This is a genomic window from Aeromonas sp. FDAARGOS 1419 (assembly GCF_019047045.1).
GTDB lineage: Bacteria > Pseudomonadota > Gammaproteobacteria > Enterobacterales > Aeromonadaceae > Aeromonas > Aeromonas veronii.
This window is the reverse complement of sequence record NZ_CP077209.1, coordinates 3,682,844-3,735,000: the sequence shown is the minus strand read 5'-3', so window position 1 is coordinate 3,735,000 and position 52,157 is coordinate 3,682,844. Positions and strand designations below refer to the sequence as shown.

Genomic DNA, 52,157 nt, shown 5'->3' with positions numbered 1-52,157 from the left:
ATCGGATCAAACTCGGGTTTCTCTTCTTTCTTCTCGGGCACGCTGACATCGCGCAGATCCACGAAGGCTTCCAGTTGCTCGGCCAGAATAGTGGCAGAACGACGGATGGCTTCTTCAGGATCCAGGGTACCATTGGTCTCCATGTCGATGACCAGCTTGTCCAAGTCGGTACGCTGTTCCACACGTGCTGCCTCAACATTGTAGGCAATACGAACGATGGGGCTGAACGCGGAGTCCAGCAGCAGGCGACCAATAGGACGCTCTTCGTCATCGTTGTGAACACGAGCAGAAGCAGGCACATAACCACGACCGCGCTGAACTTTCAGGCGCATGCTGATTTCAGCATTGGCACCAGTCAGATGGCAGATTACGTGCTCCGGGTTTACGATCTCGACTTCATCACCGTGAGTGATATCACCAGCGGTAACGGGGCCTGTTCCAGACTTGGTCAGGGACAGAGTTACCTCGTCCTTGCCTTCCAGCTTCACAGCGATACCTTTCAGGTTGAGCAGGATTTCAAGAATGTCTTCCTGTACACCTTCTTTGCTGCTGTACTCATGCAGTACCCCGTCAATTTCGACTTCAGTAACTGCACAACCGGGCATAGATGACAGCAAAATACGACGCAGGGCATTGCCCAGCGTGTGACCAAAGCCACGCTCGAGTGGCTCAAGAGTCACTTTCGCATGAGTCGGGCTAACTTGCTCGATGTCAACTAGCCGCGGTTTAAGAAAATCTGTTACAGAACCCAGCATTGTGTCCTCTCTTTAGAAGCTAGCTTTACTTGGAGTAAAGCTCGACGATCAGCTGTTCGTTAATGTCGGCAGACAGGTCGGAACGCTCTGGCAGACGCTTGAAAGCACCTTCCATTTTAGCGGCGTCAACCTCTACCCAAGTCGGCTTCTCACGCTGACCAGCAACTTCCAGGGAAGCTTTGATACGCGCTTGCTTCTTAGCCTTCTCACGAACGCAGATCACGTCCTCAGGGGAAACCTGGAAAGAAGGAATGTTCACAACGCGACCGTTTACCATGATGGCCTTGTGGCTCACCAGCTGACGAGATTCAGCACGGGTAGCGCCGAAGCCCATACGGTAAACAACGTTGTCCAAACGACCTTCCAGCAGCTGCAACAGGTTTTCACCGGTGTTACCCTTTTGACGGGCAGCGTCGCGGTAGTAGTTGCGGAACTGTTTTTCCAATACGCCGTAGATACGACGAACTTTTTGTTTCTCGCGCAGCTGAACACCGTAGTCGGACAGACGCGCTTTACGCGCACCGTGCTGACCAGGGGCGGTGTCAATCTTGCACTTAGAATCAATCGCACGAACACCTGACTTCAGGAAGAGGTCGGTGCCCTCACGACGGCTAAGCTTAAGCTTAGGACCGATATATCTTGCCATCTTCTTTCTCCAACAATCCTAGACCAAGTAGCTACAGCGTTATACGCGGCGCTTCTTGGGAGGACGACAACCGTTGTGCGGGATCGGAGTCACATCAGTAATGTTAGTGATGCGGAAACCAGCCGCGTTCAGGGCGCGGATGGAAGACTCACGACCGGGACCCGGACCTTTGACCATGACTTCCAGGTTCTTGACGCCATATTCTTTGGCCATCTCACCAGCGCGCTCGGCAGCTACCTGAGCAGCGAACGGGGTGGACTTACGAGAACCACGGAAACCGGAACCACCAGAAGTAGCCCAAGACAGAGCATTGCCCTGACGGTCAGTAATGGTCACGATTGTGTTGTTGAAAGATGCATGAACGTGCGCAATACCGTCGCTCACTTGCTTTTTAACGCGCTTGCGAGCACGAGTCGGAGTTTTAGCCATTTTCTACCTTCCCGTTACTTCTTGATAGCCTTGCGCGGACCCTTACGGGTACGAGCGTTGGTCTTGGTACGTTGACCACGAACAGGCAGGCTACGACGGTGACGCAAACCACGGTAGCAACCCAGATCCATCAATCGCTTGATGTTCATGGAAATCTGACGACGCAGGTCACCTTCAACGGTGAATTTACCTACTTGTTCACGCAGACTCTCGATCTGAGCTTCGTCCAGGTCTTTAATTTTCACATTCTCAGCGATACCGGCTGCGGCACAGATGGCCTTGGAGCGGGTACGACCGACGCCATAAATCGCAGTCAAAGCGATGACTGCATGCTTATGGTCAGGAATGTTAATGCCAGCGATACGGGCCACTATTCACTCCTACATATAGTAGATTACGACCACCACAAAGCCCGTGAGCGGATACGTGGCGGTCAACCAATACACAACAAAAGTTGGCTGGCTATATTAGCCAGCACAACTATTTGTTGCAAGTACTAACCGTAAAAAATTAGCCTTGGCGCTGTTTATGCTTTGGCTCGCTGCAAATCACACGCACCACACCGTGACGCTTGATGATTTTGCAGTTACGGCAGATTGCCTTAACGGAAGCACGAACTTTCATTGCTTAACTCCGTAACTACGCCGACCTTTAGCGGCCGTAGCCCTTCAGGTTGGCCTTCCTCAGGACGTCGCCATATTGATGAGACATCATATGGGTTTGTACCTGAGCCATGAAGTCCATGATAACTACCACGATAATCAGCAGCGAAGTGCCACCGAAGTAGAACTGTACGTTCCAAGCAGTCATCAAGAACTGGGGTACCAGACAGATAAAGGTTATATAGAGCGCACCTGCCAATGTCAGGCGAGTCATAACCTTATCGATGTAACGTGCTGTCTGCTCGCCCGGGCGAATCCCCGGGATAAAGGCTCCACTCTTCTTCAGATTATCTGCTGTCTCGCGGGGGTTGAACACCAGCGCGGTATAGAAGAAGCAGAAGAAGATAATGGCTGCTGCATACAGCATCTCGTAAAGCGGTTGACCCGGCTGCAGGACCATAGAGACCTGTTGCAGGATATCAGCTACTTTACCCTCGCCCTGACCAAACCAAGAGGTAATGGTCCCCGGGAAGAGGATGATACTGGATGCGAAAATCGCAGGAATCACACCAGCCATATTCACTTTCAACGGCAGGTGTGTGCTTTGCGCGGCAAATACCTGGCGGCCTTGTTGACGCTTGGCATAGTTAACGACGATACGACGCTGACCACGCTCCACGAACACCACAAAGTAAGTCACTGCGAAAACAATCAAGCCCAGCAACAACAACAGCAGGATGTGCAATTCCCCTTGACGTGCCTGTTCGGCCGTAGCGCCAATGGCATGCGGCAGACCAGCAACGATACCTGTGAAAATAATCAACGAGATACCATTACCAATCCCACGCTCGGTAATCTGTTCACCCAACCACATCAAAAACATGGTACCGGTGACCAGACTCACAACCGCTGTGAAATAGAAGCCCAGACCCGGATTAGTCACGAGTCCATGCATCATATTCGGCAGACCGGTTGCAATACCAATGGCCTGGAAAGTTCCCAAAACCAGCGTGCCCCAACGGGTATATTGGCTAATCTTGCGACGGCCGGATTCACCTTCTTTCTTGAGTTCAGCAAGAGCGGGGTGAACCACTGTCAGCAGCTGGATAATGATCGACGCCGAAATGTACGGCATGATCCCCAACGCAAGAATAGAAGCACGCGAGAGTGCACCACCACTGAACATGTTGAACATCTCAATGATGGTGCCCTTCTGTTGCTGGAACAACTCGGCCAGTACGGCGGCGTCAATACCAGGAATCGGCACATAAGAGCCTGCACGGAAAACGATAATCGCCCCGAGAACGAAGAGCAGACGGCTCTTCAGTTCACTCAGACCACCCTGTGCTTTAACATCCAATCCTGGTTTCTTAGCCATTGTACTGATTATTCCTCGATTTTACCGCCAGCGGCCTCGATGGCTGCGCGTGCACCTTTGGTGACGGACAGACCACGAACGGTCACAGCACGGTCAATGTTGCCTGACAGAACAACTTTAGCGAACACGATGTTCTTAGTAACAACACCGGCTTGCTTCAGAGTGCTCAGGTCGACCACATCACCTTCTACCAGGGCGATTTCGTTCAGACGCACTTCGGCAGAAACCAAAGATTTGCGAGAGAAGAAACCGAACTTCGGCAGACGGATTTTCAAAGGCATCTGGCCGCCTTCGAAACCGTTGCGAACTTTGCCGCCACCGGAACGAGAGGTTTGGCCTTTAACACCACGACCACCAGTCTTGCCCAGGCCGGAGCCGATACCACGACCACGACGTTGTTTTTCAGGCTTGGAACCAGCGGCCGGAGACAGAGTGTTCAGACGCATGCTTAGCCCTCCACCTTAACCATGTAATAAACCTGGTTGATCATGCCGCGTACGCAAGGAGTATCTTCCAGCTCAACGGTGTGACCAATGCGACGCAGACCCAGACCACGCAGAGTCGCCTTGTGCTTTGGCAGACGGCCGATAGAGCTGCGAGTTTGAGTTACTTTTACAGTGTTAGCCATGTCGCATTACCCCAGAATTTCTTCAACGCGCAGACCACGCTTGGCAGCGATCTGTTCCGGTGATTGACCGTGAACCAGAGCGTCTACAGTAGCGCGAACAACGTTGATTGGGTTGGTGGAACCGTAGGTCTTGGCCAGCACGTTGTGGATACCGGCAACTTCCAGAACAGCACGCATGGCGCCGCCTGCAATGATACCAGTACCTTGGGAGGCCGGCTTCATGAACACGGTGGAGCCAGAGTGAACACCACGCACCGGGTGGTGCAGAGTGCCGTTGTTCAGCTCAACCTTGTTCAGGTTACGCTTAGCCTGTTCCATTGCTTTTTGAATAGCAGCCGGAACTTCACGGGCTTTACCGTAACCGTAACCTACACGGCCGTTACCATCACCCACCACGGTCAACGCGGTGAAGGACATGATACGACCACCTTTAACAGTTTTCGAAACACGGTTTACTGCAATGAGCTTTTCTTGCAGTTCGCCGGCTTGAGATTCGACTTTAGCCATCTTCGACTCCTAGCTTAGAACTGAAGACCAGCGTCACGTGCGGCAGCTGCCAGGGCAGCGATGCGACCGTGATACTTGAAACCGGAACGATCGAAAGATACGTTCTGAACGCCTTTGGCAATAGCACGCTCAGCGATAGCCTTACCTACAGCGGTAGCAGCATCTGCGTTACCGGTGTATTTCAGAGCTTCACTGATGGCTTTCTCTACTGTGGAAGCAGAGGCCAGAACTTCGGAACCGTTGGCTGCAATAACCTGCGCATAGATATGACGCGGGGTACGGTGAACAACCAGACGGGTAGCTCCCAGTTCCTGCATCTTTTTCCGAGCACGAGTAGCACGACGGAGACGAGCTGCTTTCTTGTCCATAGTGTTACCTTACTTCTTCTTAGCTTCTTTAGTACGCACTTGCTCGTTGGCATAGCGTACACCCTTGCCCTTGTAGGGCTCCGGAGCGCGGTAAGCACGGATATCGGCGGCGACTTGGCCAACCAGCTGCTTGTCGACGCCACGCAGAACGATTTCTGTAGCAGTCGGGCACTCAGCGGTCACACCAGCCGGCAGCGCATGCTCTACCGGGTGAGAGAAGCCCAGAGCCAGCGCAACAGCATTGCCCTTGATGGAGGCTTTATAACCTACACCAACCAGCTGCAGCTTGCGCTCGAAGCCTTGGGTAACACCGATTACCATGTTGTTGACCAATGCACGGGCAGTACCGGCCTGAGCGTCAGCACCAGCGATGCTGCCGCGCGGGGCGAACTTCAGTACATTGTCTTCTTTGGTCACTTCTACACCGGCGTGAATAGAGCGAACCAGAGAACCTTTACCACCTTTGATGGTCAGTTCCTGGCCGTTCAGAGTCACCTCTACGCCAGCAGGAATAGTGACGGGTGCCTTAGCAACACGAGACATTTCCTACCTCCTATTAAGCGACGTAGCAGATGATCTCACCGCCCATGCTTGCTTTGCGAGCAGCACGGTCAGTCATCACACCTTTAGACGTGGACACGATAGCAACACCGAGACCGCCCATAACTTTCGGCAGATCAGTAGTGCGCTTGTAAATACGCAGGCCTGGACGGCTTACGCGTTGGATCAGTTCTACAACTGGCTTGCCCTGGAAATATTTCAGTTCAATTTCCAGTTCCGGCTTCACGTCACCAGCTACGGAGTAGCCAGCGATGTAACCTTCTTCTTTCAGCACTTTGGCGATAGCCACTTTCAGCTTGGAAGAAGGCATGGAAACCGCAACTTTGCTCGCCGCCTGACCGTTACGGATGCGGGTCAGCATATCCGCGATCGGATCTTGCATGCTCATAAGTCTAACTCCCGAGATTCGTTACCAAGAAGCCTTCTTCAGGCCCGGAATTTCGCCCTTCATGGCATGCTCACGCACCTTGATGCGAGACAGGCCAAACTTGCGCAGGAAACCGTGCGGACGACCAGTAATATTGCAACGGTTACGCTGGCGGGACGGACTGGAATCACGGGGCAGCTGTTGCAGTTGCAGTACAGCATCCCAACGCGCTTCTTCAGAAGCGTTCATGTCAACGATGATAGCTTTCAGCTCGGCACGCTTGGTCGCGTACTTGGCTACCAGCTTGGCACGCTTTGCTTCGCGCGCTTTCATGGATGTTTTAGCCATAACCCTAACCTTACTTGCGGAATGGGAAGTTAAAGGCAGCCAGCAGAGCACGGCCTTCTTCATCGGTATTCGCGGAAGTGGTGATGGTGATATCCAGACCACGGACGCGATCGACTTTGTCATAGTCGATTTCCGGGAAGATGATCTGCTCACGCACGCCCATGGAGTAGTTACCACGACCGTCGAACGCTTTAGCGTTCAGGCCACGGAAGTCACGGATACGCGGTACGGAGATGCAGATCAGCCGTTCCAGGAACTCCCACATACGCTCGCCACGCAGGGTTACTTTACAACCTATCGGGTAGCCTTCACGAATCTTGAAGCCCGCAACAGATTTGCGAGCTTTGGTGATCAGCGGCTTCTGACCGGAAATGGCAGCCATATCGGCAGCAGCATTTTCCAGCAATTTCTTGTCAGAGATCGCTTCACCAACACCCATGTTCAGGGTGATTTTCTCGATCCGAGGGACTTGCATGATAGTCTTGTAACCGAACTGCTTGGACAGTTCATTTACTACATCGGATTTGTAGTAATCATGCAGTTTCGCCATCGTTAAACTCCAATTACTTCACAAGTTCGCCGGTGGATTTGAAGAAACGGACTTTTTTGCCGTCTTCAATCCGGAAACCAACGCGGTCAGCTTTGCCAGTGGCAGAGTTGAACAGCGCTACGTTTGATACATCGATGGGGGCTTCTTTGGTGACGATACCGCCAGCCTGACCCAGTGCGGGTACCGGCTTCTGGTGTTTCTTCACCTGGTTGATGCCTTCCACGATTACCTTACCTTTTGCAATCAGGACTTGAGTGACTTTGCCACGCTTGCCCTTGTCTTTGCCGGTAAGAACAATCACTTCGTCTTCGCGACGGATTTTAGCTGCCATCGTTCGACTCCTTACAGTACTTCGGGTGCCAGGGACACAATCTTCATGAACTTCTCATTACGCAGTTCACGGGTCACCGGGCCAAAAATACGAGTACCGATTGGCTGTTGGTTGTTGTTAAGCAACACAGCCGCATTGTTGTCGAAACGGATGACAGAGCCGTCCGGACGACGAACGCCTTTACGGGTGCGTACGACCACCGCGTTATACACATCACCTTTCTTCACTTTACCGCGAGGAATGGCTTCCTTGATGGAAACCTTGATGATGTCGCCGATGCCGGCGTAACGGCGGTGCGAGCCACCCAGAACCTTAATACACATTACACTGCGAGCGCCGGAGTTGTCGGCAACACCCAGCATACTTTGCATCTGGATCATCTTAGTGCTCCGCTTTGTTTACTTCTTATCCCTAATGGGATCTGGCTGCCTTCAAAAGGCGCGAAACTATAACACAGGATTTTCAGAAAAGGTAGCCTAAAAAACAAACGGCCCCTGAAAGGGGCCGCTTGGACTACAAAGTACCGATTAGGCCTTTTCTACAACGGCAACCAGGGTCCAGGACTTGGTCTTGGACAGCGGGCGGCATTCGCGGATTTCCACGAGGTCGCCAGCTTTGCACTCGTTGTTTTCGTCATGCACGTGCAGCTTGGTAGTGCGCTTGATGATCTTACCGTAGATCGGGTGCTTTACCTTGCGCTCGATAGCAACAGTGATGGACTTGTCCATCTTGTCGCTGATTACACGACCTTGCAGAGTACGGATCTTGTCAGTCATTACGCACCTGCCTTCTCAGTCAGTACAGTCTTGATACGTGCGACGTCACGACGCACTTGTTTCAGAGTGTGAGTCTGAGCCAGCTGGCCGGTGGACGCTTGCATGCGCATGTTGAATTGCTCACGCAGCAGGCCCAGCAGCTCCTGGTTCAGTTCTTCGACGCTCTTTTGACGCAGATCTTGGGCTTTCATCACATCACCGTCTTAATTACGAAAGTGGTCTGAACAGACAGCTTAGCTGCGGCCAGGGCAAACGCTTCACGCGCCAGAGCCTCAGGTACACCGTCCATCTCGTACAGAACCTTGCCAGGCTGGATCGGGCAAACCCAGTATTCCACGTTACCCTTACCTTTACCCATACGAACTTCGAGGGGCTTTTCGGTGATGGGCTTGTCCGGGAACACACGGATCCAGATCTTACCTTGACGCTTAACGTGACGGGTCATGGCACGACGGGCTGCTTCGATTTGACGAGCAGTCAGTTGACCACGGGATGTCGCCTTCAGGCCAAAGGTACCGAAGGATACTTCGTTACCAGAGGTGGCCAGACCGCGGTTACGACCCTTATGGGTCTTGCGGAATTTAGTACGCTTAGGTTGCAACATTTACCGAATCTCCTTACTTAGCAGCGCGGCGCTTGTTGTCACGCTTGGGCTTTGCAGGAGCTTGCTCTTGAGCAGCGGCAGCGTTAACAGCAGCCAGACCGCCCAGAACTTCGCCCTTGAAGATCCAAACTTTAACGCCGATCACACCGTAAGTGGTGTGGGCTTCAGAAGTTGCGTAGTCGATGTCGGCACGCAGGGTGTGCAACGGCACACGACCTTCACGGTACCATTCGGTACGCGCGATTTCAGCGCCGCCCAGACGACCGGAAACTTCCACTTTGATGCCCTTGGCACCCAGGCGCATTGCGTTCTGTACGGCGCGCTTCATAGCACGACGGAACATTACACGACGCTCCAGCTGGGAAGTGATGCTGTCGGCAACGAGTTTGCCATCCAGCTCCGGCTTGCGGACTTCGGAAATGTTGATCTGAGCAGGCACGCCAGCAATAGTGGCTACAGCTTTGCGCAGCTTCTCAACGTCTTCGCCTTTCTTACCGATGACAACACCCGGACGAGCGGTGTGAATGGTCACACGGATGCTCTTGGCCGGACGCTCAATGGTGATCTTGGACAAGGACGCGTTTTTCAGTTCCTTGGTCAGGAACTGGCGTACTTGAAAATCGCTGTACAGGTTGTCAGCGAAGTCTTTGGTGTTCGCGAACCAGGTAGAATTCCAAGGCTTGGTAATACCCAGGCGAATGCCATTAGGATGTACTTTCTGACCCATTGCTTATCTCCCAGCCTTAGCGTCGGATACCACTACAGTGATGTGAGCGGTACGCTTGAGGATACGATCCGCACGACCTTTGGCACGCGGACGGATGCGCTTCATGGAGGGACCTTCGTCGACCATGATAGTAGCAACACGCAGCGCGTCGATATCGGCGCCTTCGTTGTGCTCAGCGTTTGCAATGGCAGATTCCAGCACTTTCTTCACCAGAACAGCAGCCTTTTTCGGGCTGAAGGTCAGGATGTTCAGAGCCTTGTCTACGGACAGACCACGTACTTGATCGGCTACCAGACGAGCTTTCTGGGCAGAAGTACGGGCATAACGGTGTTTAGCGATAGCTTCCATCATTTATCCCTTAGCGCTTCTTAGCCTTCTTATCAGCAGCATGGCCGCGATAAGTACGAGTCGGTGCGAATTCACCCAGTTTGTGACCGATCATTTCTTCGGTAACGAAAACCGGAACGTGCTGACGACCATTATGGACAGCGATGGTCAAACCGATCATGTTCGGGATGATCATTGAACGACGGGACCAGGTTTTAACCGGCTTTTTATCCCCGCTTTCCACCGCTTTCTCTACCTTCTTCAGCAAGTGCAGGTCGATAAATGGACCCTTCTTGAGAGAACGTGGCATGGTGATTCCTCTATGTTAACAATTACTTGTTACGACGACGTACGATGTACTTGTCGGTACGCTTGTTCTTACGGGTCTTGAAGCCTTTAGCCTTCTGGCCCCATGGGGACACAGGCTGCATGCCCTTGTTACGACCCTCACCACCACCGTGCGGGTGGTCAACCGGGTTCATCGCCATACCGCGAACGGTCGGACGAATACCACGCCAGCGGTTTGCACCGGCTTTACCCAGTTGACGCAGCATGTGCTCGGAGTTACCGACTTCGCCGATGGTAGCGCGGCACTCGGCCAGAACTTTACGTACTTCGCCGGAACGCAGACGCAGAGTTACATAGTTACCTTCACGAGCCAGGATCTGGATGAAAGTACCAGCGGAACGAGCCAGCTGGGCACCTTTACCAGGCTTCATCTCTACAGCGTGAACGGTAGAACCAACCGGGATGTTGCGCATCGGCAGGGCGTTACCTACCTTGATGGCTGCATCAGCACCAGAAGCGATCGCGTCACCAGCTTTCAGGCCTTTCGGAGCCAGGATGTAACGACGCTCACCGTCTGCATACAACACCAGAGCGATGTTAGCGGTACGGTTCGGATCGTATTCCAGGCGCTCTACTTTAGCCGGGATACCGTCTTTGTCGCGCTTGAAGTCGACGATACGGTAGTGCTGCTTGTGACCACCACCGATATGACGGGTAGTGATACGGCCGTTGTTGTTACGACCACCGGACTTGCTTTTGCTGTCCAGCAGAGCGGCGAAGGGCTTGCCCTTGTACAGCTCTTGATTGACGATCTTGACGACGTGGCGGCGGCCCGGAGAAGTAGGCTTGCACTTAACGATTGCCATTTTTGAGAACTCCTCTTACTCGGCTGCGCCCATGAAGTCGATGTCCTGACCAGCTTTCAGGGTCACATAAGCCTTTTTCCAATCGGAACGACGGCCTACGCGTGCACCTGCGCGCTTGGTCTTACCCTTCATGTTCAGGGTACGGACGGTCTCAACTTCGACCTCGAACAGTTTCGCAACTGCAGCTTTGACTTCCGCCTTGGTAGCATCAACAGCAACTTTGAACACGATAGTGTTCTGCTTTTCTGCAACCATGGTGCTCTTTTCAGAGATGTGCGGAGCCTTCAGAACTTTCAGCAGACGCTCTTCACGGATCATGCCAGCATCTCCTCGATTTGCTTAACTGCGTCAGCAGTCATCAGAACCTTGTCGAAAGCGATCAGGCTGACCGGGTCGATACCGGCAACGTCACGCACGTCAACTTTGTACAGGTTGCGAGCAGCCAGGAACAGGTTCTCATCGACTTCAGCAGTCACGATCAGAACGTCAGTCAGTTCCATTTCTTTCAGCTTGGCGATCAGTTCTTTGGTCTTCGGAGCTTCGATGCCGAACTTCTCAACAACGATCAGGCGCTCTTGACGTACCAGCTCGGACAGAATGCTACGGATAGCGCCGCGGTACATCTTCTTGTTTACTTTCTGGCTGTGATCTTGCGGCTTAGCAGCAAAAGTCACACCACCGGAACGCCAGATGGGCGAACGGATGGAGCCAGCACGGGCACGACCAGTACCCTTCTGACGCCACGGCTTTTTGCCGCCACCAGACACTTCAGAGCGAGTCAGCTGCGCACGAGTACCCTGACGGGCACCAGCGGCATATGCAACGACGACCTGGTGAACCAGAGCTTCGTTGAATTCGCGCCCGAAGGTAGTCTCGGAAACTTCAAGAGCGCTCTTGGCGTCTTTCATTACCAATTCCATTACTATCTCCTCAGACGTTACGCTTTGACGGCAGGTTTGACGATCACGTTGCCGTTGGTTGCACCCGGTACTGCACCTTTGATGAGCAGCAGGTTGCGTTCAGCGTCAACACGAACCAGTTCCAGGTTCTGAGTCGTTACACGCTCAGCACCCATGTGACCAGCCATCTTTTTGCCCTTGAATACACGACCCGGAGTCTGGTTCTGACCGATAGAACCCGGAACGCGGTGAGACAAGGAGTTACCGTGGGTCATATCCTGGGTGCGGAAGTTGTGGCGCTTAACAGTACCAGCAAAGCCCTTACCTTTGGATGTGCCGGTAACGTCTACCAGCTTAACGTCAGCGAGAAGATCTACTTTCAGCTCGCTACCAACAGTGAAAGTTTCACCGTTGTTCAGGCGGAATTCCCACAGACCGCGACCGGCTTCTACACCAGCTTTGGCGAAGTGGCCAGCTTCCGGCTTGGTCACACGGCTGGCTTTCTTGGCGCCAGTGGTAACCTGAATAGCGTTGTAGCCGTCGGTTTCTACAGATTTGACCTGAGTTACACGGTTAGCTTCAACTTCGATAACAGTCACCGGGATAGAAACGCCATCTTCAGTGAAGATGCGAGTCATACCCACTTTGCGACCTACAAGACCGATTGTCATTGTTATCAACCTCTTTCCGTAATTAACCCAGGCTGATCTGGACGTCTACACCAGCTGCCAGATCCAGACGCATCAGGGCGTCTACGGTCTTGTCAGTCGGCTCAACGATGTCTACCAGACGCTTGTGAGTGCGGATCTCGTACTGATCACGCGCATCTTTGTTGACGTGCGGGGAGATCAGGACGGTGAAGCGCTCTTTGCGAGTCGGCAGCGGAATAGGACCGCGAACCTGCGCGCCAGTGCGCTTAGCAGTTTCAACGATTTCCGCAGTGGATTGATCAATCAGGCGATGATCAAAAGCCTTCAGGCGGATACGGATTCTTTGGTTCTGCATTGACAGAGCTCCAATAGATAAAAGAACATAAATCAACACCGCCCGACCGAGATTTCTCCCGCCAGAGGTGTGATTTTTCACGTTTCCCCCCATATCGGGAGGACTGTATGGCTGGCTCCTGTAAACAGGAAACTCAGCAGCAGACATATCGTCTGGCTTACCTCATGGGTAAGCGGAGGGGATTATACGGATTTTTCAAATTTGCGCAAGGGAGAGCGAACAGATTATGCGCAGTTTTATGTGACAGATGGATCTCGCCTGCGGCAATGCACTCTGCTGCCAACACCAAGGTAACGACAATGTTACAAGCAGACTGGTAGACTGTGCGCTTGCCTCTGTCAGTGGAACGACATCCCATGCTCAAAGATCAAAAGAAAGCCTATCAGTATGGCCTTTGCGCCGTTGCCCTCTGGTCGACGGTCGCCACAGCCTTCAAGATCGCCCTCGCCTATTTCGAACCTGTGCAACTGTTGCTTGTGGCCGCCTTCACCTCGACTCTCACGCTGACAGCCGTCGTCGCCAAACAGGGCAAATTGCCGCTGCTGAGGAGCTACATCAAGGCCCGCCCTTTCTACTACCTGACTCTGGGCGTTCTGAATCCCTTTCTCTATTACCTGTTGCTGTTCAAAGCCTATGATCTGCTGCCTGCCCAGCAGGCACAGACCCTCAACTACACCTGGGCCATTACCCTCAGTCTGCTGGCCGTCCCCTTCCTCGGCCAGAAGCTGCGTCGGCGTGATGGCGTCGCCATCGTGCTGGGGTATTTTGGCGCACTGGTGATCGCCACCAGAGGGGATGTATTCGGCCTGCAGTTCGACAGCCCGCTCGGCGTGACACTGGCGCTGGTCTCGACCCTCATCTGGGCCAGCTACTGGATCCTCAACACCCGCAATCAGGGCGATCCCATTGTCAGCCTGTTGCTCGGCTTTATGATCAGCCTGCCTTTTATTGTCGTGGCGACCTGGTTGCTCTCCGATTTTGCCATGACCGCCTGGCAGGGATGGGCTGGTGCCATCTATGTGGGACTGTTCGAAATGGGCTTCGGTTTCGTGCTCTGGCTGATGGCGCTGCGCCATGCCACCAACACGGCCCCCATCAGCAACCTCATCTTTATCTCGCCGTTTGCCTCACTGGTGCTGCTCAACCTGTTGATCGGCGAAGCCATCCATCCAGCCACTCCCATCGGGTTAGCGCTCATCGTTGCCGCCCTGCTGATCCAGCAGCTCAAGTACGGCAAACGCTATCGAGCATCAGTCGAAACAAAGAGCTGACCATGCAGAAGGGCGTATCCACGGATACGCCCTCCTCTCAATCCATCCACTCCTGTGGCTGATGTTTCGGCAACCGCATCTCGACCAGCAGGCCGCCTAGCTCCGAACTTCCCAACCGGATAGTGCCGTGGTGCTGGGCGACTATCTTGGCCACGATGGCCAACCCCAGCCCACTACCGCCGACGGTCCGCGCCACATTCCCCTGAGTAAACGGCTTGAGCACCCGGGAATAGTCCTGCTCCGGAATGCCGGGGCCATCATCGGAGAGGCGCAAGCGCACCCAGTGCCCATCGTCCTTGAGCTCGGCATGCAAACGGCTCGCCCCATAACGCTGCGAGTTGCTTGAGAGATTGTTCAACACCCGCCGGATGCTGACCGGATTGCAGGCCACCCGCACCGCCTCTTGTGGCAACGCCAGATCGACCTCCAGCCCCTGCTCCGAGTAGATCAGCAAGGTATCGTGCACCAGCTGGGTCAGGTCGATCGGCTCCAGATCCTGCCCCTCGTCCGGGCGGATGTAGTCGATGAACTGATCGATGATGGCATTGGACTCATCGATGTCGGCGTTGATGCTCTCCTTGAGGTACTCGTCACCGGAGGACATCATCTCGGTGGCCAGCCGGATGCGGGTCAGCGGGGTGCGCAGATCGTGGGAAACCCCCGCCATCATCAGGTTACGCTCCTCGATCAGGCTCTTGATGGAGTGTGACATATGGTTGAAGGTGCGGGTCAGACGGCGCACTTCCCGTGATCCCAGCTCCCCCAGCGCCTCCGGGAAATGGCCTCTGGCCACCGCAACTGCACCAGCCTCGAGATCCTCGAGCGGGCGTACCAACTGCCGGGCAAAACGCCAGGCCGCAAACAGGGTGATCACCAACAACACGCTCAGATAGATGATGAGGGGTTCGATATCGTCATCTTCAATCTCGGTCAGCGGGATCCGCACCCAGATTTTGCTGGCCTGCGGCGGCTGGATCCAGATGATGTAGTGATCCTGGATCTCGACTCGCACCTTGGCCGGGCCGCCCAGTTCGCGGCTGATGTTCTCCTCCAGATAGGGGTACGGCTTGGCATCGTTGAAGCCATGCTGAACCGCCTCGCTCTGGGTATAGATGTCGGTACCCGTCGTCACATAGACCAGCGCCTCGGCATCTTCGCTCAGCGCCAGTTGTTCAGTGTTGACCGGAAAGATCAGCTTGACCTGATTGGCCAGCAAGTGACTGATCTGCTTGACGGTTGGCGCCAGCAGATAGTTGTAGAAGGTGACGTAGGAGACTGCTTGATAGACCACCAGAACGGCGGCCAGAAACCAGAGCATGCGCGAGAACATGCTGCCGACCTTTTTCATGCACCGTCACCATCTGGCACGAACACATACCCCAGACCCCAGACGGTCTGCAGGTAGCGGGGCTGGGCCGGATCCTGTTCCAGCAGCCGGCGCAGGCGAGAGACCTGCACGTCGATGCTGCGCTCGGTGGCGGTGTATTCGCGGCCACGGGCCAGATTCATCAGCTTGTCGCGGGAGAGCGGCTCGCGCGGATGGCTGACCAGTACCTTGAGCACCGCAAATTCACCGCTGGTGAGCGCCATCGGCTCACCATCCCGGCTCAGCTCGCGGGTCGCCAGATTGAGCTGGAAGGCACCGAAGTTAACCACTTTCTCTGCAGCAGAGGGTGCCCCCGGCAGCTCGACGGTATGGCGGCGCAGCACGGCACGGATCCGCGCCAGCAGTTCGCGGGGATTAAACGGCTTGGGCAGATAATCATCGGCCCCCATCTCGAGCCCAACGATGCGGTCCACTTCATCCCCCTTGGCGGTGAGCATCAGCACCGGGATCTGGTTGCCCGCTTCCCGCAGACGGCGGCAGATGGAGAGCCCATCCTCCCCCGGCAACATCAGGTCGAGCACCATCAGGCTGAAATTTTCACGAGTCAGCAAGCGATCGGCCTGCTCGCCATTGGCCACGCCGCGCACTACGAATCCCTGCTCGGTGAGATAGCGCTCCAACAGGGAACGTAATTTCAGGTCATCGTCCACGACCAGGACCTTGTATTGCTGCTGACTCATTGCTTTGCCTCTTCATTCTTTAGCTGCCCCCAATACTAGGGGGGGATATAGCGGGAGCAAAGCACAAATATGTTACCGGTTATTACCCGTCCCGAGAGCGTGACGGCCATCAAGTCACTGCGCTGGCCAGCGACTCCCTGAATGGCGCCAGCCGAGCCATCACGATTTCCCTCGACAGCAAGAGGACAAAAGCTAATATTCCCGAGCAGTTAGCGATGAATACCCCTCTTTGACAGGTCCGCATCACCATGAAGACAAAGCTGATCACCCGCGAAGGCTACAACAAGCTGAAAGAAGAGCTCGATTTCCTCTGGCGCCAGGAGCGCCCCGAGGTCACCAGGAAGGTGGCATGGGCCGCCAGTCTGGGGGATCGCAGCGAAAATGCCGACTACCAGTACAACAAAAAGCGGCTGCGGGAGATCGATCGGCGGGTGCGCTACCTGCGCAAATGCCTCGAAGAGCTGGGGATCGTCGACTATGCCCCCGCGCAGGAGGGCAAGGTCTTCTTCGGCGCCTGGGTCGAGGTGGAAAACGATGAGGGCGAGACCAAGCGCTTTCGCATCGTCGGCTATGACGAGATCTTCGAGCGCAAGGATTACATCTCCATCGACTCCCCCATGGCCCGCGCCCTGCTCAAGAAAGAGGTCGGTGATGAGGCCATCGTCCGTACGCCAGTTGGTGACGTCTGCTGGTATATCAACGAGATCAGCTACCCCAAATAGCCGGACTACTGGTGAGCGGCTTGCCACAGGCACATCCTGGGTCACAGGTGCAATGGCAAGATATGCGCTCTCCCCTGCGACTTATCAGTCTGACGGGTGTAGACCCCGGCGCAGGGTGGCATCCCGCAACACGACCCCATATAGTGCTCACACTTGGCGCCTGATGGCGCGGACTCGACCACAGAGGCCCTCAACAACATCATGATGCAAACCATAGAGAGACAGATTGCCGGTGAGCTCAATGCTCGCCCGGAGCAGGTGCAGGCCGCAGTGCGCCTGCTGGATGAAGGCTCGACCGTGCCCTTTATCGCCCGTTACCGTAAAGAGGTGACCGGCGGTCTGGACGATAGCCAGTTGCGCACCCTAGAGAGCCGCCTCGGCTATCTGCGTGAACTGGAAGATCGCCGTCAGGTGATCATTCGCTCCATCGAAGAGCAGGGCAAGCTGACCCCCGAGCTGATGCGCGAATTGAATGGCGCCGACAGCAAGACCCGACTGGAAGACCTCTACCTCCCCTACAAGCCTAAGCGCCGCACCAAGGGGCAGATGGCGATCGAAGCCGGGTTGGAGCCGCTGGCCAACCTGCTGCTCAGCGACCCGATGCAGGATCCCGAGCAAGCTGCAGCCACCTTCCTCAATCCCGAACAGGGCATTGCCGACAGCAAGGCTGCCCTCGACGGCGCCCGCTATATCCTGATGGAGCGCTTCGCCGAGCAGGCCGACCTGCTGGAGAAGTTGCGCGACTACCTGTGGCAGAATGCCACCCTGCGCGCCCGCGTGGTGGCAGGCAAGGAGCAGGAAGGGGCCAAGTTCAAGGACTATTTCGAACACGACGAACCCCTGCACAAGGCCCCCTCCCACCGGGTGCTGGCCATGCTGCGCGGCCGCAATGAGGGGATTCTCAATCTGGCGCTGGTCACCGGTGACGATGAGAGTGCCAGCCCCTGCGAAGGGATCATTGCCCACCACCTCAAGCTCAATCTGCAGAACCGCCCGGCCGACAAATGGCTGCAAGGGGTGGTAAGCTGGACCTGGAAGATCAAGTTGTCGCTTCAGATGGAGACCGAGCTGATCGGCCGCATCCGCGAGTCGGCAGAGGAGGAGGCAATCAAGGTGTTCGCCATGAACCTCAAGGATCTGCTGATGGCGGCCCCGGCCGGCATGCGCTGCACCATGGGGCTGGATCCGGGCATCCGCACCGGGGTCAAGGTTGCCGTGGTGGATGCCACCGGCAAACTGGTCGATCACGCCACCATCTATCCATTCGAACCAAAACGCCAGATTGATCAGAGCCTCAAGACCCTGAGCGAGTTGTGCCAGAAGCACAAGGTCGAGCTCATCAGCATCGGCAACGGCACCGCCTCGCGGGAGACCGACCGGCTGGTCAGCGACCTGTTCGAGCGCTACCCCGCCGCCAAGGCGCAGAAGATAGTCGTGAGCGAAGCGGGGGCCTCGGTCTACTCCGCCTCCGAGCTCGCCTCTCAGGAGTTCCCGGATCTCGACGTCTCGATCCGTGGCGCCGTCTCCATCGCCCGCCGCCTGCAAGACCCGTTGGCCGAGTTGGTCAAAATCGACCCCAAGAGTATCGGGGTAGGTCAGTATCAGCACGACGTCGGCCAGAGCCAACTGGCCCGCCGGCTGGATGCGGTGGTCGAGGATTGCGTGAACGCGGTCGGTGTGGATGTGAATACCGCCTCGGTCGCCCTGCTCAACCGGGTTTCCGGCCTCTCCCAGACGTTGGCCCAGAACATCGTCGCCTATCGGGATGAGCACGGCGCTTTCAAGAGCCGTCAGCAGTTGCTGAAAGTGAGCCGACTCGGCCCCAAAGCCTTCGAACAGTGCGCCGGCTTCCTGCGCATTCGCGGCGGCAGCAATCCCCTCGACAGCTCGGCGGTACACCCGGAGTCCTATCCGGTGGTGGAGCGGATCCTCGCCAAGCTGGAGCAGACCGTGGAGAGCCTGCTCGGCAACAGCAGCCTGCTGCGCAGCCTGAAACCGGACGATTACACCGATGAGCAATTCGGTGTGCCCACCGTCACCGACATCATCGGCGAGCTGGACAAACCGGGCCGCGACCCGCGCCCTGAGTTCAAAACCGCGACCTTCAAGGAAGGGGTGGAGCAGATCAGCGACCTGGTGCCAGAGATGGTACTGGAAGGGGTGGTCACCAACGTCACCAACTTCGGCGCCTTCGTCGATATCGGTGTTCATCAGGATGGTCTGGTGCATATCTCCTCCCTGACCGACCGTTTCGTCAAGGATCCCCGTGAGGTGGTCAAAGCGGGCGATATTGTGCGGGTCAAGGTGCTGGAAGTGGACGCTCCGCGCAAGCGGATCAGTCTGACCATGCGTCTCGACGAGAAAGCGGGGCAAGCTGCCCGCAAGCCGGCTGAAGCGCGCAACAGCAGTGCTGGCAAAACCAAACCAAGAAATGAGCCTCGGCAAAGCCCCCCTATGGGTGGTGCCATGGGCAACGCCTTCGCGGCAGCGCTCTCCAAAGCGAAAAAGTAACGACACCTTCCAGAACACCTCTGAATGCAAAAAGCCCCGCAAGGGGCTTTTTTACACGCGAAGCTCTGGATCACTGCGCCAGGGCAGCAAGAATGCTCTCGGGCTCTCCATGCTGGGCCAGCACCTCCCGCAGTCGGTTGAATGCCTTGCAGGCCTCTTGCGGATACTTGCCGTAAGAGACGACGCCGGTGTGGCTCCAGCCAGCCGCCAGCATCACTTTCTTCTTGAAATGGGTTCCTTCAGTTCCCCCTCCTCCGAGCTGCATCAGAAACTGCTCCATCTGCAGGTGGGGGGGCGGTACACGGGAGAAGGTGGTGAAATCTTCCGCTTTGACTTCATCGAAATGCATGACAGCTCCTGTGAAATTGGAATGGGCTTGATCTTCAGGTTAGTTGCAAAACAGGCAAAGCAGCTGAAAGTTTGGCGAGGGTGATTCAGATATGCAGACTGAGGGACTGGGTAGAGGCCGGGCTGACAGCCTGTTGATAGTGGCTCGCGATGACGCTGTTGCGCTTGTCCATATAGGCGCTCAACACACCGCCCGATTTCGCGCTCTGCTCGGCCATCAGCTCTTTGCGTGCCTTGGCCTCACTCGCGGCGGCGCTGCGCGCGACGGCCAGATCCTGCGCGGAAGGCTCGGCAGGCGCCAGCGCTGCAGTGCGGATCTGCTGCATCTTGGCGATGGTAGCCGCAGGGTCACCGGGTACGACACTGGTATCGATCTGGACTTCGCCACCCGTTGCATAACGCTTGCCATCCGGCCCTTGCGTAAACTGATAGGTGGGTGAGCTGGCGTACTCTCCACCCGCAGACTGGTGCGCCTGCTCGTGAGTGCGCACCTCCTTGTCACGCTCGACAAGATCCTGAACCTGCTGCTCTTGCCGCTGTTGCTGCTCCTGCTGTTTAGGATCTTGCTGCTTGCGCTGACCATCCTCACCGGTTGCCTCGACAAAGCGATTATCTGGCAGTGTCGTCGGCGCCGGTTGCCCGGTTTCACGGCTGTTCTGGGAGCTCTGATTGCTGGAGGCCTGACCGGCTTTGGATTTCTCTTTCTGGGAGCCGACTTCAGATTCGGCAACGGAAGCTTGGCCCGCTCGGGCCTGCGGGATCAGTTCTGCCCGGCGATTATCCGTCCTCGCCGCTTCCACTTGGGGTTGCAGCTGTGTCGGGATAAGGGGAGGCAGACTGACATTGATGTTCATCTCACACCCGGATGTCGATCAGGGTTCCCATCATCTCGCTGGCCGTCTGCACTACCTTGGCAGAAGCGCCAGCCTGCTGCTCGGCCACCTTGAGATTGACGAGCTCATCGGTCACTTGCACCTGATCCCCGCTGGGGGTGTTGAGGCGGGCGATCTGATTGGATGCCTTGTCGGCAATCTGCTCGGCTCGCTGAAATCCCTGTACCCCGCTGTTGAAAGCAGAATCAATACGCATGGTGTTACTCCTCTGGTCACAGCTTAATTATCCGCCAGACCAGAGGATTAATGAAGCTTGCAGGCTGTTTTTTAGCCAACAAAATCTCGAACGATTTCAATGAATTCGTCAGGGTGGGAGATAAAAGGTGCGTGTGAGGCCTTATTGAGGGTCACGCTACGGCTGGCAGGGTAGAGATCATCCAGCAGGGGAATAGCCGCCTTGGGTACCAATGAATCCAGTCGGCCATAAATCCGCAACCAGGGCAGATCCAGCTCCCGCAGCGGTTCGCGCAGGTCAATCTCGGCCAACAGCGTCAGCCCGGCCTCGAGTGCGGCAAACTGGGGCGCCGGGCGCTCGGCCAGCCAGTGGCGCAACTGACGGATATCGTCCCGGGCATGTTCGCTGCCCATGGCCTGGATCGCCAGAAAGCGCTCTATGGTCTGGCGAAAATCCCCCGCCAGCATCTGGTTGAAGCCGGTCAGTACCTTGGGGGCGATCCCCGGCCACTCATCACGGGCCATGAAACAGGGGGAGCTGGCCACGGTGATCAGGGAGTGCAGCCGATCGGGATGCGTCAGCGCCAACTGGCTTGCCACCAGACCGCCGAGCGACCAGCCAAGCAGATGGCACTTCTGCGGCAAGATAGCAGCCACCTGCTCGGCAAGCCAGGGCAGGCTGTAATCCACCTCGTCTGCCAGCGGGCTGTTGCCAAAGCCGGGCAAATCCACCAGATGAACCCGATAGTGGGACGACAACTGTTGGGCAACACCATGCCAAACCGCACCGTTCATCCCCCAACCGTGCAACAGCACCAGATCGGGCCCCTGGCCAAACTGCTCTACCGATATGCTCATCTAGACTCAAGATCCCTATTCATGCTCTTGGGGTCAGCATGTTAAAGCGACTGCTCGCTAAAGCAAGCCCGCTGCTCGGCAACCACCGCGACTGGCAAGGGAGTTGCCTGCTCTGCCATCAGCCTTGCGACAACGAGCCCCTGCTCTGCAGCTGGTGTCGGCAGGCGCTGCACCAGTCACAGCGGAGATGCCACCTCTGCGCCGCACCGCTGGCTGACTATATAGAAGAGAGCATACCGGTCTGTGGTCGCTGCCAGCGCAGACCTCCCCCCTGGGAGCGGTTGCAGGTGATCGGCGACTACCAAATCCCCTACCCCATGCTGATCCCCCGGCTTAAATATTCCGGCCAGATCCTGCTGGCGCCGCTACTGGCACGCCTCTTGGCCGATCATCTGGATAGCCGCGAGCCGCCGGAGGCGATCATTCCGGTTCCCCTGCACTGGTGGCGGCAGTGGCGGCGCGGGTTCAATCAGGCGGAGGAGATCGCGCAAGCCCTTGGCGAGTTCACCGACATTCCCTGCGACAACACCCTGTTGCAGCGCATCAAGGCGACCCCGCAACAAACAACCCTGAGCGCCGGGCAGCGGCGGCGCAATCTGCGCGGGGCATTCCGGATCCGCCCCCACCACTATCGCCATGTCGCCCTGCTCGATGACGTCGTGACCACAGGCGCCACCGCTGGGCAGCTCAGCCGTTTGCTCCATGAGAGCGGCATCACAAAGGTAGAAGTATGGGCAATCTGTCGTACCCTGCGGCACAGCAAGTAGCCATCGGCATGCTACCCAAGCATTAATAACCGCGTTATCATGAATACCCTAGTCGTACACTCAGGTTTATGAGGATAGTGATGATCAGCATTTCCGACGCCGCCCAGGCCCATTTCCGTAAACTGCTGGAAAAACAGCCTGATGGCACCAATATCCGGGTGTTTGTGGTCAATCCGGGAACCCAGAATGCCGAGTGTGGCGTATCGTATTGCCCGCCCGATGCCGTGGACCCGGAAGATCAACACCTGCCCTTCAGCGGCTTCGACTGCATGGTCGATCCCCTGAGCGCCCCCTTCCTGGTGGATGCCACCATCGACTTCGTGACCGATCAGATGGGCTCCCAGCTCACCCTGAAAGCACCGAACGCCAAGATGCGCAAAGTGGCCGATGACGCGCCGCTGATCGAGCGCATCGAGTACGTGTTGATGTCCGAAGTGAACCCCATGCTGGCCGGTCACGGTGGCAAGGTCACCCTGGTCGAGCTGACAGAAGACAAACTGGCCATCCTGCAGTTTGGCGGTGGTTGCAACGGTTGCTCCATGGTCGATTACACCCTTAAAGAGGGGATCGAGAAGCAGCTGCTGGAGAAGTTCCCGGGTGAGCTCAACGGTGTGAAAGATGCCACCGAGCACCAGCGCGGCGACCACTCCTACTACTGATTTGCAGCCCTTGCAGCAAAGAAAAGGCCCCGCCAGATGACGGGGCCTTTTGCATGGACAATCGGCAGATTACTCGTCCTTCTTGTCTCGCGACAGCAGGGCGATGGCCGCCTCTTTCGGGTTCTTACCCTCGTAGAGCACCTTGAAGATCTGCTCGCAGATGGGCATCTCGACGCCGCAGCGGGCCGCCAGCAGATGCACCTCTTTGGTGTTGCGATACCCCTCCACCACCTGACCGATCTCGGTCATGGCGGTGTTCACATCCTTGCCAGCCCCGAGGGCCAGCCCGAAGCGACGGTTGCGCGACTGGTTGTCGGTACATGTGAGCACCAGATCCCCGAGCCCCGCCATCCCCATAAAGGTTTTGGCATCGGCACCCAGCGCCGCCCCCAGACGCTGCATCTCCACCAGACCCCGAGTGATGAGCGCGGTTCTGGCATTGGCGCCAAACCCTAGCCCGTCGGAGAGACCGGCACCGATAGCGATGACGTTCTTCACCGCCCCACCCAGCTGCAGACCGACGAAGTCCGGATTGGTATAGACCCGGAACGAGCGGCCACAGTGCAGCAGGTGGGAGAGATCGTCGGCGAACTCGTCGTGGGTCGAAGCGACCGAGATGGCGGTCGGCAGACCGGCAGCCAGCTCCTTGGCGAAGGTGGGGCCGGAGATCACCGCCAGCGGTATCTCGTCACCCAGCACTTCACGGGCCACATCCTGCAGCAGACGGCCACTGTCCGGCTCCAGACCCTTGGTGGCCCAGGCGATACGGGTATCGGGGCGCAGGAAGGGTTTGATCCGGGTCAGTACATCACCAAATACATGGCTCGGCACGACCAGCAGCAGCACGGGGGCAGCCTGTACCGCACGTTGCAGATCCGCAGTTAGCTGCAGATCGGCGGGAAAAGGGACATCAGGCAAAAATGCCTTGTTGCAGCGGTCTTGTTCCAGCTCGGCGACATGAGCAGGGTCGTGACCCCACAGCAGGGTCGAATGACCGTTGCGCGCCAGAGAAATGGCAAGGGCGGAGCCATAAGACCCCGCCCCCAAGACCGAGATAGCGATCTGGTCAGCCATTATCAGGCTTCCGCAGTCGCCTGCTGGGCCTGTGCTTGCGCCATGTGCTGGGCAAACAGGGCATCGAAGTTGACCGGTGCCAGGTTCAGCTGCGGGAAGGAACCCTTGCTCACCATGTTGGCCACGGCTTCGCGGGCATACGGGAACAGGATGTTCGGGCAGAAGGCAGCCAGGCAGTGAGCCAGTTGCGGCTCCGGCAGGTTACCGATGGTGAAGATACCGGCTTGCTGTACTTCGCACAGGAAGGCAGTTTCGGTTTCCAGTTTGCAGGTTACGGTCAGGGTCAGGACAACCTCATACACGTTCTCAGCCAGGATGTTGGTCTTGGTATCCATATCCAGCTTGACGTCCGGCTGCCACTCTTTCTGGAAGATGTGCGGGGTGTTCGGCGCTTCGAAAGAGACATCCTTGGTGTAAACACGCTGGATGTGGAATTCCGGTTGTACTTCCTGGTTGTTGATCTCGTCAGCCATTTCGTTTGATTCCTTGTTATATGGATAAGTGGGCTCAGGCCCTGCTTAAATCAGCGTTTCTTGGTTACCGGCAGATTTTCTGCACGCCATTGGGCCATGCCACCGCCGAGCACATAAACCTGCTTGAAGCCAGCTTTGCTCAGCTGACGGCCCGCGCCGCCCGCAGTCATTCCCGACTCGCACACCACTATGATGGGGGCATCTTTATGCTTTTCAACCGGGCCCAGATTATTGCTCTGGATCTGGGTCAGCGGCAGGTGCTGGGCACCGGCCAGATGGCCCTTGGCGTACTCTTCCTGACTGCGAATATCCACCACGGTAGCATTCTCGCGGTTGATCAGCAGGGTCGCGGTGTGATTGTTGACGGTTTTTACCGGAGACAAACGGGCACGCACAGTGGTGTAAACCAGGGTGCCAGCCAGACCCAACCAGGCTGCGGTCAGCAGCGGGTTACGGGCCGCAAAATCCAAATACTCTTGCATCTTCTACTATCCAGGGACCAAGACAAGGGCCCGAGTATACATGGGGGTATTGATAAGATCAGCCATCTTGGCGGCAAAGCGCGAGCAGGCTCCCATCCTCATTGGGCATCGATCATGGCAGGAAGGGCATGGCTTGCGGGGCCACGGGAGCGCCCCTTGGCTATCAGGTGACTATTTCGGCAGATGTAGTAATATTACGCTAGTTTCATTTCCCGCATTTTTTCCAATCCGAGAGGACATAGTCTTATGTCAACAGCTAAGAAACCTTTGGTTCTGGTCATCATGGACGGTTGGGGCTACAGCACCAAGCAAGAGCACAACGCCGTCGCTGCCGCCAAGACTCCCAACCTCGATCGTCTGGCCCGTGACTACACCAGCACCCTGATCTCCGGCTCCGGTCTGGACGTCGGTCTGCCGGATGGCCAGATGGGCAACTCTGAAGTAGGCCACGTCAACATCGGTGCCGGTCGCATCGTCTATCAGGAGCTGACCCGCATCTCCAAAGACATCCAGGACGGCGAATTCTTCCAGAACGTCGAGCTGGCCAAGGCTGTTGACGCTGCCGTGACCAACGGCAAAGCCGTTCACATCATGGGCCTGATGTCCCCGGGTGGCGTACACAGCCACGAAGAGCACATCATGGGCATGATCGAAATGGCTGCCAAGCGTGGCGCCGAGAAGATCTACCTGCACGCCTTCCTGGATGGCCGCGACGTTCCGCCGCGCTCCGCCCAGTCCTCCATCGAGCTGTTCGACGCCCTGTTCGCCAAGCTGGGCAAAGGTCGTTTCGCTTCCATGATCGGTCGTTACTTCGCCATGGACCGTGACAACCGCTGGGATCGCGTGCAGCAAGCCTATGACCTGATGACCCAGGGCAAGGGCGAGTTCACCGCCGAGAGCGCCACCGAAGCGCTGGCTGCCGCCTACGCCCGCGACGAGAACGACGAGTTCGTCAAAGCAACCCGCATCGGCGAAGCTGCCCCGATGGAAGATGGCGATGCGCTGATTTTCATGAACTTCCGTGCCGACCGTGCCCGTGAAATCACCCGCGCCTTCGTTGACACCGACTTCACCGGCTTCGCCCGTGCAGTCGAGCCGAAGCTGAACTTCGTGATGCTGACCGAATACGCGGCCGACATCAAAACTGCCTGTGCCTACCCGCCGACCGCTCTGGTCAACACCCTGGGTGAGTGGCTGGCCAAGCAGGGCAAGACCCAGCTGCGTATCTCCGAAACAGAGAAGTATGCTCACGTTACCTTCTTCTTCAACGGTGGCGAAGAGTCCTGCTTCACCGGCGAAGATCGCGAGATCGTGGCCAGCCCGAAAGTTGCAACTTATGACCTGCAGCCGGAGATGAGCTCCGAAGAGCTGACCGACAAGCTGGTTGCGGCCATCAAGAGCGGCAAGTACGACGTCATCATCTGTAACTACCCGAATGGCGACATGGTTGGTCACACCGGTGTATTCGATGCCGCCGTCAAAGCGTGTGAAGCCGTTGACCACTGCATCGGTCGCGTCACCGACGCCCTGGCCGAAGTGGGTGGCGAGTGCCTGATCACTGCCGACCACGGTAACGCCGAGAAGATGCTGGACGAAGAGACTGGTCAGGCCCACACCGCCCACACCAATCTGCCGGTTCCGCTCATCTATTTCGGTCGCAAAGCCGAGGTAGTTGAAGGTGGCAAACTGTCCGATCTGGCCCCCACCATGCTGACCCTGATGGGTCTGCCGGTGCCGCCGGAAATGACTGGCAAGCCCCTGATGATTCTGAAATAATCCTTCCCCATGCGGGGATGCGAAATTATTTCACAGAAAACCAGTCGCGTCGGCCTGTTGGCCGGCGCGCTGTTTTTTTGCCTGTTGTTTGGCGCCAGCAAATCGGCTTTGGCCGCCAATCAGCAGCTGGGCACCATGCAGTCCCAGATCAAAGAGCAACAGAAGACCATCAAGCTCAGCAAGCAGGAGCTTGCCAAGCTCAATACCCAGCTCAAGGCTGACGAGCAGGCCATCTCGGCCGCCGCTGCCAAACTCAACCAGACCAGACAGCAGTTGAAGCAGAACCAGCAGAAGCTGGCGACCCTGCAAAAAGACAAGCTGGCACTGGAAGTTCAAGCCAAACATCAAAAGCAGTTGCTGGCCAAACAGGCGGAGAGCGCCTTTCAGGCGGGCAACCACGACTACCTCAAACTGCTGCTCAATCAGCAGGATCCGGCCAAACTGAGCCGCTCACTCGACTACTACGACTACCTCAACAAGGCCCGCATCGAGGCCATAGACGCCCTGCGCGCCACCCGTGACAAGCTGGCGAAAAACCAGCAGGCCACCAAAGAGACCGAAACCAGACTGCAGACCCTGTTGAGCGAGCAACAGGAGCATCACCAGACCCTGCTGGCCAGCCAGCAGAGCCGGGCCAAGGTGCGCAACCAGTTGCAGCAGTCGGTACAGGATGACGAGCAGAAGCTCACCAAGCTGGTCAAGGCGGAGAAGGCGCTGAAAGCCCGGCTGGAAGAGCTGCGTCGCAAGCGGGAAGAGCAGGAGCGCCGTGAACGGGCCGAGCGGGAACGGCTGGCCAAGCTGAAAGCAGAGCAGGAGCGTCAGCGCAAGCTGGCCGAACAGCGCCGCGCCGAGCAACAACGACTCGCCGCTCAGCAGAACAAAACCGTCAAACCGGCAGAACCTGCCGAAGAGGTGGCCAGCAGCAAACCGGAGCGCGGCTCGGGCATCAGCAGTGCCGGTCACTACAGTGGTCTCAAGACCAATGGCAGCCTGCGCTGGCCGGTACAGGGGCCGATCCTCATCTCCTACGGTTCGCCGCGCACCGCCCAGCTCAAGTGGAAAGGCACCCTGATCGGCGCCAGCGAAGGGACCCAGGTCAAGGCGGTCGCGCCGGGACAAGTGGTCTACGCCGACTGGCTCGACGGCTTCGGTATGCTGCTGGTGATCGACCACGGCAAAGGCTATATGAGCCTCTACGGTCACAATCAGTCGCTGCTGCGCCAAGTTGGCCAGAACGTGGAACAGGGTGAGCCGGTGGCGCTGGTCGGTGACAGTGGCGGTCAGGACAGACCGGGCCTCTATTTCGAAATTCGCTATCAGGGCGAGGCCATCAACCCAACCAAATGGCTGGCCAAGGGTTGAGTCAACCCGGCCGACAAACGCATCACACGCTCACTAGCAAAAGCCTGCATCACGCAGGCTTTTGTCGTTTCAGGAGTACAGCAACCCGCTGTCGCTCCCATTTGATGAAAAATTACCTAATTTTTCGCTCGGCTCAGGGGAAGACAACCAGACCGATCTGCTCCAGCAAGGTCTGCTGCTGATCCTCGTTGATCTGCACCCCTTGCAGATCGACCCGGCGCAGATCCAGCCCCGGCAGATCGCACTGGCGCAGATCGCAGCCCTGCAGCTTGAAGCTGGTCCAGTCAATCTGGCCAAACTCGGAGCCGCTGAGATCGGAACCCGCAAGCGAGGCACCAAACAGGTTGGCTCCCTGCCAGCGGTTGCCGGTCAGCTCGCACTTCTCCAGCAGACAACCCTCGAAGCTGGCATAGCTGAAGTTGTTGCCGGTCAGATGGGCCTCGCAGAAGTAGCTTTTGGCGGTGATCTGGTTGGCGAAGCTGGCATGGCTGAAGTTGATACCGACCGCCTGACAGTCGCGCATCTCCAACCCCAGACACTGGCTGCGGCTGCAATCGGCCATGGTGAGATCGCAGCGCAGGAAGCTGGCCTCGCGCAGATCGCAACCCTGCAACAGGCAGCCCCGTTCACTCTCCCGATCGTAGAAGCTGCAGTCGATGAAGCGGCTATCGCTCAAATCCAGCCAGGAGAAGTTGCAGCCGATAAAGCGGCACTCCGAGAACTGCTCCCCCTCCACATCCTGTTGCTCGAACCGGACATCCACGAACTGCTTGCCTCTGATCATCGGAAAACTCCTGCAAAAACGGCTTCATATGCTGACTTTATCCGCCAAAAACGGTAATGTTACATGTAACATCCACGCTGGACACCCCTATGAGCCCCACCCGCAAGCGCCGCCCCACCCTGCAAGATATCGCCGACCAGACCGGCGTGACCAAGATGACTGTCAGCCGCTATCTGCGCGACCCGCAGACCGTAGCGGAGGGGACCCGCGAGCGGATCGCAGCTGTAGTGGAAGAGCTGGGTTATATCCCCAATCGGGCGCCGGATATTCTCTCCAACGCGACCAGCAAGGCGATCGGCATCCTGATCCCTTCCCTCTCCAACCAGGTCTTCTCAGCGGTGATCCACGGCATCGAGTCGGTGACCCGACCGGCCGGTTACCAGACCCTGCTGGCCCACTACGGCTATAGTCCGGAGCGGGAGGAGGAGCAGGTCGCGTCCCTGCTCTCCTATCACGTGGATGGGCTGATCCTCTCCGACAGCCAGCACACCGAACGCACCCGCAAAATGATCGCCACCGCCGGCATTCCGGTGGTGGAGACCATGGATCTACCGCAAACCCCCATCGACATGGTGGTCGGCATGGACCATAGAGCCGCGGCCCAGGCCATGGTAACAGAGATGCTGCGCCGGGGCCGTCGCAAGGTGGTCTATCTGGGGGCGCGGCTCGACGTGCGTACCCAGCTGCGGATGGAGGGTTACTATCAGGCGATGACCGACTTCGGCCTCACCGGCCAGCATCTGCTGACCGAACAATCCTCCAGCTTCACCCTGGGGGGCGAGTTGCTGGATCAGGCGCTGGTGCGCTATCCCGACCTCGACGGCCTGTTCTGCACCAACGATGACCTGGCGGTGGGCGCCCTGCTGCAGTGTCAGGCCAAGTGGATCCCGGTGCCCCAGCAGATCGCCATCGCCGGTTGCAACGCCCTCGACATTGGCCACGCCATGACCCCCAAGCTGGCCAGTATCGTCACCCCCCGCGAAGAGATCGGCCGCGAAGCCGCCGCCATGCTGCTCGCCCGCCTCGGCGGCAAACCGCCAGCCGAGAGCCGCAAGGATATGGGCTTCACCCTCTATGAGGGGGAAAGCCTCGGCTGATCCCTTGCCATCATGGCGCGTTCGCCGGTCATGATGGCGCATCTGGCCACCGCTTATCGCCATCCTCTGCTCTATGCTGGCCCGGTATTCCAGCCACATGTCAGGAGCAGAAGATGAACAATACCGAACGATTGCAAGCCTGCCTGCAGCGCGTTGTCTGCGATCCCCGCTTTACCCTGGCCGAGCTCGACCAGTGGTTCACCCCGGATTACTGCCAGCAGGTGAACGGCGAGCAGCTCGACTACGCCGCCTTTCGCCAGCACATCGCGGCGCTCAGAGATCATCTGGCCGAAGCCACCATCGAGTTTGTCGCCACCATCGCGCAAGGGGACAGGGTGCACTCGACCCATGTGGTACGAGCCACCCGCCACGATGACGCCCCGCTGGTCTGCAAGGTGAGCTGTCTCTTCACCTTTCGCGACGGCAAGATCTGCCAGACCGACGAGGTGACCTGCCTGCTGAGCGGCAGCGAGCAGGATGCCGACATAGGTTCACGACGCTGAGTCGCGCCGGGCGAAACGCTGGAGCGCGCGGGAGAAGGCGGCGGGATCTTCGTAACCGAGCAGGTCGGCAATCTGCGCCGATGTGAACCCCTGATACTGCAACTGGCAGGCCCGCCCCATCACCACCTGCTCGCGCCACTGGCGGAAGGTACAGCCCAGCTGCAGAAGGAAAAGCCGGTTGAGAGTGCGCAGCGAAGCGCCGCAATCCATGGCCAGCTCGGCAAGCGTGGTGTTGATGGAGGGCGCCTGACAGAAGCGCTCCAGCACCCGCAGCAGGCGCGGATCGAGGTTGGCCGCCAGCGCAGGCTGGGCCGCTTGCGGGGCAGCTCGCGCCAACTCGTGGCCAATCACCGTCAGATAGGCCTCCCGCTCGGCCCCCTCCTCCAGCTCGCTGAGGCGGGCAAAGAGGCCGGCCAGCAGCGGTGTCACCTGGCGCAGGCCAAAAGGGGCTGATACGGAAGAGGCAGTATAGACAAGCGACAGGCGAGAGTGGCGCAGCACGCGAAATTCGTGCTCCCAGCTCGCCGGAATAAAGCAGATCTGGCCGGCAACCAGCAGCTCGCTGGCAGCACCGCCGGTGATAACGCCGCCACCGTCGTGCATGTAGCAATACTGGGCCTGCGGATGGCTGTGCAGCGGAGTGAAGTGCCCTTGCGGGCAGGAGCGATGGAGAAAAGACATGTCGGCCAGCCGGATAAGAAACCGACCACGACCATAAGGGAGCAGACGGCACCCTGTAAATGGCTTTCCCGCTGTCAGAATGGCCAAAAGAAGCAGGCCACCCGAGGGTGGCCTGTTCGATTTATCTACACGACTTGCGCTTAGCGTTTAACCAATTCAACCGCTTCGCGGGAGAGGCGAGTCACCTCTTCCCAATTGCCGCTCTTGACCGCATCTGCTGGCAGCATCCAGGAGCCGCCGACGGTGGCCACGCACTTGAGTGCCAGATAGTCGGCCACGTTTTTCGGGCCGATACCGCCGGTCGGGCAGAACTTCACCTGGGGCAGCGGCGCGGCAATGGCGGAGAGCGCCTTGGTGCCGCCGTTCGCTTCGGCCGGGAAGAACTTCAGGTGGTCATAGCCCGCTTCCAGCGCCTGCATCACCTCGGACGGGGTGGCCACGCCCGGGATCAGCGGTGCAGTACTCTTGGCGGCGTGGGCCAGCAGGGCCGGGGTCATCCCCGGAGAGATGACGAAGCGGGCACCGGCGGCGACGGCGGCGTCAAACTGCTCGCAGTTGAGCACGGTACCGGCACCGACCATGGCATCCGGCATCGCCTTGGCGATAAGGGCGATGGCATCGAGCGCCACCGGGGTGCGCAGGGTGATTTCGAAGACAGAGATGCCGCCGTCGAGCAGCGCCTTGGCCATCGGCAGGGCCTGATCCAGCTCGTTGATAACCATCACGGGTACCAGCGGGGAGGCGGCAAACACCTCGGCCGGGGTCACTTTCCAGTTCTGCATAGCTCTTCCTTAGTCAAAGATGGTGGCGCCACACTCGGCGCTCGATACCGCGCGACGCATCACGCTGAACAGTTCACGGCCCCACCCCTCTTGTTCCAGAGTGAGGTCAATCTCGGCCTGGGTACGGCCACTCAAATCGGTCAGGCAATCTAGGCTGCCGTTTACCGCGTCAACCCGCAGCAGGTCGCCATCGGCCAGCAGGCCGATGGCCCCGCCGTGCAGCGCTTCCGGAGTGACGTGGATGGCAGCCGGGATCTTGCCGGAGGCACCGGAGAGACGGCCATCGGTGACCAGCGCCACCTTGTAACCCGCCTTCTGCAGGTTGCCGAGCACCGGCATCAGCTTGTGCAGCTCCGGCATGCCGTTGGCAGCCGGGCCATTGTGGCGCACCACGATCACGGCATCCTGATTGAGATCGCCCGCCTTGTAGGCCGCTTCCACCGCATGCTGGGAGGAGAAGACCCGCGCCGGTGCTTCAATCACCCGATACTCGGGAGCCACAGCTGAGACCTTGACCACGGCGCGGCCCAGATTACCCGCCAGCAGCTTGGTGCCGCCGGTGGCCTGGAACACGCTGCCGGAAGGTGAAAGCACGTTCGCATCGCCGCTCTCGCCGACCGGCTGCCACACCAGCTGGCCATCGACCAATGCCGGACGGCTGAGGTAATCCTGCATCTCGCCAAAGACCGGAGTGGCGTCCATGTGGATCAGCCCCTCTTGCGCCAGACGGCGCATCAGGCCGGGCACGCCGCCTGCCTGTTCGAAGGCGTTCACGTCGGCCGGGCCGTTCGGGTACATGCGAACCAGCAGCGGCACCACGTCGGAGAGATCGCTGATGTCATCCCAGGTCAGCACCAGACCGGCCGCGCGGGCCAGCGCCACCATGTGGATGCTGTGGTTGGTACTGCCGCCGGAGGCGAGCAGGGCCACCAGACCGTTGACCAGCGAACGCTCGTCCAGCACCTCGCTCAGCGGGCGATAGGCTGGAGAGCCCGGGATCATGGCGCTGATGCGGCGGGCCGCTTCGGCGGTCAGGGCGCGGCGCAGCTCGCTATGGGGATGCACAAAAGCAGAGCCCGGCAGCATCAGGCCCATGGCCTCGAATACCAGCTGGTTGGTGTTGGCGGTGCCATAGAAGGTACAGGTGCCTGCCGCGTGGTAGGCGCCGCACTCCATCTCCAGCAGGGCATCGCGACCCACTTCACCGGCGGCGTACTGCTGGCGAACCTTCACCTTCTCGTCATTGCTGATACCGCTCGCCATCGGGCCGGCAGGAACAAACGCCGTCGGCAGGTGGGCGTGGGAGAGGGCACCCATGATCTGGCCCGGAGCGATCTTGTCGCAGATGCCGAGCAGCAGGGTGGCATCGAAAGTGTTGTGAGAGAGCGACAGCGCGGTCGCCTGGGCGATCAGGTCGCGGGAGAAGAGGGACATGTCCATCCCCGGCTGACCCTGAGTCACGCCGTCGCACATGGCGGGCACGCCGCCAGCAACCTGCGCGCTGTGGCCCAGCTCGGCCAGCACTGCCTTGATCTGATCCGGATAGCCCTGATAGGGCTGATGGGCGCTCAGCATGTCGTTGTAGGCGGTGACGATGCCGACGTTGGCGCGGGTCATATCGAGAATGCGACCCTTCTCGTCACTGCTGCAGGCGGCCACGGCGTGAGCCAGGTTGCCGCAGGCCAGCGCGGCGCGGGTCTTGCCCTGCTCTGCCTGACGCTGGATGCGGGCCAGAAATGCCTGACGACGGGCGACACTGCGCTCGCGGATGCGAGCGGTGACGTCGGAAATTACCTGATGAATCATTGGGCTTGCTCCAATGCTGTGACGGCGCGGTCAACCACCTGTTCGAAGGTGCCGTCTATATCAATGTGGAATACACCGGCTTCGCCATCCGGGCGCTCCAGAGTATCGAACTGACTTTGTACCATGCTTTCACGCATGAAGTGGCCCTTGCGGGCACGCATCCGCTCGAGGATCAGCGGCTGGCTGCCATCGAGGAAGATGAAGCTGACCGACTCGTTGCCTTCGCGGATCTGGTCGCGGTACTTCTTTTTGAGGGCGGAACAGACAATGATGCCGGTCTCGTTCTTCTGCTCGAGACTGTAGGCGGCGTCGCGGATCCGCTCCAGCCAGGGGGCACGATCCTCATCGTTGAGGGGGTTGCCGCCAGCCATCTTCTGGATGTTGGCCTTGGGGTGCAGGTCATCACCATCGATGAACTTGGCGCCCAGCGCTTCGGCCACTTTCAGACCCACGCTGGATTTGCCGCTACCACACACACCCATCACGATAATGCACTTACCCGCCATAATTTGACCTCTGTCCCACTTTTCAAAAAACCAGCTGTTGATGGGTTCTAATCTAACACGTTACCGGTAACATGTTACCGGTAACGATTGAAAATGTGAAGTCTGCCACAGACTGAGCAAACCCATAGTCACCTGGGCATATGATGTTGAGCCCTTGCCATAAATCTAAATAAATCATAAAGATATGGTTTGCCGACGGATCGGCAAGGTGTCACGACTGAACTTGGAAAAAGGAACGCATAACAATGTCTGACCTCTCCCTGATCATGACAGCCGCCGGCTCGATTGTGCTGCTGCTCTTCCTGGTGATGAAGGCCCGTCTCCACGCCGTCGTCTCCCTCATTCTGGTCTCCATGGTGGCGGGTCTTGCCGCCGGCATGAACCCGGCAGACATCGCCGCCACCATCCAGAAAGGGATGGGCGGCACCCTCGGCTTCGTCGCCGTGGTGGTGGCGCTGGGTGCCATGTTTGGCAAGGTGATGGAAGTGACCGGTGCCCTCGACCGGGTGGCTCACACCCTGCTCGGCAAGTTCGGCGTCAAGCGCGCCAACTGGGCCATGGCCCTGACCGGCTTTGTCTGCGCCCTGCCGCTCTTCTTTGACGTGGCCGTGGTGCTGCTGATCGGCGTCGCCTTCGCCATCGTCCGTCGTGGCGGCGGCAGCGTGGTGAAGATCGGTATCGCCCTGCTGGCCGGTATCGCGACCTGTCAGGCCTTCCTTATTCCGGCGCCGGGCCCGATCCTGGTGGCATCCCAGCTGGGTGCCGACTTCGGCTACATGATTCTGTTCGGCCTGATCGCCGCCGTACCGGCGCTGATCCTGGCTGGCCCGCTGTTCGGTGACTTCATCAGCAAGATCGTCGATGTGCCGCTGCCTGCCGATGCCCAGAACAGCGTCCACGATGACAGCAAATCCCTGCCCTCCTTCGGGCTGGCCATGGGCCTCATCGGTCTGCCGCTGCTGCTAATCGGCCTCAAGACTATCGTCGGTCGCTTCGTCGAGGCGGGTTCCACCCTGCACAACTGGCTGGAGTTCATCGGCCACCCCTTCACCGCCATCATGGTCGCCTGTCTGGCCGCCTTCTATCTGCTGGGTATTCGCCGCGGCATGTCCCGTGACGAGGTGATGAGCGTCTGCAACAGCGCCATCCAGCCTGCCGGTGTCATCATTCTGGTGACTGGTGCCGGTGGCGTGTTCAAGCAGGTGCTGGTTGATTCCGGTGTGGGTGCCGCCCTGGGCAACATGCTGGCCGACTCCGGTCTGCCCATCGTCGCGCTGGCCTTCATTCTGGCCGCTGCGGTACGGGTGATTCAGGGCTCCGCCACCGTCGCCATGCTGACCGCCTGTGGTCTGGTGCTGCCGATGCTGGAGCCGCTCGGCCTGAACGGTGCCCAGCTGGCTGCCGTCACCATCGCCATCGGCGGCGGTGCCATCGTGCTCTCCCACGTCAACGACTCCGGTTTCTGGCTGGCGAACCGCTACCTCGGCCTGACCGAGAAGCAGACCCTGCAGACCTGGACCGTGATGGAGACCATCATCGGCACCACCGGCGGCGTGATGGCGATGATCATCTACAGCTTCCTCTGACAAGGGCAAAATGCTGACAAAAAGGCCTCACTCGTGAGGCCTTTTTCATCTTTCTGATGATTCTTTCTTTGGCTGAGAGGGCGAGATTGCTAGAATCGCCTATTCATCGCTCCGAGTGGAACGCTTAACCCCGTGATTTCAGGTTTATCTATGCATTCATCGGCCCATTATCGACAACTGCTGGCGCGCCTGCCCCAGATCGCCGTCGCAGCGGATCAGTTTGAAGTGCTCTACAGCGCCCAGGATTTCAAACGCCGTATTCTTGCGCTTATCGCCAGTGCCACCCGGCGCATCTATCTGGTCGCGCTCTATCTGCAGGATGACGAAGCGGGCCGGGAGATCCTCTCCGCCCTCTACGCCGCCAAGCAGCGCAATCCGGCCCTCGACATCAAGCTGTTCGTCGACTTCCACCGTGCCCAGCGCGGCCTGATCGGCAAAGGCAAGCAGGGCGGCAACCACCTGATGTATCAGGCCATGGCTGCCGAACACGAGCACCAGATCGAAATCTACGGCGTGCCGGTCAAAGGGCGCGAGCTGCTCGGCGTGCTCCACCTCAAGGGCTTCATCTTCGATGATGTGGTGCTCTACTCCGGTGCCAGCCTCAACGACATCTACCTGCATCAGCAGGATCGATACCGCTTCGATCGCTATCACCAGATCACCAGCCCGGAGCTGGCCCGCAGCATGGTCAACTATGTGGACGACCTGTTCGTGAAGAGCGACGCGGTGCAGCGACTGGATCACAGCGACATCCCCAGCGCCAAACAGCTGAAGGGGCCAATCCGCCGCTTCAAGCAGAGCCTGCGCCAGAGCCAGTACCGCTTCAGCACCATGCCGGTCAACACCCAGGAGGTGGCCGTCACCCCCATGGTGGGTCTGGGCAAGCGCAACAATCAGCTCAACCTGATGATCCGCAATCTGGTGCGTGCCACCGAGCGGGAGATCTTCATCTGCACCCCTTACTTCAACCCGCCCAAGGAGTTGAGCAAGGATATCGAGGATCTGCTGCAGCGCGGTTGCAAAGTCACCATCGTAGTGGGCGACAAGACCGCCAACGACTTCTTCATTCCGCCGGAAGAGAAGTTCTCCACTATCGGTGGCCTGCCCTATCTCTACGAAACCAACCTGCGCAAGTTTGCCGAGCGCAACCAGCGCCACATCGACGACGGTCGCCTCAACCTGATGCTCTGGTGTTGCGAGCGCAACTCCTACCATCTCAAGGGGATCTTCGTGGATGACGAGTGGGCGCTGCTCACCGGCAACAACCTCAACCCCCGCGCCTGGGCGCTGGATCTGGAGAACGGCCTGCTGGTACACGATCGTCGCCACCTGCTGCGTCCCCAGTTCAACGCGGAGCGGGAGAACATCCTGACCAACACCAAGCGGATCAGCCACTTCGATCAGGTGGAACAGATCCAGGACTACCCGGAACAGGTGCGCAAGCTGCTGGGACGGATCCACAGGGTCAAGGCCCACCTGCTGCTCAAGCGGATCATCTGACCTTGGGCGCCATGCGCCCGCACCTTGCCTGTTGGCAGCCGCACAAAGGCCTCCCGTTTTCGGCAGGCCTTTGTTCTATACACCGTTTCCCCCGCTTTGACGGCCCAGCCAGCAGCAACTCGGCTTGCATCGGCCCCTCAACAACCCCTATCATCTGGACATATTTACAGTGTTTTCGGGCATCTAATTGATGAAATTGGATAAAATTCCTCTCGATAGCCTCAAGGGTGTCGGCAGCAAGATGCTGGAGAAGCTCGAGCGGCTGGGGCTGGCCACGGTACAGGATCTGCTGTTCCACCTCCCCCTGCGCTACGAGGACCGTACCCAAGTGTGGCCCATCGGCGATCTGCCGCCCGGCCTGCACGGCGCCGTCGAGGGCGAAATCCAGGACACTCAGCTGGTGATGGGGCGCCGCCGCATGATGGTCTGTCGCATCAGCGATGGCACCGGCACCCTCACCCTGCGCTTCTTCAACTTCACCGCCGCCCAGAAAAACAGTCTGGCGGCGGGCCGTCTGATCCGCTGCTTTGGCGAGGTGCGTCCCGGCAAATACGGGCTGGAGATGGCTCACCCCGAGTACAAGCTGCTCGGCGAGGAGCAGGCAGGCCAGACCGAAGAGGCGCTCACCCCCGTCTACCCGACCACCGAAGGGCTGCGCCAGCTCACCCTGCGCAACCTCACCGATCAGGCGCTGGCCCAGCTCGACCTCTACGGCGTCGAGGAGTTGCTGCCCGCTGGCCTCTATCCCCATCAGATTGAGCTGGCCGCCGCCCTGAAATTGCTGCACCGCCCGCCTCCCTCGGTGGCGCTGCCGCTACTGGAAAGCGGCCAGCATCCGGCCCAGCAGCGACTGGTGCTGGAGGAGCTGCTGGCTCACAACCTCTCGGTACTCAAGGTGCGTGCTCAGGCACAAACCCAGCTGGCCCGCGCCCTCAAACCGGCGCCCGAGCTGGTTGAACAGCTGCTCGGCGCTCTGCCGTTCAAACCCACCGGCGCCCAGAGTAGGGTAGTAGCGGAGATAAGCAAGGATCTGCAACAGAGCCACCCCATGATGCGGCTGGTGCAGGGGGATGTGGGCTCCGGCAAGACCCTGGTCGCGGCGATGGCCGCCCTGCAGGCCATTGGCAACGGCTGTCAGGTGGGCTTGATGGCGCCGACCGAGCTGCTGGCGGAACAGCACGCCATCAACTTTGCCAAGTGGCTGGAGCCGCTCGACATCGGAGTCGGCTGGCTGGCGGGCAAGCAGAAAGGCAAGGCGCGGGAGGAGGCGCTGGCCGCGATCAAAGATGGCAGCGTCAAGATGGTGGTGGGCACCCATGCCATCTTTCAGGAGCAGGTGGTGTTCCAGCGTCTGGCGCTGGTCATCATCGATGAACAGCACAGATTCGGGGTGCATCAGCGCCTCGCCCTGCGCGAGAAAGGGGAGCGGGAAGGGGTACATCCTCATCAACTCATCATGACCGCCACCCCCATCCCCCGCACTCTGGCAATGACCGCATATGCCGACCTCGACACCTCGGTCATCGACGAGCTGCCGCCGGGCCGCACCCCCATCACCACGGTAGCGCTGCCCGACAGCCGACGCGGCGATGTGATCGAGCGGGTCAAGCTCGCCTGCACCGAGGGCAAGCAGGCCTACTGGGTATGCACCCTGATCGAGGAGTCGGAGGTGCTGGAGTGCCAGGCTGCCGAGGATACCGCCGCCGAGCTGCAGAACCTGTTGCCCGGTCTGCATATCGGGCTGGTGCACGGCCGGATGCGGCCGGTGGAGAAACAGCGGGTGATGGAGGAGTTCAAGGCAGGCATACTGCAACTGCTGGTCGCCACCACCGTCATCGAGGTGGGGGTGGATGTGCCCAACGCCAGCCTGATGATCATCGAGAACCCAGAACGTCTCGGGCTGGCGCAGTTGCACCAGCTGCGCGGCCGGGTTGGCCGGGGGGCGGTGGCCTCTCACTGCGTGCTGCTCTATCATGCCCCCTTGTCCAAGACGGCCCAGAGCCGGCTCGGGGTGCTGCGGGAGACCAACGACGGCTTCCTCATCGCCCAGCGCGATCTGGAACTGCGCGGCCCGGGGGAACTGCTCGGCACCCGCCAGACCGGTCTGGCCGATCTCAAGATCGCCGATCTGGTGCGGGATCAGCCGCTTATTCCACAGGTGCAAAAAATGGCGCGCTTCCTCATGGATAGGCACCCAAGCCATGTCGAACCCTTGATTCGCCGTTGGCTCGGCTTACGGGATCACTATTCCAATGCCTGATCGAAGTAAATGCAGAAGATGGGCACATGTCCTTATGGATAGGCATCCGAGTCATGTCGAACCCTTGATACGGCGCTGGCTCGGTCTGCGAGACCACTACTCAAACGCCTGACAACACATCCCAAAACAGGAGGAAAGCAACCATGAATTCCTGGCTACGCGGCCTGCTCTACACCTTCGCCTTCCTGCTGCTGTTTGTCTGGGTTGCCCTCGGCCTGTTCGACGCCGAGCGCGCCAAAGGCCCCATCGCCAGCTGGATCAGCCAGCAGACTGGCGTACCGGTCACCATAGGGCGACTGGTGTTCAACCCGCTCCACCCCTACACCCTGCTGGCAGAGCAGGTACGCTACGGCGATGCGGTCTCCCTCGACAAGATCTATCTGGAGATCGAGAGCATCGACTGGCTGAGCCGCGACGTGCGCATCGCCCATCTCGATCTCATTCGCCCCGCCATCAAGCTGCCGCTGCCCAACCAGCTGCCGAACCTGCCGGTGCACTCCCTCACCATCAGCGACAGCACCATAGACCGGCTCAGTCTGGAAAGCCCCGAGCTGACCCTGCGCGGTCTCAACGCCACCCTGAGCGACTGGGAGCTGATCGATCCGAAACGGCAGCCACAGGCCAACCTGAGCCTCAATATCGGCCAGCTGGAGACTCCGCAGTTCACCTTCGCCCGTCTCAACCTGCAAGGACGGCTGGAAGGAGAAGTGCTGCGCACCGACAAGCTGGTGACCAACCTGTTCGACGGTCTGCTGGAGACCGGCATGGTGCTGGACTGGCCCGCCCGCACCCTGCAACTGCATGACCTCAAGGCGCGCGGCATGCGGGTGGAGCTGGGGGATCTGACACAACAAGGCTTCCCGCAGCGCTTCCCGTTGCAAAGCGTGTCGCTGGATCGCGGCCAGCTGGACGGCGTCAGCCTCAACGACATCAATCAGGAGCTCTCCTTCAACAACTTCAGCGGCCAGCTCACCGCCTTCAACTGGCAGGCGGGCAACCAGCCCACCGGCTATCTGAGCGGCACCCTGGGCGACATGGGCCGTGGCCTGTTCCAGCTGGAGGAGATCAAGGGCAAGCTCGCCTTCTCGCCCCAGCAGATCGACGGCGAACTGCAGGGCAAGGCCTATGAAGGGGAGTTCAATGTCGAGCTCTCCCTCGATAGCCAGCAGCAGAAGCTGACCCTGAAAGACGTGGCGCTGAGCGGCATGGATATCAGCCTGCCACAGGGTTGGTGGCAGGATTGGCAGAGCTGGCGCCCGCAGCAGGTCGATATCCGCAAGCTGGCGTTCGACAAGCTCAAGGTGCTCTCCTTCGACGATACCCTGCCCCTGTCGCTGACCGGCTGGCAGCTCTATCTGAGCGATCTCGCCCTGCGCGATAACCAACCCGGCCCGCTGCTCGGCCGCGCCCGTATCGAGAGCAAGTGGTTCGAGCTGGTGTGGGATGGCCTCAGCGCCCGCAACGGCGAGCTGGATGGGGAACTGACCCCCAGCTCCTGGCAACTGGGAAAACTCACCAGCTCGCTGCCGGATGAGGGCACCTTCAACCTGAGTGGCCAGTGGGGCCGCGAGCCGGGCCAGAGCAGTCGCCTCCAACTGCAGGCGACCAAGCTGGATCTGCAGCAGTGGGGCAAGATATTTCACTCCCCTGTCTCGTTCGCCGGCAAGGCGGACGTGAGTGCCGACCTGCAAGCCGAACACGGCAAAACGGCGGGCGAGTGGCGCCAGACCCTGCAAGGCAGCTTTGCCCTCGATGCCGACGAGCCGTTCTGGGACAAGGTGAAGATAGATCCGCTGCTGGATGAGTGGTTCAAGGGAGCGACCCCGCCCACCCTGACGCCGGAACAGCTGTGGCAGGCGATGCAGGAGGGTGACACCCCCTTCTACCGCATCAAGCTGCAGGGCAAGATCGACAAGGGGCAACTACAAGTCGAGCAGGCTGGCGCCTCCACCATCACCCATCTGCTGGCGCTGCAAGGTGGGATCGATCTGGTCAACGAGCAGTGGCAGCTGGATCTGGGGATCCTCAACGGCAACCGCTGCGCCGAGCTGCTCGGCCAGTGGCGCGGGCCGTTGACGGAACCCACGCTGGCCTGGAGCTTCCCGCAGAAGCAGGACGCCTGCGGCTGGGAAGTGGGAGTACGCTATCCGCCGCAAGGCAACAGCGCCCCGCTCTGGCGACCGGCTCCCGCACCGAAAGCCCAAAACCAGGCCCAAGTGCAGACCCAAGCCGGGCAGACAAGCGAAAGCCAGCAAGGGTAAAAACAGACAAGGCCTCATGATGAGGCCTTGTTGTTTGATGGGGAAACGACGCGGTTACTGGCCCGGACGGCGGGGCGGCTGCACCACGTAGTGGCCGCAGAACTCAGCCGCCAGCTTGCTGCCGCTGAACAGCTGGATCTTGAGGCTGAAGGTGGCAGGCTCGCCCCGTTTGAGCGGCTGCAGCACGGCGGGCATCCCCTCGCGGGCCACTCGCGCCTCCGGCTCCTCATCGACCGGGCCATGATATTTGATGGTGCTCTCGGCCAGCACCGGCTCGCCCACCAGCCCCTCCTCTTTAAGCTGCAACCAGATCAGCCCCCAGCCCGCCAGCACGCACTGGCTGTAGACACTGCCGGCGAACATGCTGCCATGCACGTTGAAGTTGGCCGCCAGATTGGCCTTGAGGTGGAAAGTCTGGCCATCGTAGTGGCTGATGTGCATCCCCATCTTCTCGCTGATGGGTACCCCGCGTGACCAGCGGGTGGTGAGATCCTGACACCACTCCGGCCGGTACTGGATAGTCTGCAACGGGCTCAGGGATTTGATCATCTGGCGATGGGGAATGCGACCAAATGAGACAGGGCCGCCCCCCACTTCGAGAAAACCGCACTTGCGATAGAACTCCACCGCCTCCTGACGGGCGTTCATCACCAGCCGTTTCACCTTCTCGCTGCGGGCCAACTGCTCGAGATCTTCCACCATTTGGGCACCCAGCCCCTGGCCGCGATATTCGGGCCGCAGCGCCATAAAGCGGATCTGTGCCTCGTCGCCGCCGATAAAGAGGCGGCCCACTGCGATGGGGGTACCATCGGGTGCCAGCATCAGCCGGTGAATGGCGACCGTGTCGTATTCGTCCCGCTCGGAACCGACGGGCAGATTGAAGGGCTTACGCAGAAGTTCCCAGCGCAACTGGTAGTAGGCATCCAGCTCGGCGACTGTCTGAGGGGTGACTACCTGATACATAAAGCGATCCTTGAGTTTGCGCCGACTGGCTGATGGAAAGACTTGCACAGACGTTTCCAGCGCAACTTGCAGTAAGTACCCGGCTCGGCTGCCGTTTGGGGGGTGACTACCCGGTACATAGTTTCATCCTTGAGTTACACTGGTCGGAAACCATCTTGCCGTGCAAATTCATGGACTTCAATCTGCAAGCGTACCAAGCCGATCACTTGTTGCACCTCAGCGTCAAACCCCAACGCCGCCTCACGGTACAGGAAAATGACCAGCACCGCTGGCTGGAGATAGACGGCGTGGTGCAATCCGCCATGTCGCTCGCCGACCCCGCGACCCTCTGTCTGCCCCATCAGCGGGTCATCGCCTGCCTGCTGCCGGAACAGGCCGGGCAGATCCTCGAACTGGGGTTGGGTGGTGGTGATCTCACCCGCCATCTGAGTCAACGCTGGCCCGATGCCCGCCACGAGTGCGTCGACCTCGACGAAGAGGTGCTGACCGTTTATCAGCAGTTTTTCCAGCATCAGGAGCACGATGGGCAAGCCGTTCCGACACTCCATCAGGCTGATGCCCTCGTCTTTCTGGAACAGAGCGAGCAGCAGTACGACCTCATCCTGCTCGATCTCTTCAGTCAGGATGGCAACCCGCTGCTGCTGTTTCAGGAGCGGCTCTACCGGGCGCTGGCTCCCCGCCTCTGCGGCACTCTGGTCATCAACCTGTTGCCGCGCACCGAACTGGAGCTAACCCACGCCCTGACGCTGATAGAACAGTGGATTGGCCCGGCTACCCCCTATCCGGTCGCTGGGCTCATCAACGTGATTGTCCACGTCATACCGCGGGATCAGGCATCCTCAGACCTGTAGCCAGAAGGTAACCGGGCCGTCGTTGACCAGCGCCACCTTCATGTCGGCGGCAAAACGCCCGGTTGCAGTCGGAATGCCGCTGGCAGCAGCCTTGGCCACGAAGTAGTCATAGAGCCGCTCGGCCTCGCTCGGGTGGGCGCCGCAGGAGAAGCTGGGGCGCATCCCGCTCTTTGTGTCAGCCGCTAGGGTAAACTGGGAGACCACCAGCAGACTGCCACCGACCTGACCGACATTGAGGTTCATCTTGCCGTTCTCGTCACTGAAGACCCGATAGCCGCTCACCTTGTGCAGCAGTTTGTCGGCCTTGGCCTCGTCATCCCCCTGCTCTACCCCGAGCAGTACCAGCAGTCCCTGACCGATGGCGCCGGTCACCTCCCCCTCGACAGTCACGCTGGCCTCGGAGACCCGCTGAATCAGTGCAATCACATCCCTCTCCTCTCAAAACAGAACGACCGCCCCGGCTCGATTGCAGGGGCGGTCGTCGATGCTACCAATAAACCGGTGGCCAAGGCGATGGCTTAGCCAAGCTCCTCGCTCGCCGGCTTCTCGTACTCACCGAGGCAGGCTGTGGTCTCCGCACCGAGCAGCACCACCAGCCAACTTAAATAGACCCAGACAAACAGAATCGGGATGGTGGCCAGCGCACCGTAGATGGCCTGATAGGAGGGGAAGTTGGTGATATAGATGGCAAAGCCGCGCTTGGCCAGCTCGAACAGGGTCGCAGCTACCAGCGCACCGATAAAGGCGTGGATCAGCCGCACCTTGCAGTTCGGCACCACGGTATAGACCAGCAGGAAGGTGAGCACCGAGAAGAGGAACGGCAAGCCGCGCAGCAGCAGATAGCCGATGCCGAACAGGCTCTCGGCGCCAAACAACCGCAGCGAGAAGATGTAGGAGGAGATGGCGATGCTGGCCCCGATAAGCACGGGCCCCAGGGTCAGGATCATCCAGTACATGGCAAACGCCTGCGCCAGCGGGCGGCCCTGGGTCGAACGCCAGATGTAGTTGAGGTTCTTGTCGATGGCGGAGATCAGCATCAGCGCCACCACCACCAGCGCCCCAATCCCCACTGCTGTGGTGTTGGTGGCATTGGCGACGAAGCCGTCGATGTACTCCTTGAGCATGTCGCCCGCGGTCGGCACAAAGTTGTGGTAGACGAACTGCTCCATCGCCTGCTTGAGGCTCTGGAACACCGGGAAGGCGGACATCATGCCAAAGACCACGGCGATCATCGGCACCAGCGAAAGCAGGGTGACATAGGCCAGATAACCGGCGGTAACCGTCAATCTGTCCTGCTGGAAACGGCCCCAGACAAACTGGGCAAAGTGGCGACCATCATGGCGCAAGAAGGAGAGGGCGTGGGCCAAACGGCCGCTGACAGGCTGCTGCATCTTGATTCTCGTTAGCGTCATAGTGGCAATATTGTGTCAGAGGAGAGCGCTGTTTGACCACCTTTGCACCCGATTTGCCTCCATCTGCCCCAACCTGTCACCCGACTGGCGTCTCTGGCTGTCGCCAGAAGCAGAAATCAAAACGGCCCCGCTATGGGGCCGTTTACAATGCCGGATTACAGCATGTAGTCCGCGGGCAGCTCGATGCGGGCGACGCCGGAGGCAACCGCCGCCAGCGCCACGGCGCGGGCTACGCGCGGCAGCAGACGGGCATCCATCGGCTTGGGAATGACGTAATCCTTGCCGAAGGCCAGCTCGCTCACCCCGGCGGCGGTCAGCACTTCGGCCGGCACCGGCTCCTTGGCCAGCGCGCGGATCGCCTCGACCGCAGCAATCTTCATGGCATCGTTGATGCGGCTGGCGCGGGCGTCGAGCGCACCGCGGAAGATGAAGGGGAAGCAGAGCACGTTGTTGATCTGGTTCGGGTAGTCGGAACGGCCGGTGCCCATGATGAGGTCGCTGCGCACTCCGTGGGCCAGCGCCGGCTTGATCTCCGGGTCCGGGTTGGAGCAGGCAAAGATCACCGGGTTGGGCGCCATCAGGGCGACCGCTTCGGCGGGCAGCACATCGGGGCCTGAAACACCGACAAACACATCCGCCCCTTCGATGACATCCATCAGGGTGCGCAGCGGAGTCTCGTTGGCGAAACGCTGCTTGTACTTGTTGAGATCGCTGCGGCCGGTGTGAATCACCCCCTGACGATCCAGCATGAAGATGTTGTGCGCCCTGGCGCCGCACTTGATCAGCAGATCCATACAGGCGGTGGCGGCAGCCCCCGCCCCCATGCAGACGATGCGGCTGTCGCTGATCTGCTTGCCTTGCACTTCCAGCGCGTTGAGCAGACCGGCGGCGGTGACGATAGCGGTACCGTGCTGGTCATCGTGGAACACCGGAATGTCGCAGCGCTCGATCAGCGCCTGCTCGATCTCGAAGCACTCAGGTGCCTTGATATCTTCCAGATTGATGCCGCCGAAGGTATCGGCGATAGCCGCCACCGTGTCGATGAACTGCTGGCTGGTCTCGTGCTTCACTTCGATGTCGATGGCGTCGATACCGGCGAAGCGCTTGAACAACAGGGCCTTGCCTTCCATCACCGGCTTGGAGGCCAGCGGCCCCAAATTGCCCAGACCCAGAATGGCGGTGCCGTTGGAGATGACGGCCACCAGATTGCCCTTGCCGGTATAGCGGTAGGCATCGGCCGGGTTGGCAGCGATCTCGCGCACCGGCTCGGCAACACCCGGGCTGTAGGCCAACGCCAGATCGCGGGCGGTTTCGGCAGGCTTGGTCAGGGCGATGGCAATTTTGCCCGGTACGGGCTGGGCGTGGTAATCGAGTGCTTCTTGACGCAGATCGGACATGGGGGACCCCGATGTGGTTGGTGCAAATGAGGTGCCGACAGGGGGCACGCAGAAGGGCGGGGATCATAAAAGAAAGCGGTGGGCATGCCCAGCAGATCATGCTACTGCCAGCCAGATCAGACCAGTTATTTCAGCACCTTACCCCACTCGCACCTACCACTTTAGTTATAGATTCTGCCACATGGGATGAAAATGGCGCAAAAAGGGCGGCAAGTTGGCCTTGCCGCCCTTTCTGTCAGTGCTGTAGACCTGACTCAGTTGCCCAGATAGACCGGCAACAGATTTGCCATCGACAGGAAGTGGAACAGCGCGGTCGCCAATCCGAACAGGATCAGCAGCCAGGCCATCAGCTTGCCACCAGGGGTGACGAAATGGGGGGTCACTTCGCCCCGCTCGGCCCGCGCCCGGGTGCGCAGCACCAGCAGTGCCGGGATGATGCAGGTCCAGATGGTGGCTGCGGCACCGGCATAGCCGATGGCCAGCAGGAAGCCGAACGGGAAGAGCAGGGAGAGCACCAACGGCGGCAGGAAGGTGACCGCCCAGGTCTTGCAGCGACCGGCGCGGCTGTTGTCGAACTTGAACAGATCAGCCAGATAGTCGAACACCCCGAGCCCCACCCCGATAAAGGAGGAGAGGATCGCCGCCATGGAGAAGCCGTTGATGGCGCTGGCCACCTTCTCCGATTCGATCACCCCGGAGAGGGCGGAGAGCAGCACGCTCACATCACCCCCCTTGGCAATCACGGGGGCAAAATCCTGACGGGGCAGGTTGCCGAAGATCCCCAGCAGCCAGAGCACGTAGAGCGCCAGCGCGATCAGGGTTCCCCCCAGAATGGCCCATCTGGCCTGCTGCTCGTTCTGGTAGTAGGCACGCAGGGAGGCAACCGAGTGGTGATAGCCGAACGAGGTGAGCGCCACCGGCAGCATCGCCATGGCATAGGGGGCGTAGCGACTCTCGCTGCCCGCCAGATCGAGCAGGGTCGGCAGCTTGATACTGCCGAGCAGACCGGCCACACCGAGGGCGAAACTGAGGATCATAAAGGCGATCAGCACCACCGAAATACGGTCAACGGCGCGAGTCGAGTGCCACACCACCGCAGAGAAGAGCGCCACGAACAGCACGGACGCGAGCTTGCTGTCGATCCCCAGTATCCCCTGCAGGATGGCACCGGAGGAGGTGATATAGGCGTAGAGCAGAATGCCGCCAACAAAGTAGACCGAGAGGTTGTTGAGGAGATTGAGCTTCTCTCCCAGCAGCTCACGAGTCACGGTATTGAAGGAGACCCGCATGTCGTGGTGCTGGAAGGATTCCAGCAACATCCAGCCGGAGAGGGTCATCATCACCATGGTGACGGTCAGCGCCAGCACCGACCAGAGGGTCCAGGCCCCCGCCCCCGAACTCGGCAGACCGAGCATGCCGGCTCCCACGCAGACGCTGGCAATGATGCAGGCGCCCCCCAAAATTGACGGTTTTTTCTTCATAATCCCTTCTTTTTCTGACTGATTATCTATCCGCGGTAAACAAGACCGCGGCATGATGCCAGCCTTTGCCATAAGACGCCTACCACTATCTGCCATAACCTGGCATGGCCGCCGCATAAAAAATGCTCCGAATGGGGCACTCTATCAGCGGGGATAGTGTGAAGAGGGTTTATAGCCGCTAACAAAACTAAGTTGATTCGAACGATACCAGTCCCCACATAGCCGGCATGACACGAAAAATCATCAGTAACCAGCTATGGAAGTCCTTGCAGCCACTTCTGCCACCTCACCAGCCTTCGCCACGGGGTGGCCGTCCACGCCTCGATGACTATGCCGTTCTCAACGGTATTCTGTTTGTCCTTACTACCGGGATCCCGTGGGAGGACTTACCCCAGTCTTTGGGTTTTGGCAGCGGAATGACGTGCTGGCGTCGCCTACGTGATTGGCAAGCTCAAGGCATCTGGCAGCGACTTCACGTGGCGCTCCTGAGCCAGCTACATCAAGCTGGCCACATCGACTGGAGTAGAACAAGCCTCGATGGCGCGAGCGTAGCCAGCCCCCGGGGGGCCAGGAAACAGGACGTAACCCGACAGACAGAGGCAAGCTGGGCAGTAAACGACACATAGTGGTGGACCGTCAGGGCATACCGCTCGCAGTGCTTGTATCAGGCGCCAATCGCCATGACTCGATAATGTTTGAGCCCTTGTTGGATGCACTTCCGGCGTTAGCAGGTAAGAGAGGGCGACCACGATGTCGACCTGACAAGCTACACGCAGACAAAGGGTATGATTTTCGCCGTTGTCGAGATTATCTGAGGCGACGGGGTATCAAGGTTCGTATTGCCCGGCGAGGCATCGATAGCAATGAGCGATTGGGTTGTCATCGCTGGGTTGTAGAACGCACTCATGGTTGGCTAGCAGGCTTTGGGAAGCTACGAATACGTTTCGAGCGACGGTTGGATATCCATCTCGCCTTGTTGACGCTGGCTTGCGCCGTTATCTGCCTACGCTTTGTTGAACGGTTTTGTTAGCGGCTCTTAATCCATCACCGGGATACCTGCCCTCGCTTCGGCCTGACGGGCGATGGCCTCGGTCATCCCCTGAAAGATAAAGAGGTGGAACGGCAGCATGGCGAGCCAGTAGGCCAGCCCCCAGGCGCCCTGCGGGTGCCAGTGAGCGGTGACCCGGATGCGGGTCAACCCGGACTCCTCAGGCAGGATGTTGAACTCCAGCCGCCCGACGCCCGGGGCCTTCATGTTGAACAAGAGATCGAGCCTGCGCCCCTCATCCACCCCGAGGATCTGCCAGGAGTCGAGCATATCCCCCTTCACGAAACGATCCGGATTGGTGCGGCCACGGGTGCGGGCCGGGCCGCCGATCAGATGATCCATCCATTCGCGCACCACCCACAGCTCGTTCATGTAGAAGTAGCGCTGCTCACCCCCCAGTTGCTGCAACACCTGCCACACCACCTCGGGAGAGGCGAGGCAGATGGCCTCGCCGCTGGCGGTACGGTCATAGAAGCCATATTCGGGATGGCGCCAGCGCAGGCCGAGCGGCGTCTCCTGCCCCTGCTGTTCGGCACCCAGCTTCTGCTCCAGCGCCAGACTCTCCGCCAGCGCCTCGTCGAAGCTGAGCAGAGTCTGTGGCAGAAGGGCACGCAGCGGGCCGTCGTCGGCCGGGATATCGTGCTTGAGACCGCCCACCAGCGCCTTGGCCACCGGCTGCGGCACCGAGGTGACAAACTGCAGCCACCAGGCAGAGAGGCGCGGACTCAGAAACGGGATGGGAATGATGGGGCAGCGCTTGCCAATATGGGCGGCGAACTTCTGCAACTGCTGCTGATAGCTGAGCAGCTCGGGGCCGACCGCATTGAAGATGTGGCCATCCACCTCGTCGGCTTCCACCAGCCCACCCAGATAGTGCAGCAGGTTGGACAGCGCAATCGGCGGCGTGCGCGAGCGCACCCATTTGGGCGTCACCATCAGCGGCAGGTTGAACACCAGATCCCGCATCACCTCGAACGCCGCCGAACCGGGCCCGATGATGATGCCGGCGCGCAGCTCCACCGTCGGTACGCCGGATTCGCGAAACAGCTCGCCACAGTGGCGGCGGGAGTTGAGATGGCGGCTGTTGCACTGCTCGGGCTGGATCGCCCCAAGATAGATGATGCGACGTACCCCGGCGGCGCGGGCAGCGGCGGCAAAATTCTTTACCCCCTGCTGCTCTAGCCGGTGAAAATCAGCCCCCGCCCCCATGGCATGCACCAGATAGAAGACGGTATCGATGCCCGCCAGCGCAGGCAGCAGGGTGATGGGTTTGAGGCTGTCGGCGAGGCGAAACTCCACCCCCTCAGGCAAGCGGCAGGGACGGCGCGCCCCGGCAATCACCCTGTAGCCCAGCGTTTGCAGGTGGGGCACCAGATAGGAACCGATATAGCCTGCCGCTCCCATCACCAGACAGTTACGCATGAGTGAAGCCCTCAACATCATTGATGCAAGGGACGCCAGACAGGAATCCACCATAGCCCGCCACGTCCTTCACCAGACAATTTCTCATGTAATTCTCCCTATCCTCACCGATGCCGCTTGTCAGCCAGAGTGCGCCGCGTTACCTGAAAATGTTCAACTACAGCGCCACCATCCAGTCTCTTGCCATCCTGCCACGCCACCACCTTGCAACCTAGTACTAACCACCTCCCTGATTAGTCCGATTTGGTGTTAAGCCCTGCTCATTCGCTGGTCGATAACTGACCAGATGTATAGCGCCGAGGGCGAATGTATGCGCATCGATCACTACGACCTCCAGGGGGAGGTGCAATACCGGCAACAGCAGGTCCAGAGCCGCAAGGTGCGCAATCTTGGGCCCGTGCCACCCGTCGTCAATCCACCGGAAGGCAACAACGCGGCAGTGGTCGGCGAACGCAGCAGCACCCTGACCCTCACCAGCGCCCTGACGCTGCAAACCGCGAGGCAATCAGCCGCCAGCAAGCAAGCTGCAACACCTCCCACCCCGCCCGCAGCGGACGTCGGCAAAGAGCAGGATGGTATTCCCGACGATGGACTGGATAACCGCCAGCGGCTGATCAAGCTGATGATTGAGGCGATGCTGGGCCACGAGATCGAGCTGCCCAAGCCGATCAAACCCTCCGAAGAGGGAGGCGATGGAGTGACCCAAGGAGACGCCGCGGCTCAAGCCGCCGAGCCGGATCAACAGGTGGAGGTGACTGACACCCTGCTGCAGCAGGAGCAACTCAACGTGGTGGCATCGGCCAGCGTAGCGACTCGGGATGGTCAGACTATTCAGCTCGATCTCGGCTTTATGCTCGACTGGCGCCAGCTGGAGGTGAGCCAGCGGCGCACCACCCTCAATGCCCTCAAAGATCCGCTGGTGCTGAGTCTGGATGGCAAGATTGCCGATCTGACCGAGGCACGGGTCACTTTCGATATTGATCAGGATGGCAAGGAGGATAGCCTGCCGGGTCTGCGGGAAGGGAGCGGCTTTGTGGCGCTGGATCGCAATGGCAACGGCACCATAGACGATGGGGGCGAGCTGTTTGGTGCACGCTCCGGCAATGGCTTCGACGAGTTGGCAACCCTGGATGAGGATGGCAACGGGGTGCTGGATGAAGGGGATAGCCAGTTTTCAGCCCTGCAGTTCTGGCATCCCGAGCACGCACCTATAGCTCTGGTCGAACTGGGGATCGGCGCCATCCTGCTGCGCCCCCTCGACACCCCCTTCAACCATCTGGGGGAGAGCGGCAATCAGGGGGTGCTGCGCCAATCCGGCCTCTATCTCACCGAACAGGGTAAAGGAGGCTGGGTGCAGCAGATCGATCTGCGGGTCTGAGCCTTGAAATGAAATCACCCATCGGTCGCTGACGATAACT

General features: G+C 59.2%; 62 protein-coding genes and 1 pseudogene (1 of these 63 cut by a window edge). 16 read left to right on the top strand and 47 right to left on the bottom strand.

Going from position 1 to position 52,157, the window contains the following annotated elements; translation table 11 throughout:
* From rpoA to rpsJ, 27 genes are all read right to left on the bottom strand, one after another.
* A protein-coding gene (gene rpoA / locus I6L49_RS17030; RefSeq protein ID WP_005307997.1) for a DNA-directed RNA polymerase subunit alpha crosses the window boundary here: on the bottom strand, positions 1-755 show its 5' portion. Its footprint begins 235 nt before the window's first position; only the first 755 of its 990 coding nucleotides appear in the window; it begins with the start codon at positions 753-755; its stop codon lies beyond the left edge, outside the window.
* A 25-nt stretch (positions 756-780) separates the two neighbouring features.
* Entirely contained in the window at positions 781-1,401 is a 621-nt protein-coding gene (gene rpsD, locus I6L49_RS17025) for a 30S ribosomal protein S4 (RefSeq protein WP_005340600.1), read from the bottom strand.
* A gap of 39 nt (positions 1,402-1,440) precedes the next feature.
* Positions 1,441-1,830 (bottom strand): 30S ribosomal protein S11, encoded by a 390-nt coding sequence (gene rpsK, locus I6L49_RS17020; protein WP_005307993.1) that lies wholly within the window; start codon positions 1,828-1,830, stop codon positions 1,441-1,443.
* Between the two features lie 14 nt (positions 1,831-1,844).
* Positions 1,845-2,201, bottom strand: coding sequence for a 30S ribosomal protein S13 (rpsM, locus tag I6L49_RS17015; RefSeq protein ID WP_005307991.1), 357 nt, complete (start codon positions 2,199-2,201; stop codon positions 1,845-1,847).
* 139 nt (positions 2,202-2,340) lie between these two features.
* Positions 2,341-2,454: a 50S ribosomal protein L36 gene (gene rpmJ / locus I6L49_RS17010; RefSeq protein WP_005319705.1), complete on the bottom strand. Its 114-nt coding sequence runs from the start codon at positions 2,452-2,454 to the stop codon at positions 2,341-2,343.
* A 27-nt stretch (positions 2,455-2,481) separates the two neighbouring features.
* Entirely contained in the window at positions 2,482-3,810 is a 1,329-nt protein-coding gene (gene secY, locus I6L49_RS17005) for a preprotein translocase subunit SecY (RefSeq protein ID WP_005340602.1), read from the bottom strand.
* Between the two features lie 8 nt (positions 3,811-3,818).
* Positions 3,819-4,256: a 50S ribosomal protein L15 gene (rplO, locus tag I6L49_RS17000; protein WP_005340604.1), complete on the bottom strand. Its 438-nt coding sequence runs from the start codon at positions 4,254-4,256 to the stop codon at positions 3,819-3,821.
* A 2-nt stretch (positions 4,257-4,258) separates the two neighbouring features.
* A complete protein-coding gene (gene rpmD / locus I6L49_RS16995; RefSeq protein ID WP_005307985.1) occupies positions 4,259-4,438 on the bottom strand; it encodes a 50S ribosomal protein L30 in 180 nt (59 codons plus the stop codon).
* Positions 4,439-4,444: 6 nt separating this feature from the next.
* Positions 4,445-4,945, bottom strand: coding sequence for a 30S ribosomal protein S5 (rpsE, locus tag I6L49_RS16990; RefSeq protein ID WP_005340605.1), 501 nt, complete (start codon positions 4,943-4,945; stop codon positions 4,445-4,447).
* Positions 4,946-4,959: 14 nt separating this feature from the next.
* The gene (rplR, locus tag I6L49_RS16985; RefSeq protein WP_005340606.1) at positions 4,960-5,313 is read right to left on the bottom strand and encodes a 50S ribosomal protein L18; all 354 of its coding nucleotides are present in this window, start codon (positions 5,311-5,313) and stop codon (positions 4,960-4,962) included.
* Between the two features lie 9 nt (positions 5,314-5,322).
* Positions 5,323-5,856, bottom strand: a complete 534-nt coding sequence (rplF, locus tag I6L49_RS16980) for a 50S ribosomal protein L6 (RefSeq protein ID WP_005340607.1) — start codon at positions 5,854-5,856, stop codon at positions 5,323-5,325.
* 13 nt (positions 5,857-5,869) lie between these two features.
* Entirely contained in the window at positions 5,870-6,262 is a 393-nt protein-coding gene (rpsH, locus tag I6L49_RS16975) for a 30S ribosomal protein S8 (protein WP_005307980.1), read from the bottom strand.
* A gap of 21 nt (positions 6,263-6,283) precedes the next feature.
* The gene (gene rpsN / locus I6L49_RS16970; RefSeq protein ID WP_005340609.1) at positions 6,284-6,589 is read right to left on the bottom strand and encodes a 30S ribosomal protein S14; all 306 of its coding nucleotides are present in this window, start codon (positions 6,587-6,589) and stop codon (positions 6,284-6,286) included.
* Between the two features lie 10 nt (positions 6,590-6,599).
* Complete coding sequence (gene rplE / locus I6L49_RS16965) at positions 6,600-7,139, bottom strand: 50S ribosomal protein L5 (RefSeq protein ID WP_005331162.1); 540 nt, start codon at positions 7,137-7,139, stop codon at positions 6,600-6,602.
* A 13-nt stretch (positions 7,140-7,152) separates the two neighbouring features.
* Positions 7,153-7,470, bottom strand: a complete 318-nt coding sequence (gene rplX / locus I6L49_RS16960; RefSeq protein ID WP_005307977.1) for a 50S ribosomal protein L24 — start codon at positions 7,468-7,470, stop codon at positions 7,153-7,155.
* An 11-nt stretch (positions 7,471-7,481) separates the two neighbouring features.
* Positions 7,482-7,850 (bottom strand): 50S ribosomal protein L14, encoded by a 369-nt coding sequence (gene rplN / locus I6L49_RS16955; RefSeq protein WP_005307975.1) that lies wholly within the window; start codon positions 7,848-7,850, stop codon positions 7,482-7,484.
* Between the two features lie 147 nt (positions 7,851-7,997).
* The gene (rpsQ, locus tag I6L49_RS16950) at positions 7,998-8,246 is read right to left on the bottom strand and encodes a 30S ribosomal protein S17 (protein ID WP_005307966.1); all 249 of its coding nucleotides are present in this window, start codon (positions 8,244-8,246) and stop codon (positions 7,998-8,000) included.
* The gene (gene rpmC, locus I6L49_RS16945) at positions 8,246-8,437 is read right to left on the bottom strand and encodes a 50S ribosomal protein L29 (protein WP_005307965.1); all 192 of its coding nucleotides are present in this window, start codon (positions 8,435-8,437) and stop codon (positions 8,246-8,248) included. The genes rpsQ and rpmC overlap by 1 nt, the downstream gene beginning before the upstream one ends.
* Positions 8,437-8,850, bottom strand: a complete 414-nt coding sequence (rplP, locus tag I6L49_RS16940) for a 50S ribosomal protein L16 (RefSeq protein WP_005340612.1) — start codon at positions 8,848-8,850, stop codon at positions 8,437-8,439. Before rplP ends, rpmC begins: the two co-directional genes overlap by 1 nt.
* 13 nt (positions 8,851-8,863) lie before the next feature.
* Positions 8,864-9,577 carry a 30S ribosomal protein S3 gene (gene rpsC, locus I6L49_RS16935; protein WP_005307962.1) on the bottom strand — a complete coding sequence of 238 codons (714 nt, stop codon included), beginning with the start codon at positions 9,575-9,577 and terminating at the stop codon, positions 8,864-8,866.
* 3 nt (positions 9,578-9,580) lie between these two features.
* Positions 9,581-9,925, bottom strand: coding sequence for a 50S ribosomal protein L22 (gene rplV, locus I6L49_RS16930; RefSeq protein WP_005319741.1), 345 nt, complete (start codon positions 9,923-9,925; stop codon positions 9,581-9,583).
* A 10-nt stretch (positions 9,926-9,935) separates the two neighbouring features.
* Positions 9,936-10,214 carry a 30S ribosomal protein S19 gene (rpsS, locus tag I6L49_RS16925; protein WP_005307960.1) on the bottom strand — a complete coding sequence of 93 codons (279 nt, stop codon included), beginning with the start codon at positions 10,212-10,214 and terminating at the stop codon, positions 9,936-9,938.
* A gap of 22 nt (positions 10,215-10,236) precedes the next feature.
* Complete coding sequence (rplB, locus tag I6L49_RS16920) at positions 10,237-11,058, bottom strand: 50S ribosomal protein L2 (RefSeq protein WP_005340614.1); 822 nt, start codon at positions 11,056-11,058, stop codon at positions 10,237-10,239.
* Between the two features lie 15 nt (positions 11,059-11,073).
* Positions 11,074-11,373, bottom strand: coding sequence for a 50S ribosomal protein L23 (gene rplW, locus I6L49_RS16915; RefSeq protein ID WP_342690021.1), 300 nt, complete (start codon positions 11,371-11,373; stop codon positions 11,074-11,076).
* On the bottom strand, positions 11,373-11,978 hold the full coding sequence (rplD, locus tag I6L49_RS16910; protein WP_005340616.1) for a 50S ribosomal protein L4: 606 nt from the start codon (positions 11,976-11,978) through the stop codon (positions 11,373-11,375). Before rplD ends, rplW begins: the two co-directional genes overlap by 1 nt.
* A gap of 17 nt (positions 11,979-11,995) precedes the next feature.
* On the bottom strand, positions 11,996-12,628 hold the full coding sequence (gene rplC, locus I6L49_RS16905) for a 50S ribosomal protein L3 (protein ID WP_005340620.1): 633 nt from the start codon (positions 12,626-12,628) through the stop codon (positions 11,996-11,998).
* A gap of 22 nt (positions 12,629-12,650) precedes the next feature.
* A complete protein-coding gene (gene rpsJ, locus I6L49_RS16900; RefSeq protein ID WP_005307944.1) occupies positions 12,651-12,962 on the bottom strand; it encodes a 30S ribosomal protein S10 in 312 nt (103 codons plus the stop codon).
* Positions 12,963-13,318: 356 nt separating this feature from the next.
* On the opposite strand from rpsJ, the gene I6L49_RS16895 reads away from it, so the two are divergent.
* Entirely contained in the window at positions 13,319-14,233 is a 915-nt protein-coding gene (locus tag I6L49_RS16895) for a DMT family transporter (RefSeq protein ID WP_216949987.1), read from the top strand.
* A 37-nt stretch (positions 14,234-14,270) separates the two neighbouring features.
* Here the strand turns inward: I6L49_RS16895 and envZ are convergent, their stop codons facing one another.
* Complete coding sequence (gene envZ / locus I6L49_RS16890; protein ID WP_128834456.1) at positions 14,271-15,581, bottom strand: two-component system sensor histidine kinase EnvZ; 1,311 nt, start codon at positions 15,579-15,581, stop codon at positions 14,271-14,273.
* Positions 15,578-16,300, bottom strand: coding sequence for a two-component system response regulator OmpR (ompR, locus tag I6L49_RS16885; protein WP_005340625.1), 723 nt, complete (start codon positions 16,298-16,300; stop codon positions 15,578-15,580). Before ompR ends, envZ begins: the two co-directional genes overlap by 4 nt.
* A gap of 248 nt (positions 16,301-16,548) precedes the next feature.
* Between ompR and greB the strand changes: the two genes are divergently transcribed.
* Positions 16,549-17,022 carry a transcription elongation factor GreB gene (greB, locus tag I6L49_RS16880; RefSeq protein WP_005340627.1) on the top strand — a complete coding sequence of 158 codons (474 nt, stop codon included), beginning with the start codon at positions 16,549-16,551 and terminating at the stop codon, positions 17,020-17,022.
* Positions 17,023-17,223: 201 nt separating this feature from the next.
* Positions 17,224-19,533: a Tex family protein gene (locus I6L49_RS16875; protein ID WP_216949986.1), complete on the top strand. Its 2,310-nt coding sequence runs from the start codon at positions 17,224-17,226 to the stop codon at positions 19,531-19,533.
* A gap of 70 nt (positions 19,534-19,603) precedes the next feature.
* Here I6L49_RS16875 and I6L49_RS16870 read toward each other — a convergent pair whose 3' ends face one another.
* From I6L49_RS16870 to bioH, 4 genes are all read right to left on the bottom strand, one after another.
* Positions 19,604-19,882: a hypothetical protein gene (locus tag I6L49_RS16870; protein WP_042059175.1), complete on the bottom strand. Its 279-nt coding sequence runs from the start codon at positions 19,880-19,882 to the stop codon at positions 19,604-19,606.
* Between the two features lie 85 nt (positions 19,883-19,967).
* Positions 19,968-20,735: a putative metalloprotease CJM1_0395 family protein gene (locus I6L49_RS16865; RefSeq protein ID WP_216949985.1), complete on the bottom strand. Its 768-nt coding sequence runs from the start codon at positions 20,733-20,735 to the stop codon at positions 19,968-19,970.
* A 1-nt stretch (position 20,736) separates the two neighbouring features.
* Positions 20,737-20,970: a flagellar basal body rod C-terminal domain-containing protein gene (locus tag I6L49_RS16860; protein ID WP_005342675.1), complete on the bottom strand. Its 234-nt coding sequence runs from the start codon at positions 20,968-20,970 to the stop codon at positions 20,737-20,739.
* Between the two features lie 71 nt (positions 20,971-21,041).
* Positions 21,042-21,806: a pimeloyl-ACP methyl ester esterase BioH gene (gene bioH, locus I6L49_RS16855; RefSeq protein WP_216949984.1), complete on the bottom strand. Its 765-nt coding sequence runs from the start codon at positions 21,804-21,806 to the stop codon at positions 21,042-21,044.
* 38 nt (positions 21,807-21,844) lie between these two features.
* On the opposite strand from bioH, the gene I6L49_RS16850 reads away from it, so the two are divergent.
* Together I6L49_RS16850 and nfuA are read left to right on the top strand one after the other, a co-directional pair.
* The gene (locus I6L49_RS16850) at positions 21,845-22,573 is read left to right on the top strand and encodes a ComF family protein (RefSeq protein WP_216949983.1); all 729 of its coding nucleotides are present in this window, start codon (positions 21,845-21,847) and stop codon (positions 22,571-22,573) included.
* Between the two features lie 80 nt (positions 22,574-22,653).
* The gene (nfuA, locus tag I6L49_RS16845; protein WP_005340636.1) at positions 22,654-23,232 is read left to right on the top strand and encodes a Fe-S biogenesis protein NfuA; all 579 of its coding nucleotides are present in this window, start codon (positions 22,654-22,656) and stop codon (positions 23,230-23,232) included.
* A 69-nt stretch (positions 23,233-23,301) separates the two neighbouring features.
* Here the strand turns inward: nfuA and gpsA are convergent, their stop codons facing one another.
* Genes gpsA through I6L49_RS16830 form a run of 3 tightly spaced genes read right to left on the bottom strand, consistent with a single transcriptional unit; the run spans position 23,302 to position 25,261 of the window.
* Entirely contained in the window at positions 23,302-24,306 is a 1,005-nt protein-coding gene (gene gpsA / locus I6L49_RS16840; protein WP_204382455.1) for an NAD(P)H-dependent glycerol-3-phosphate dehydrogenase, read from the bottom strand.
* A gap of 2 nt (positions 24,307-24,308) precedes the next feature.
* Positions 24,309-24,779 carry a protein-export chaperone SecB gene (gene secB / locus I6L49_RS16835; protein WP_005340639.1) on the bottom strand — a complete coding sequence of 157 codons (471 nt, stop codon included), beginning with the start codon at positions 24,777-24,779 and terminating at the stop codon, positions 24,309-24,311.
* A gap of 50 nt (positions 24,780-24,829) precedes the next feature.
* The gene (locus tag I6L49_RS16830; protein WP_005340640.1) at positions 24,830-25,261 is read right to left on the bottom strand and encodes a rhodanese-like domain-containing protein; all 432 of its coding nucleotides are present in this window, start codon (positions 25,259-25,261) and stop codon (positions 24,830-24,832) included.
* A gap of 246 nt (positions 25,262-25,507) precedes the next feature.
* On the opposite strand from I6L49_RS16830, the gene gpmM reads away from it, so the two are divergent.
* Together gpmM and envC are read left to right on the top strand one after the other, a co-directional pair.
* Positions 25,508-27,037, top strand: coding sequence for a 2,3-bisphosphoglycerate-independent phosphoglycerate mutase (gene gpmM, locus I6L49_RS16825; RefSeq protein WP_005356867.1), 1,530 nt, complete (start codon positions 25,508-25,510; stop codon positions 27,035-27,037).
* Positions 27,038-27,046: 9 nt separating this feature from the next.
* Positions 27,047-28,399, top strand: a complete 1,353-nt coding sequence (gene envC, locus I6L49_RS16820) for a murein hydrolase activator EnvC (RefSeq protein ID WP_204382454.1) — start codon at positions 27,047-27,049, stop codon at positions 28,397-28,399.
* A 133-nt stretch (positions 28,400-28,532) separates the two neighbouring features.
* Here the strand turns inward: envC and I6L49_RS16815 are convergent, their stop codons facing one another.
* Entirely contained in the window at positions 28,533-29,183 is a 651-nt protein-coding gene (locus I6L49_RS16815) for a Qnr family pentapeptide repeat protein (RefSeq protein WP_005340643.1), read from the bottom strand.
* A gap of 89 nt (positions 29,184-29,272) precedes the next feature.
* On the opposite strand from I6L49_RS16815, the gene I6L49_RS16810 reads away from it, so the two are divergent.
* Together I6L49_RS16810 and I6L49_RS16805 are read left to right on the top strand one after the other, a co-directional pair.
* A complete protein-coding gene (locus I6L49_RS16810) occupies positions 29,273-30,280 on the top strand; it encodes a substrate-binding domain-containing protein (RefSeq protein ID WP_216949982.1) in 1,008 nt (335 codons plus the stop codon).
* Between the two features lie 113 nt (positions 30,281-30,393).
* Positions 30,394-30,783, top strand: a complete 390-nt coding sequence (locus I6L49_RS16805; protein WP_216949981.1) for a nuclear transport factor 2 family protein — start codon at positions 30,394-30,396, stop codon at positions 30,781-30,783.
* Here the strand turns inward: I6L49_RS16805 and I6L49_RS16800 are convergent.
* The 4 genes from I6L49_RS16800 to I6L49_RS16785 form a co-directional block, all read right to left on the bottom strand.
* Entirely contained in the window at positions 30,772-31,464 is a 693-nt protein-coding gene (locus I6L49_RS16800; protein WP_216949980.1) for an AraC family transcriptional regulator, read from the bottom strand. The two genes, I6L49_RS16805 and I6L49_RS16800, sit on opposite strands and share 12 nt — an antisense overlap.
* A 140-nt stretch (positions 31,465-31,604) precedes the next feature.
* The gene (locus I6L49_RS16795) at positions 31,605-32,246 is read right to left on the bottom strand and encodes a bifunctional 4-hydroxy-2-oxoglutarate aldolase/2-dehydro-3-deoxy-phosphogluconate aldolase (protein ID WP_005342660.1); all 642 of its coding nucleotides are present in this window, start codon (positions 32,244-32,246) and stop codon (positions 31,605-31,607) included.
* Positions 32,247-32,255: 9 nt separating this feature from the next.
* Positions 32,256-34,052: a phosphogluconate dehydratase gene (edd, locus tag I6L49_RS16790; RefSeq protein ID WP_216949979.1), complete on the bottom strand. Its 1,797-nt coding sequence runs from the start codon at positions 34,050-34,052 to the stop codon at positions 32,256-32,258.
* The gene (locus I6L49_RS16785) at positions 34,049-34,558 is read right to left on the bottom strand and encodes a gluconokinase (RefSeq protein WP_005340649.1); all 510 of its coding nucleotides are present in this window, start codon (positions 34,556-34,558) and stop codon (positions 34,049-34,051) included. The genes edd and I6L49_RS16785 overlap by 4 nt, the downstream gene beginning before the upstream one ends.
* Positions 34,559-34,803: 245 nt before the next feature.
* On the opposite strand from I6L49_RS16785, the gene gntU reads away from it, so the two are divergent.
* From gntU to I6L49_RS16765, 4 genes are all read left to right on the top strand, one after another.
* A complete protein-coding gene (gene gntU / locus I6L49_RS16780) occupies positions 34,804-36,144 on the top strand; it encodes a gluconate transporter (RefSeq protein ID WP_005340650.1) in 1,341 nt (446 codons plus the stop codon).
* Between the two features lie 150 nt (positions 36,145-36,294).
* Positions 36,295-37,644 carry a CDP-diacylglycerol--serine O-phosphatidyltransferase gene (gene pssA / locus I6L49_RS16775; protein WP_021230775.1) on the top strand — a complete coding sequence of 450 codons (1,350 nt, stop codon included), beginning with the start codon at positions 36,295-36,297 and terminating at the stop codon, positions 37,642-37,644.
* A gap of 190 nt (positions 37,645-37,834) precedes the next feature.
* Positions 37,835-39,904, top strand: coding sequence for an ATP-dependent DNA helicase RecG (gene recG / locus I6L49_RS16770; protein WP_216949978.1), 2,070 nt, complete (start codon positions 37,835-37,837; stop codon positions 39,902-39,904).
* 143 nt (positions 39,905-40,047) lie between these two features.
* Positions 40,048-42,165 carry an AsmA family protein gene (locus I6L49_RS16765; protein WP_216949977.1) on the top strand — a complete coding sequence of 706 codons (2,118 nt, stop codon included), beginning with the start codon at positions 40,048-40,050 and terminating at the stop codon, positions 42,163-42,165.
* Between the two features lie 54 nt (positions 42,166-42,219).
* On the opposite strand, the gene I6L49_RS16760 is transcribed toward I6L49_RS16765, so the two are convergent.
* Positions 42,220-43,128, bottom strand: coding sequence for a bifunctional GNAT family N-acetyltransferase/hotdog fold thioesterase (locus I6L49_RS16760; protein WP_216949976.1), 909 nt, complete (start codon positions 43,126-43,128; stop codon positions 42,220-42,222).
* A gap of 170 nt (positions 43,129-43,298) precedes the next feature.
* Between I6L49_RS16760 and I6L49_RS16755 the strand changes: the two genes are divergently transcribed.
* Positions 43,299-43,979, top strand: a complete 681-nt coding sequence (locus I6L49_RS16755; protein ID WP_216951677.1) for a spermidine synthase — start codon at positions 43,299-43,301, stop codon at positions 43,977-43,979.
* Here the strand turns inward: I6L49_RS16755 and dtd are convergent.
* The 4 genes from dtd to I6L49_RS16735 form a co-directional block, all read right to left on the bottom strand.
* Positions 43,968-44,405, bottom strand: coding sequence for a D-aminoacyl-tRNA deacylase (dtd, locus tag I6L49_RS16750; protein ID WP_113740154.1), 438 nt, complete (start codon positions 44,403-44,405; stop codon positions 43,968-43,970). The genes I6L49_RS16755 and dtd overlap by 12 nt on opposite strands.
* 92 nt (positions 44,406-44,497) lie before the next feature.
* Positions 44,498-45,370 (bottom strand): virulence factor BrkB family protein, encoded by an 873-nt coding sequence (locus I6L49_RS16745; protein WP_005340664.1) that lies wholly within the window; start codon positions 45,368-45,370, stop codon positions 44,498-44,500.
* 176 nt (positions 45,371-45,546) lie between these two features.
* Complete coding sequence (locus I6L49_RS16740) at positions 45,547-46,788, bottom strand: malic enzyme-like NAD(P)-binding protein (protein ID WP_113740155.1); 1,242 nt, start codon at positions 46,786-46,788, stop codon at positions 45,547-45,549.
* Between the two features lie 254 nt (positions 46,789-47,042).
* Positions 47,043-48,269, bottom strand: coding sequence for an aromatic amino acid transporter (locus I6L49_RS16735; protein WP_005355439.1), 1,227 nt, complete (start codon positions 48,267-48,269; stop codon positions 47,043-47,045).
* 227 nt (positions 48,270-48,496) lie between these two features.
* Between I6L49_RS16735 and I6L49_RS16730 the strand changes: the two are divergent.
* A pseudogene (locus tag I6L49_RS16730) lies at positions 48,497-49,218 on the top strand (IS5 family transposase); the annotation flags it as partial.
* Positions 49,219-49,305: 87 nt separating this feature from the next.
* Here the strand turns inward: I6L49_RS16730 and I6L49_RS16725 are convergent.
* Positions 49,306-50,739 (bottom strand): DUF2867 domain-containing protein, encoded by a 1,434-nt coding sequence (locus I6L49_RS16725; protein ID WP_216949975.1) that lies wholly within the window; start codon positions 50,737-50,739, stop codon positions 49,306-49,308.
* Positions 50,740-51,025: 286 nt separating this feature from the next.
* On the opposite strand from I6L49_RS16725, the gene I6L49_RS16720 reads away from it, so the two are divergent.
* Complete coding sequence (locus I6L49_RS16720; RefSeq protein ID WP_216949974.1) at positions 51,026-52,117, top strand: hypothetical protein; 1,092 nt, start codon at positions 51,026-51,028, stop codon at positions 52,115-52,117.
* Positions 52,118-52,157: the final 40 nt, after the last annotated feature.

What these genes read in the sequence shown, in the direction of transcription:
- I6L49_RS16815 (WP_005340643.1), bottom strand. Translation starts at nt 29,183, where the DNA reads ATGATCAGAGGCAAGCAGTTCGTGGATGTCCGGTTCGAGCAACAGGAT.
- rplF (WP_005340607.1), bottom strand. Translation starts at nt 5,856, where the DNA reads ATGTCTCGTGTTGCTAAGGCACCCGTCACTATTCCTGCTGGCGTAGAG.
- I6L49_RS16850 (WP_216949983.1), top strand. Translation starts at nt 21,845, where the DNA reads ATGTTAAAGCGACTGCTCGCTAAAGCAAGCCCGCTGCTCGGCAACCAC.
- rplO (WP_005340604.1), bottom strand. Translation starts at nt 4,256, where the DNA reads ATGCGTCTGAACACTCTGTCTCCGGCCGCTGGTTCCAAGCCTGAAAAA.
- greB (WP_005340627.1), top strand. Translation starts at nt 16,549, where the DNA reads ATGAAGACAAAGCTGATCACCCGCGAAGGCTACAACAAGCTGAAAGAA.
- rpsN (WP_005340609.1), bottom strand. Translation starts at nt 6,589, where the DNA reads ATGGCTAAAACATCCATGAAAGCGCGCGAAGCAAAGCGTGCCAAGCTG.
- I6L49_RS16860 (WP_005342675.1), bottom strand. Translation starts at nt 20,970, where the DNA reads ATGCGTATTGATTCTGCTTTCAACAGCGGGGTACAGGGATTTCAGCGA.
- rplB (WP_005340614.1), bottom strand. Translation starts at nt 11,058, where the DNA reads ATGGCAATCGTTAAGTGCAAGCCTACTTCTCCGGGCCGCCGCCACGTC.
- bioH (WP_216949984.1), bottom strand. Translation starts at nt 21,806, where the DNA reads ATGAGCATATCGGTAGAGCAGTTTGGCCAGGGGCCCGATCTGGTGCTG.
- I6L49_RS16755 (WP_216951677.1), top strand. Translation starts at nt 43,299, where the DNA reads ATGGACTTCAATCTGCAAGCGTACCAAGCCGATCACTTGTTGCACCTC.
- pssA (WP_021230775.1), top strand. Translation starts at nt 36,295, where the DNA reads ATGCATTCATCGGCCCATTATCGACAACTGCTGGCGCGCCTGCCCCAG.
- gpsA (WP_204382455.1), bottom strand. Translation starts at nt 24,306, where the DNA reads ATGGCTGACCAGATCGCTATCTCGGTCTTGGGGGCGGGGTCTTATGGC.
- I6L49_RS16785 (WP_005340649.1), bottom strand. Translation starts at nt 34,558, where the DNA reads ATGGCGGGTAAGTGCATTATCGTGATGGGTGTGTGTGGTAGCGGCAAA.
- rplP (WP_005340612.1), bottom strand. Translation starts at nt 8,850, where the DNA reads ATGTTGCAACCTAAGCGTACTAAATTCCGCAAGACCCATAAGGGTCGT.
- rpsC (WP_005307962.1), bottom strand. Translation starts at nt 9,577, where the DNA reads ATGGGTCAGAAAGTACATCCTAATGGCATTCGCCTGGGTATTACCAAG.
- I6L49_RS16870 (WP_042059175.1), bottom strand. Translation starts at nt 19,882, where the DNA reads ATGCATTTCGATGAAGTCAAAGCGGAAGATTTCACCACCTTCTCCCGT.
- rpmD (WP_005307985.1), bottom strand. Translation starts at nt 4,438, where the DNA reads ATGGCTAACACTGTAAAAGTAACTCAAACTCGCAGCTCTATCGGCCGT.
- I6L49_RS16765 (WP_216949977.1), top strand. Translation starts at nt 40,048, where the DNA reads ATGAATTCCTGGCTACGCGGCCTGCTCTACACCTTCGCCTTCCTGCTG.
- rplN (WP_005307975.1), bottom strand. Translation starts at nt 7,850, where the DNA reads ATGATCCAGATGCAAAGTATGCTGGGTGTTGCCGACAACTCCGGCGCT.
- gpmM (WP_005356867.1), top strand. Translation starts at nt 25,508, where the DNA reads ATGTCAACAGCTAAGAAACCTTTGGTTCTGGTCATCATGGACGGTTGG.
- ompR (WP_005340625.1), bottom strand. Translation starts at nt 16,300, where the DNA reads ATGAGTCAGCAGCAATACAAGGTCCTGGTCGTGGACGATGACCTGAAA.
- rpsJ (WP_005307944.1), bottom strand. Translation starts at nt 12,962, where the DNA reads ATGCAGAACCAAAGAATCCGTATCCGCCTGAAGGCTTTTGATCATCGC.
- I6L49_RS16805 (WP_216949981.1), top strand. Translation starts at nt 30,394, where the DNA reads ATGAACAATACCGAACGATTGCAAGCCTGCCTGCAGCGCGTTGTCTGC.
- rpsS (WP_005307960.1), bottom strand. Translation starts at nt 10,214, where the DNA reads ATGCCACGTTCTCTCAAGAAGGGTCCATTTATCGACCTGCACTTGCTG.
- I6L49_RS16830 (WP_005340640.1), bottom strand. Translation starts at nt 25,261, where the DNA reads ATGCAAGAGTATTTGGATTTTGCGGCCCGTAACCCGCTGCTGACCGCA.
- edd (WP_216949979.1), bottom strand. Translation starts at nt 34,052, where the DNA reads ATGATTCATCAGGTAATTTCCGACGTCACCGCTCGCATCCGCGAGCGC.
- gntU (WP_005340650.1), top strand. Translation starts at nt 34,804, where the DNA reads ATGTCTGACCTCTCCCTGATCATGACAGCCGCCGGCTCGATTGTGCTG.
- rpmC (WP_005307965.1), bottom strand. Translation starts at nt 8,437, where the DNA reads ATGAAAGCCCAAGATCTGCGTCAAAAGAGCGTCGAAGAACTGAACCAG.
- I6L49_RS16800 (WP_216949980.1), bottom strand. Translation starts at nt 31,464, where the DNA reads ATGTCTTTTCTCCATCGCTCCTGCCCGCAAGGGCACTTCACTCCGCTG.
- I6L49_RS16795 (WP_005342660.1), bottom strand. Translation starts at nt 32,246, where the DNA reads ATGCAGAACTGGAAAGTGACCCCGGCCGAGGTGTTTGCCGCCTCCCCG.
- I6L49_RS16760 (WP_216949976.1), bottom strand. Translation starts at nt 43,128, where the DNA reads ATGTATCAGGTAGTCACCCCTCAGACAGTCGCCGAGCTGGATGCCTAC.
- I6L49_RS16740 (WP_113740155.1), bottom strand. Translation starts at nt 46,788, where the DNA reads ATGTCCGATCTGCGTCAAGAAGCACTCGATTACCACGCCCAGCCCGTA.
- rpsD (WP_005340600.1), bottom strand. Translation starts at nt 1,401, where the DNA reads ATGGCAAGATATATCGGTCCTAAGCTTAAGCTTAGCCGTCGTGAGGGC.
- I6L49_RS16810 (WP_216949982.1), top strand. Translation starts at nt 29,273, where the DNA reads ATGAGCCCCACCCGCAAGCGCCGCCCCACCCTGCAAGATATCGCCGAC.
- rplD (WP_005340616.1), bottom strand. Translation starts at nt 11,978, where the DNA reads ATGGAATTGGTAATGAAAGACGCCAAGAGCGCTCTTGAAGTTTCCGAG.
- I6L49_RS16745 (WP_005340664.1), bottom strand. Translation starts at nt 45,370, where the DNA reads ATGCAGCAGCCTGTCAGCGGCCGTTTGGCCCACGCCCTCTCCTTCTTG.
- I6L49_RS16725 (WP_216949975.1), bottom strand. Translation starts at nt 50,739, where the DNA reads ATGCGTAACTGTCTGGTGATGGGAGCGGCAGGCTATATCGGTTCCTAT.
- rpmJ (WP_005319705.1), bottom strand. Translation starts at nt 2,454, where the DNA reads ATGAAAGTTCGTGCTTCCGTTAAGGCAATCTGCCGTAACTGCAAAATC.
- rplV (WP_005319741.1), bottom strand. Translation starts at nt 9,925, where the DNA reads ATGGAAGCTATCGCTAAACACCGTTATGCCCGTACTTCTGCCCAGAAA.
- rpsH (WP_005307980.1), bottom strand. Translation starts at nt 6,262, where the DNA reads ATGAGCATGCAAGATCCGATCGCGGATATGCTGACCCGCATCCGTAAC.
- I6L49_RS16720 (WP_216949974.1), top strand. Translation starts at nt 51,026, where the DNA reads ATGTATAGCGCCGAGGGCGAATGTATGCGCATCGATCACTACGACCTC.
- I6L49_RS16895 (WP_216949987.1), top strand. Translation starts at nt 13,319, where the DNA reads ATGCTCAAAGATCAAAAGAAAGCCTATCAGTATGGCCTTTGCGCCGTT.
- rpsE (WP_005340605.1), bottom strand. Translation starts at nt 4,945, where the DNA reads ATGGCTAAAGTCGAATCTCAAGCCGGCGAACTGCAAGAAAAGCTCATT.
- secB (WP_005340639.1), bottom strand. Translation starts at nt 24,779, where the DNA reads ATGGCTGACGAGATCAACAACCAGGAAGTACAACCGGAATTCCACATC.
- rplR (WP_005340606.1), bottom strand. Translation starts at nt 5,313, where the DNA reads ATGGACAAGAAAGCAGCTCGTCTCCGTCGTGCTACTCGTGCTCGGAAA.
- envZ (WP_128834456.1), bottom strand. Translation starts at nt 15,581, where the DNA reads ATGAAAAAGGTCGGCAGCATGTTCTCGCGCATGCTCTGGTTTCTGGCC.
- secY (WP_005340602.1), bottom strand. Translation starts at nt 3,810, where the DNA reads ATGGCTAAGAAACCAGGATTGGATGTTAAAGCACAGGGTGGTCTGAGT.
- rpsK (WP_005307993.1), bottom strand. Translation starts at nt 1,830, where the DNA reads ATGGCTAAAACTCCGACTCGTGCTCGCAAGCGCGTTAAAAAGCAAGTG.
- I6L49_RS16875 (WP_216949986.1), top strand. Translation starts at nt 17,224, where the DNA reads ATGATGCAAACCATAGAGAGACAGATTGCCGGTGAGCTCAATGCTCGC.
- nfuA (WP_005340636.1), top strand. Translation starts at nt 22,654, where the DNA reads ATGATCAGCATTTCCGACGCCGCCCAGGCCCATTTCCGTAAACTGCTG.
- recG (WP_216949978.1), top strand. Translation starts at nt 37,835, where the DNA reads ATGAAATTGGATAAAATTCCTCTCGATAGCCTCAAGGGTGTCGGCAGC.
- rplX (WP_005307977.1), bottom strand. Translation starts at nt 7,470, where the DNA reads ATGGCAGCTAAAATCCGTCGCGAAGACGAAGTGATTGTTCTTACCGGC.
- rpsQ (WP_005307966.1), bottom strand. Translation starts at nt 8,246, where the DNA reads ATGACTGACAAGATCCGTACTCTGCAAGGTCGTGTAATCAGCGACAAG.
- rplE (WP_005331162.1), bottom strand. Translation starts at nt 7,139, where the DNA reads ATGGCGAAACTGCATGATTACTACAAATCCGATGTAGTAAATGAACTG.
- rplC (WP_005340620.1), bottom strand. Translation starts at nt 12,628, where the DNA reads ATGACAATCGGTCTTGTAGGTCGCAAAGTGGGTATGACTCGCATCTTC.
- envC (WP_204382454.1), top strand. Translation starts at nt 27,047, where the DNA reads ATGCGGGGATGCGAAATTATTTCACAGAAAACCAGTCGCGTCGGCCTG.
- I6L49_RS16865 (WP_216949985.1), bottom strand. Translation starts at nt 20,735, where the DNA reads ATGAACATCAATGTCAGTCTGCCTCCCCTTATCCCGACACAGCTGCAA.
- I6L49_RS16735 (WP_005355439.1), bottom strand. Translation starts at nt 48,269, where the DNA reads ATGAAGAAAAAACCGTCAATTTTGGGGGGCGCCTGCATCATTGCCAGC.